Here is a 57,355-nt window from a genome sequence, read left to right as displayed (position 1 = left end):
CGCCCGACCACACAGATTTTCGACGCTGCCGCCACCGCGCGGCTGATTCCGTACGCGACGCTCGTCGACGCATTGAGGCGTGCGAGCATCGACTACGCACAGCAACGGGTTGTGAGTCCTGAACGGCTCGTCGTGCCGCTCAACGAGGGCGGCATCATGCTATCGATGCCGGCCACCGCGCCCGATCTCGCGATCCACAAGCTGGTCAACGTATGCGCGAGCAATCGACCACGCGGCATCCCGACGATCCACGGCCAGGTGATGGCCTTCGACGCCGATACCGGCGAGACGCTCTTCATCCTCGATGGCCCGACGGTGACCGGGCGCCGCACGGCGGCGATGTCGATGCTCGGCGTACGCACTTTCGCGCCGGCAAGGCCGCGCGAATTCCTGCTGATCGGCACCGGCACGCAGGCGGTGAATCATCTGGAAGCGATCGGCGAATTGTTTCCCGACGCTCGCGTGTGGGTGAAGGGCAGTGCGCCCGCGCGGGCCGAAGCGTTTTGCGCCGCACATGCTGCGCAGGGTGCGCATGGCGGCAGCGCGCACGAACTGCGACCGCTGGCCGACTCCAACGCGGCCATCCCTGATTCGATCGACGTGGTGATTGCGCTGACCACCAGCAAGCAGGCCGTCTACGACGAAGCCGCGCGCGCGGACCGGCTCGTGATCGGCGTCGGCGCGTTCACGCCGGCTATGGTCGAGATCGGCGCGCGCACGATCGCAGGCAGCGCGCTGTTCGTCGACGACGAAGCCGGCGCGAGGCATGAAGCCGGCGATTTCATTCAGGCCGGTGTCGATTGGGCGCGGGTCGGTGGAATTGCCACCGTGGTGGACAACGCCGCTTTGTTGCCGTCGAAACAACCGATTGTTTTTAAAAGTGTCGGCTGCGCGGCGTGGGATCTGGCGGCCTGCCGCGTGGCGCGCGAAGCCTTGTCAGGCGCCTGATCGCGGACCGTTCGCAGCGTCCGGCACGTTGCGGTTCGCAGGTCCTGGTTGGCATCTTGCGCCAACCTGCGGCACATGTTGCCGTGCAAACAATCTCAAAACGTTGCACCATAGGCGTTTGCCAGAAAAAAGCGCCGGTCCGCCGGCGTTTTTTGCCCTTTGTCTGTTGACTTGACGCCTACCACGACGCTGCGATCGCGCTATGACGACCCAACACGCTTCAGCCACTCCCAACCTGCCGCTCGACATGATCATCTTCGGCGGCACCGGCGACCTGTCATTTCGCAAGCTGCTGCCCGCGCTCTACATGGCGCATCTGCACTGCAATCTGCCGCCGGACACCCGCATTCTCACGATCGGCCGCAAGCCGTGGTCGCGTGAGGAGTACATCAGCGAATTCATGGAAGCGAAGGCGAAGCCCTTCATCGAAAAGAAGGCGTTCGATGCCACCGCCTGGGACAAATTCCTCGCGCTGTTCGAGTACGTGCGCATGGACGTCGATTCGGTCGAGGACTACCAGCGTCTGAAGGAAGTGTCGCGCGAAGGCGTGCGGCGCGTGTTCTATCTCGCGACCTCGCCGGATCTGTTCACGAATATCTGCGAAAACCTTTCGGCGGCGGGATTGGTCGACGAGAATTCGCGGGTGGTGCTCGAGAAACCGCTGGGCCACGATCTGGCGTCCGCGCAGGAGATCAACACGGCGGTTGGCAAGCATTTCAGCGAGGCGCAGATCTATCGGATCGATCATTACCTCGGCAAGGAAACCGTGCAGAACCTGATGGTGCTGCGCTTTGGCAACGCGATTTTCGGTCCGTTGTGGCAGGCGCCGTATATCAAGCGCGTGCAGATCACCGTGGCCGAAGAGGTCGGGGTGGGCAGCCGCGCGGGCTTCTACGATAAAACCGGTGCGCTGCGCGACATGGTGCAGAACCACTTGCTGCAGTTGCTGTGCATCGTCGCCATGGAGCCGCCGGTGTCGCTCGATCCGGATGCGGTGCGCGACGAGAAGCTCAAGGTGCTGCGCTCGCTGCGCCCCATGACGCCCGAGGATATCGCGCGCGATACCGTGCGCGGCCAGTACACGGCCGGCGCGGTAAACGGCGAGCCGGTGAAGGGCTACCTCGAGGAAGACAATGTGCCGGCCGGCAGCCGCGCCGAGACTTTCGTCGCGCTGCGCGCGCATATCAACAACTGGCGCTGGGCCAACGTGCCGTTTTACCTGCGCACCGGCAAGCGTCTGCAGAAGAAGGTATCGGAAATCGTTATCGAGTTTTCCGAATTGCCGTTCTCGATCATTCCGAGCGGTGGGCGCAATTACGGCAACCGTCTCGTGATCCAGTTGCAGCCGGAAGAGTCGATCCAGTTGCAGATGCTCGCGAAGGAACCCGGCAGCGGCATGCACATGTTGCCGGTGAATCTGAACCTGGACTTGCAGCAGGCTTTCACCGAGCGTCGCGCGGAAGCATACGAGCGTTTGTTGATCGACGTGATTCGCGGACGCCTCACGCACTTCATGCGCCGTGACGAACTCGAAGCCGCATGGGCGTGGGCCGAACCGATTCTGGATGGCTGGGCCAAGTCGGGCGACAAGCCGCGTGGTTATACGGCAGGCACGTTTGGGCCGGCTGCGTCGACGGCGCTGATGGCGCGTGAAAACGCCGTGTGGGCGGAAGAGTCGCAGTAAGCGGAGCAGGCAGTCAGGCGTCGGCGGTACGTCGACGCTTCGAAGCGTTCGTCTCGCACTAAAAAAGGCGGCCCGTTTTCACGGGCCGCCTTTTTCGTTACGCGTTGCCGTTCTGATTTACGGCAGCGAAATCGTCAACGTGGCCGATTGCGGGCCGAGCTTGACCACCTGCGAATACGGAGCGAGCGTGCGCAACGTCTGATCTTTCAGGTAAGTGTTCAGGCCGAGATAAGCGAGCAGCCCAACCAGCGCGAACACCGCGCCGATCGACCACAACGGCACCTCGCGCTTGAGCCGGTGCGCCACCTGATCCGGCAGCGGCCAATGCGGCGCGAACGGTGCGCGCTTGCCTTTCATATGCGCGATTTCGTCGCCGATGCGTGCGGTCAGATAGGCGAGCTTCTCCGGTCCTTCGAGCAGATACTTGCCCTGGAAGCCGAGCAGCAGGCACATGTGGAACACTTCGAGCGACTGTAAACGCGCGGCACCCTGCGCGCGGCATTCCTCGAGATACTGGAAGAATTTCTCGCCTGCCAGTTGCTCGCCGAACAGCACCAGTTGCAACGGCCGACGCTCCCATTCCGTGCGGATCTTGAAGGTGGATGACAACACCGATTCGTCGATGGCGGCGCAGAACGCAAACTTGGACGCGGAGACATCTTCCGCCGACGCGTTGAGCTTTTTCGCACCGCGCTCGAAGTCGCCGAGAAACTGCTGGATGCGCTGGCTGAATTCGTGCGCGTCGCCAGGCTCGCGGCCGTTCTTCAACAGAAACAGCATGAAGAAGCCGTCGTAGAGCAGATCGAGCAGCGAGCGGACCTGATAGCTCGGCTCGGTCATGGGGGCGGGCGTCGCGGCAGGCGTGCTGCCGCCAAACAGGGAAGGCGCGTAGCTCATGATGTGACGGCGATCAGTTCGAGTTGAAGATCGTTGATGCCCGACGGCGCGTAGATCATTGCCGATTGGGCCTGCAACATGCGGTCATACAATGCGCCGCGCGATTCGCAAGAGAAGTAGCATGCGCCCGGCCGCACCGGAATGGCGGGCGGCACTTGCGGCGTGTAGACGAGGCGCACGCCCGGCATGGCCGAGAGCACCAGCTTGTCGACGTCGTCCGGCGCGCCGACCTTGAAGCGGGCGGGTACGGCTTCGACCAGTTCAGCGGTTGGCATGTCCGCGGACACCGCGATGTAGAACATCGTTTTGTCGTCGATCTTGCCCGAGTCGAGACGGCCTGCATGGAACGACGGACGCACTTCTTCGAGCGCGATCGCGAAGTAACGCGTGGAGATCACGGTTTCGAGCAGATCGCGCAGGATCGTGTCGAGACGCGCAAAGCCGGGGCCGGGATCGTCATGCCGGTAAGCCGGCAGGTCGGACAGCGCATAGCCCTTCGAAAACGTCATCAACTGGCCGGCCAGACGCAGCAACTCCTGGAACAGGCGTTCAGGATGCAGCGCCGAATGCTGATAAAGATGCGCGAGCGAGGCAAACGCGGCGCTCGCGGTGTGCAGCAGCCAGAACGACGCGATGTCGCCGGAGCGGAACTCGATGATGTTCTTGGTCGGCTCGCGGTGAAAACCATACAGTGCGTTGACCTTGGCCTGCAGCGCGTCGATCAGTTGACGCAGCCGTTGATGCAGGATCGGCGACGCATCGATCGCGAGGCAGGGCGGCACGAACGTGTCGTCGATTTCAAAACCCGAGGTGGCGGTGCGGCGAACGCGCACGAGCGGCACCGACAGCAACTGGTCGCGCGGCTCGCTATGCGCAATGAGTTTGACGCTGGTCTTCAGGAAGGTGATGTCGGCTTCGGCGGCGTCGGTGAAATGATCGGCCACCGGTGTTTGCTCGCTGACGTAACGCGATACGAAGCCTGCATTGCTGTCTTGTGAATAGTTCGCGCCGGCTTCGCGCAACGGATGCAGCGCGAGATAGAAGGTAAATTCGTTGATGCCGTCTGGCAGCGTGTCGAGCGCGATCGGCGGTGGCAGGCCGTCGGCTTGCGGCGCTGAGTAGAGCGCGCCATCCGGAAACACCAGCGAGAGTTCGCTCACGCGCAGCACGTTGCTGCCGAGTGCGTCGCGGTCGAAGCGCGCCGAACGCACGCCCCAGTTGTACGGCTGGATCGCCTGGATCGATTCGAACAGGCGCGCCTCGTGATAGGCGTCCTGACGCTGAAAATGCTGCGGCCTCAGAAACAGGCCTTCCCCCCAGAGCACTTTTGCTGAATAACTCATCTCAAACCTGTTATATGCGTTCAGCGTGTGACGCGTCCGGAGATAAACGATTCGAACGCCACATTGTTAATTCTCTAAAAACTGTTAAATCGTATTTGCACGGCATCTTTAGCCGCAGCTTACCGAAGAAAGCATATTCAACGGCTGGGCGGGCAATCCCTGTTCTGGCGGGATCACAGTGCCGTTGGTCACCGTCATTGCACAGTTATGCAGGCCGATCATTATGCCGGATTTCTCCGACTTCGCCGGGTCGAAGGCGAATTTCCAGCGTTGCATGGCCGGATCGCGGAATAGAGCGACGATACCGAATGCCTGCGCTTCACGCGAGACTTTTTCGGTGACGACGTAACGTTGACCGGGGATCAGTGTCACTTCGCGCACGCCCAGCAGATCGCCACCCAGTATGGTCTTTTCCTTGGCCGGATCGGTAAAGGCGTCGAATGGCGCCTGCTGGAATGAAGTGGGGTCTTTCAGCACGTAAAGCCGCACGACCAGCGCCAATGGGCGGTTGTCATTGGCGGCATTCAGATTTGACGCGGCGTATAACGTGAGGCCGACATTACGTGGTGGCTTTTGCGCATCGGGTACGTCGGGCTTACCGAGGCCGCTCGCCTGCAAAACCGCGTTGGCAGCGGCTCCCAGCGCCGGCACGGCGGCCGCGCAGCCGCCCAGCAGCGCGCACGCCGCGGCGGTTGCAATCAATAGCGATGCATGGCGAACAAGACGCGAATTCATATACATCGACCGGCTCGGCGCCGTCCCCCGTCAAAACATCAATAACGAATTCAATCCCGCAAATTTGCAGCAACGCTATGCCGCGTAATGCCGCTTTATGCAAAGTGCATTGTTCTATGGCACTCGCGTGTTTGCAGGTCGGTAGGCGGAAATTTTTTCCGCTCTCCACAATGCGGCTATTGCGCCAGGAAACAATTTCTGCATGTTTCGTTTAAATCATCCACATGCATTTTTTTTGTGCAATGCTTCTTCACACGAAAGTTGAATTATCGAAAATTGGCCTGTACTATACCCGCGCAGTTGAAGCAAAGCAAAACTCCGGTTTCTCCTTGAATTAAAAAAATCGCACGTCGGTGAAAAACGATGAATGAGCGTCTGTTAGTAAAACTATCTGGGGTAGTGTTGGCATGCGGCGTGATTGCCGGTTGCGCGACACAGGGCAACAACACAGCGACCACACCGGAGGCTTTTAATAAGCAACTCGCGGACGCGGATACCGTCGCCAAGGGCGGTGATCAGGATCGCGCCATCGCGCTTTATCAGCAATTGTCAAAATCCGATCCGACCCGTGAAGAACCGTGGTCGCGCATTGCGCAGATCCAGTTTACTCAGGGTCACTACGGTCAGGCCATCGTCGCCGCGCAAGAAGCGCTGCAGCGCGACCAGACGGATCGTCAGGCCAAGAGCGTGCTGGCGGTAGCCGGCCTGCGCGTGGCCACGCAATCGCTCGGCGAACTGCGTCAGGATGCGTCGCTCGCGGGTGATGCGAAGTCGGACGCGCAAGCGCTCGCCAAGCAGTTGCGCGACACGCTCGGCGAAGCCACGTTGTTCCCGCCTGACCCGAACGACAAGCCGGCCGTGAAGAAGAAGCGCATCGTTCGCCACGTCGTTGCCAAGGGCAAGGCCGGGGATACGCCGGATGCCACCACCAGCGCAGCGGCTCCGGCCGCTACGCCGGCGGCCCCCGCGGCGCCTGCCGCCCCGGCTGCGCCTGCAGCACCCGCCAAAGCCGCACAAAGCGGCGGCGCGTCCGACCCGTTCAGCGCGCTGCGCTGATCCACACGCCTGACCTATCTGCATCCGGGAGCCGACGATGGCGAAGAAAGAAAGTATTCAGAAGCGTTTGCAAAAAGTGCGGCCTCCGCGCGTTCAACTGACGTACGAAGTTGAGCGCGGCGATGCGATCGAGATAAAGGAGTTGCCGTTCGTCGTCGGCGTGGTTGCCGATCTGGCAGGGCAGTCCGAAGTCGAGCAGCCGAAGTTGCGCGATCGTAAGTTCGTCAATATCGACCGCGACAATTTTGACGACGTGATGAAAGCGATCGAGCCGCGCGCTGCGTTTCAGGTGGAAAACCGCCTGAGTGAGGCGGGCGGCAAATTTGCAGTCGACTTGCGTTTCAAGTCGATGGCCGATTTCAATCCGGATGAGGTGGTCGCGCAGATCGAACCGCTGCGCCGTCTGCTCGATGCGCGTTCGAAGCTGGCCGACCTGCGCAACAAGCTGGCCGGCAACGACAAGCTCGAGGACCTGCTGAGCGAAGTGCTCAACAACACGCAGCAGTTGCAGACGCTGGCGAAAGATCAGGGCAACGCAGCAGACCAGCACGCCGGCGCGCCGGATCACGACAAGCAGGGCGAATAAGTACGTACGGGGTGTGAGATGAACCAGCAAACGGCAGCAGCCCAACTCGCCAGCGTGCAGAGCGGCACGGAATCCACGCTGCTCGACGAAATCGTCGAGAAAAGCCGCGTGGCGAAGTCCGATTCCGAACACGCGCGCGCGAAAGACCTGATCGGCGAGCTCGTCCACCAGGTGCTCGACGGCACGGTGGTCATGTCCGACAACCTGTCGGCCACCATCGACGCGCGCGTCGCGGAACTCGACCGCCTGATCTCTGCGCAACTGAGCGCGGTGATGCATGCACCGCAATTCCAGCGCATGGAAAGCACGTGGCGCGGCCTCGACTATCTGTGCAAGGAAAGCAATACCGGCTCGACGGTCAAGATCAAGGCGCTGCACGCGCCGAAGCGCGACCTCGTGCGCGACTTCAAGAACGCGATCGAATTCGACCAGAGCGCACTCTTCAAGAAGGTGTATGAAGAAGAGTTCGGTACGTTCGGTGGCGCGCCGTTCGGCACGATCATCGGTGACTTCGAAGTGACGCGTCAGCCGGAAGACGTGTACTTCATCGAACAGATGGCGCATGTCGCAGCTGCGGCGCACGCACCGTTCATCGCATCGGCGTCGCCTGAACTGATGGGTCTCGAAACGTTTGCCGATCTCGGCAAGCCGCGCGATCTCGGCAAAGTGTTCGATACCGTCGAATACGCGAAGTGGAAGTCGTTCCGCGACTCCGAAGACTCGCGCTATGTCGGCCTGACCTTGCCGCGTTTCCTCGGCCGCCTGCCTTTCAATCCGAAAGACGGCGCCACGGCGGAAGGCTTTAACTTCGTCGAAGACGTGGACGGCACCGATCACAGCAAATACCTGTGGTGTAACGCAGCGTGGGCATTTGCCGCCCGCCTGACGGCTGCATTCGACGACTTCGGCTGGTGCGCGGCGATTCGCGGCGTGGAAGGCGGCGGTCTGGTTGAAGACCTGCCCACCCACACGTTCAAGACCGACGACGGCGAAGTTGCGCTGAAATGCCCGACCGAAATCGCGATTACCGATCGCCGCGAAAAGGAACTGAGCGACCTCGGTTTCATTCCGCTCGTGCACTGCAAGAATTCGGATTACGCCGCGTTCTTCGCCGCGCAATCGGTGCAGAAGCCCAAGAAATACAGCACCGATAGCGCGAATGCGAACGCCGTGCTGTCCGCGCAGCTACAGTACATCTTCTCGGTATCGCGCGTCGCGCACTACCTGAAGGCGATGATGCGCGACAAGATCGGCAGCTTCGCATCGGCGCAGAACGTCGAAGTATTCCTGAACCGTTGGATCTCGCAGTACGTGCTGCTGGACGACAACGCGACTCAGGAGCAGAAAGCGCAGTTTCCGCTGCGCGAGGCATCGATACAGGTCTCGGAGATTCCGGGCAAACCTGGTGCGTATCGTTCGGTCGCATTCCTGCGTCCGCACTTTCAACTGGACGAGCTGTCGATCTCTTTGCGGCTTGTCGCTGACCTGCCGAAACCGGCAAATTCATAAACGAAGTCAGAAAGCCCGTGCCGGCCGCACGGGCAGGCTGTTAAAACCACCTCTTTGGGGAGTCGATGAGTTATGAAGGACATCTATTTAAAATTCGGCAATCCGGCGATCAAAGGCGAGTCTGCCGATAAAGATCATGCTGGCTGGATCGAAATCGATTCGTGGAGCCACTCGATTACGCAACCGCGTTCGGCAACGGCTTCAACGGCGGGCGGTCACACGTCCGAGCGTTGCGAGCACGCTGACATGCAGTTCACGAAAGACATCGACGTGGTCAGCCCGCTGATCTATCAACACGCATCGGGCGGCACGACGTTCGACGAAGTGACGATCGACTTCATGCGTTCGGATGGCGAAGGCAACCGCATCAAGTACCTGGAAGTGAAGCTCAAGTACGTGATCATCTCGAGCGCTACGCCAAGCGTGGTGGGCGAAGGCCTGCCGACCGAACAGTTCTCGCTGAAATACGCTGCAGTGCAGTGGAAGTACACGCAGCAGAAGATCGGCGGCAACCAGGGCGGCAACGCGCAAGGCGCATGGAGCCTGACGAAGAACGACAAGACGTACGCGGTCTGATGCCGGGGCGCACGCGGCGCGCGCCTGAAAAGGCTGACGCCCGCCGCGCGCGCCTCGCATCGAACCGGTTTTTCGGACGCTGATGAAACGCTTCGAACCCAGCTTTCTCGACAAGCTGTTCGACGACGAACCGCATCTGCCGGCTTCCCCGGCGATGCGGCAATTGTCGTTGGACGAGCTGAAGGCCACCGTTGCGCGCGACGTCGAGGCAATCCTGAACACCCGGATTGCCCTGACCGAGCACGAGCTGGCGGCGCTGCCGGAATGTCAGCGCTCGGTGCTCACGTACGGGCTGAACGATTTCGCGGGCTTGAGCCTGGCGAGTCACTACGACCGCACGTTTATCTGCAAATCGATTCAACAGGCCATCGCACGGCATGAGCCGCGCTTGCAGCAGGTGGCGGTCACGCTCGAATTGAACGAACAATCCACCAACGCGCTGAACTTTGCGATTCAGGCGTTGCTGGTGGTGCACCCGGCGGAAGAACCGGTGAGTTTCGATGCGATGCTGCAGCCTTCCACGCTGCAGTATTCGGTGACGCGCGCACGCGCGAAGCTTTAGTACCTGCGTTTTAGTGTTTTGAGTACCGCTTTGTCGTCGCCGTTAACGCGCAACGGCAGCGACTGATCAGGCGGCGATGGTTCAGGTTCGGGGATAGATCGATGGAAGAATTGCTGCCGTATTACGAGCGCGAATTATCATTTTTGCGGCGCTATTCGCGCGATTTCGCCGAGCGCTATCCGAAGATCGCAGCGCGCCTCGCGATGTCGGGCGAGCACTGCGAAGATCCGCACGTCGAGCGGATGATCGAATCGTTCGCGCTCCTGGGCGCGCGTATCAACAAGAAGCTCGACGACGATTACCCCGAATTCACCGAAGCGCTGCTGGAAGTGCTGTATCCGCACTACTTGCGGCCGTTTCCATCGTGCTCGATCGCGCAGTTGGGCACCTCGGCCGCGCTCAGCCATCTGACCGAGCCGGTGCTGGTCGAGCGTGGCACCGAACTCAAGTCGCGACCGATTCGCGGCGTGCAATGCCGTTTCCGGACCGCCTACGACGTGACGCTGGCGCCGATCCGGATCTCGGAGGCGAAGTACACATCGGTGGCCATGGCGCCGAGCGCGACCGTCCTGCCAGGCAACGCTACGGCGATCGTGTCGATCACGTTCGAATCCACGGCTGCGCAGCTCGATCTCTCCGCATTGAAAGTCGGCACGTTGCGCACGCACCTGCACGGCGAACAGTCGTTTATCGCGGCGCTGGCGGACTGCCTGTTCGTCAACGCGATGGCCACTTATGTCGAAGCCGACCGCCGCGGTGTGTGGACGCAACTGCGCGAATCGCCGGTCGTACAAGCCGGTTTCGATGAAGACGATGCGCTGATCGACTATCCGGCCAAATCACATCCGGCGTACCGGTTGCTGACCGAATACTTTGCTTTCCCCGAAAAATTCAACTTCACCGATTTCGATCTGGCGGCGATGACGCGCGCGAGCGGTCGCTGCCAGCGTCTGACGCTGCACATCGTACTCAAGGAAGTGCGCAGCGATTCTCACGTCGCGCGCTTGCTGGATTCGTTGTCCGCGCATCATTTCCGCTTGTTCTGCACGCCGGTCGTGAATCTGTTCGAACAGCACGGCGAGCCGATCCGCGTCAGTCACCAGGCGATTTCGTACCCGGTGATCGCCGAAGCGCGCCGGGCATTCGCGTACGAAGTCTATTCGATCGACTCGGTGAAACTCGTCCGGCAGCAGGCGCATGAAGAATCGGTGATCGAATTCCGGCCGTTCTATTCGCTGCATCACGGCGAAGCGGCGCGTGCGGGACACTACTGGTTCGCGCGTCGCAACGATTGGGTCGCGCAGAAAAGCCCCGGCTACGAGACCGAAATCTCGATCGTCGATATCGACTTCGAGCCGGCCGCGCCGCAGACCGATACGCTGAGTCTCGATCTGACGTGTACCAATCGCGACCTGCCGGCCGGCCTCGCCGTGGGTCTTGAAGGCGGCGATCTGTTTCTGGAAGGCGGCTCCTTGACCGGCAGCATCACAATGCTGCGCAGGCCGACGCCTAGCGTGCGTTTCGAACGCGGGCGCGCCTCGCACTGGCGGCTGATTTCGCATCTGGCGCTGAATCATGTGTCGCTCGCCAATAGCGGCCTGTCGGCGCTGAAGGAAATGCTGGTGCTTTACGATTTGCGGCGCACGGCGGTGTCGGCGCGGCATATCGACGGTCTGGTCGGCATCGAACAGCGCGCAGCGGTGCAATGGTTGCCGGGCAAGCCGTTTGCAACTTTCGTGCGCGGCATCGAGATTCGTTTGACGATCGACGAAGAGCATTTCGTCGGCACGAGTCTCGCTTCGTTCGTGCGGGTGATCGATACGTTTTTCGGGCTGTACGTGCATCTGAACAGCTTTGTGCAACTGGTCGTCGTGTCGAAGCGCACCGGCGAGGAGATTCTGCGATGCAAACCGCGCAGCGGCGAATCGATCCTGGCGTAGTCGAGCAACTTCTCGACGAACCGCATCGCTTCGAATTTTTTCAGGCGGTGCGGATTCTCGAGAAGTGGTTCGCGCAACAAACGCCGTCGAGTCATGGACGCCCCGGCGAAATCGTCGCGCAGCGGATTGCCTTTCGCAATTCGCTGTCGATGTCTTTTCCGCCTAGCGAAATTCACAGCGCACAGTCTTACGACGATGAAGGCACGGCGCTGAAAGAGAAGCCGCAACGCACCGCCGCGCTCGAAGCGGGTTCGCTTCACAAGGTCGATATCACGCCGGCGTTTTTCGGTTTGCTCGGCGGGCAGGGCGCGTTGCCGCTGCATTACACCGAGCAGATCATCGCGCGTGAGCAGATCAAGCGCGACCGGGCCGCACGCGAATTCTTCGACGTGTTTTCGAATCGCGCGACTGCGCTGTTCTACGCGGCGTGGAAGAAGTACCGGTTGCCGTTTCACTACGAACTGGATCGCGACGAACGTTATCTGCCGCTGTTGCTGGCGTTGGCAGGCGTCGCCGACGACGACACGCGCAACAGTCTGCAAAGCGGCGACGGCGCGCTATTCGACGAAGCGATTGCCGGTTATGCATTGGCCGCACGGCACCGGCCGGTTTCAGCGGCCTATCTGCAGCGTACGCTGTCCGAGTACTTTAAGGTGCGGGTGCGGGTCGAGCAGTTCGTCGGCAAATGGTACGACGTGCCGCGCGATCAATTGACCGTGCTCGGCGGTGTCAACGCGACGCTCGGCGCAACGGCGCTGGCGGGCGAGCGGGTCTGGCAACGCGACATGCGCGCGCGGCTCGTGATCGGGCCGCTCGACAAGGCCGACTACGAAGCGTTTTTACCTGGCGCCGACCGCGCCGTGGCGCTCGAACGCATGCTGACGCTGCTCGCCGGCGTGACCCTCGAATATGAGGTCTCGCTGGTACTGCGCCGCAAGGAGGTGGGACCCAGCATGCTGAGCGGCGGTGCGCGCCTCGGCTGGGACGCATTCCTGTGCACGAGAGAAGGCGACCGTGACCGTGCGGATGCCCGCTACGAATTGCATGTGATTCACTGACTACAACGATAGAACCTGGACCCGGATCGCACGACATGAGCACGTCCCTCAATACCCTGATCGCCAAACTGAATCCGACCTGCCGGCAAGCGGCTTTGCTCGCGGCGAACAACTGTCTCGCGCGCGGTCACTATGAGGTCGACCTTGAACATCTGTTGCTGGCGCTGCTGGATGAACCGGCGAGCGACGTCACGCTGGTACTGCGCGCATGCAGGGTCGACGCACATGCCTTGCGTGCTGATATCGAGCGCGAATTGCAGCGATTGAAAACCGGCAATACGCGCACGCCTGTGTTTTCGAAGCATCTGATCGATTTGCTCGAACAGGCGTGGTTGATCGCGTCGCTCGATTCGCAGATTGGACGGATTCGCTCGGGACATTTGCTGCTCGCGTTGTTGACGGCGCCGGACCTCGCGCAGTTCGCCGAACGCATGTCGCCGCTGCTGCGCGACGTGCGGGTGACGGATCTGAAGCACAAGTTCGACGAAATGACCGCGGGGTCGCGTGAAGTCGAACGTAGCAATGAGGCAGAGAACGCCGCAGAAGCCGTAAGCGATGCAGCTGCGACCGACTCCGCACCCGGTGCGCCTTCTAAAACCCCCGCGCTGGATACCTACACCAGCAATCTGACGCAGCGTGCGCGTGAAGGCAAGATCGATCCGGTGATCGGCCGTGAGGGCGAGATTCGCCAAACGATCGACATCCTGATGCGCCGCCGGCAGAACAATCCGATCATGACGGGCGAGGCGGGCGTCGGTAAAACGGCGGTGGTCGAAGGCCTCGCGCTGCGCATCGCGGCCGACGACGTGCCCGCACCGCTGAAAGGAGTCGCGTTGCACGTGCTCGATATGGGGCTGCTGCAAGCCGGCGCAAGCGTCAAAGGCGAGTTCGAGAACCGCCTGAAGAACGTGATCGACGAGGTGAAGAAGAGCCCGCATCCGATCATTCTGTTTATCGACGAAGCGCATACGATCATCGGCGCCGGCGGCCAGGCCGGGCAGAACGACGCGGCGAATCTGCTGAAGCCCGCTTTGGCGCGCGGCGAATTGCGCACCATCGCGGCGACTACGTGGGGCGAATACAAGAAGTACTTCGAGAAAGATGCGGCGCTGGCGCGGCGTTTCCAGGTTGTAAAGATCGAAGAGCCGAGCGAGACGCTCGCGGCGGCGATGTTGCGCGGCATGGCCGCGTTGATGGAAAAGCACTTCAATGTCCGCGTGCTGGACGATGCGATCACCGAAGCAGTGCGTCTGTCGCATCGCTACATCAGCGGCCGTCAACTGCCGGACAAAGCGATCAGCGTGCTCGACACCGCCTGCGCGAAAGTCGCGCTCGCGCATAGTTCGACACCTGCCGCGATCGACGACACGAAGAAGCGACTCGAACGCATCGACGCCGAAATCGCCGCGCTGGAACGCGAAGTGGCGAGCGGTGCGTTGCACGACGAGCGGCTCGCGGACCTGCGCAGCCTGCGTGAAGAAGACGTGAAAGACCTGGCCGTTGACGAAGCGCGCTACGACAAGGAGCGCGCATTGGTGACGGAGATCGTCGGCTTGCGTGCGGAAATCGACGCCGCGCGCGTAAGTAGTGCAGACGCCGCGCAGGCCGACAAGGCTCAGCAGGCGCGCGAAACGCTGGCCACGCGTGTTGCGGAATTACATGCATTGCAGGGCGGCCAGCCGATGGTCCCATTGCAGGTCGACGGCCACGTGGTCGCCGAAATCGTCGCTTCATGGACCGGCATTCCGCTCGGCCGCATGATCAAGGACGAAATCCAGACCGTGCTGAATCTGCAGCCGTTGCTGGCCGCTCGCGTGATCGGGCAGGACCATGCGCTCGATGCGATCGCGCAGCGCGTGCGCACCGCCAGCGCGAGTCTCGAAGATCCGAACAAACCGCGTGGCGTGTTCATGTTCGTCGGACCGTCGGGTGTCGGCAAGACCGAAACCGCGCTGGCACTCGCCGACGTGCTGTACGGCGGCGAACGCAAGATGGTCACGATCAACATGAGCGAGTATCAGGAGGCGCACAGCGTGTCGGGCCTGAAGGGTTCGCCGCCGGGCTACGTCGGTTACGGCGAGGGCGGTGTGCTGACCGAAGCGGTGCGTCGCAATCCGTATTCGGTAGTGCTGCTCGACGAGGTGGAAAAGGCACACCCGGACGTGCTGGAAATGTTCTTCCAGGTATTCGATAAGGGCACGATGGACGACGCCGAAGGGCGCGAGATCGATTTCCGCAACACGCTGATCATTCTGACCTCGAACGTCGGCTCGCAGGCGGTGATGCAGGCATGCCTGAACAAGAGCGCCGAAGAACTGCCCGATCCGGACGAACTCGCGGAGACGTTGCGCCCGCAACTGTACAAGACGTTCAAGCCGGCGTTCCTCGGCCGTATGAAAGTGGTGCCGTACTATCCGATCTCCGACGACGTGCTGGCCGAAATTATCGACTTGAAGCTGGAGCGGATTCGCCGCCGCATCGAATCGAATCACAAAGCGGTGTTCGAGTGGGATGAGTCGCTCGTCGACGCTGTGCTGGCGCGCTGCACCGAAGTGGATTCCGGCGCGCGCAATGTGGACCACATTCTGAACGGCACGCTATTGCCCGAAGTCGCGCAGCAGATGCTCGAGCGTATTGCCAACGGCACCGCGATCGAACGCATCGCGGTCCGTGCGAGCGAGGCGGGCGAGTTCGAATACACGGTTGCGTGAACAGGCAAGTCCCCGCCTGCCTGCCAATCTGTTTTAATGCCGTACCGGAACCTTATTGCTTTCTGTCATGCCGACTAATCTGAACACGCTGCTGGCGCCGATCAGCGAAGCCTCGCCTTGTGGCGACGACCTGCTGTTTTCGGCGGATTTCGACGCGATTCAGCACGCGCGCCGATTCGAAGACCCGTCGCTGGATCAAGGCGAATGGGTCACGGATATCAAGGAGGCCGACTGGCCATTCGTGGTCGAACGCTCCAGCAACCTGCTGCAGACGCAGACCAAGGACCTGCGCCTCGCTGTCTGGCTCACCGAGGCGTTGGCCATCGAAGAGGGCGTGACCGGTCTCACGCAAGGGTATGCGCTGCTGACGGGGTTGTGCGAAAAGTACTGGGATCACGTGCACCCGTTGCCGGAAGGCGACGACACCGAGTATCGCCTCGGCAACGTCGCGTGGCTGATGGGGCGCACCGGTGATCTGCTGCGGGCGATGCCGCTCACGTCGTCGCAAGGCAGCTCGTACAGTACGATCGATTGGGACGTGGCCACGCACGTCGCGCAAGCGGTCAAGCGCGATCCGGATCACGCCGACGACATCGCGCGCGGCAAGCCTTCCATCGAGCAGATCGAGGCGTCGAAACGCGCCACGCCGCCGGCGTTCTATTCGACCCTGCTGGTGGATCTGAAAGCATTCGAAGCGGCAATGCTCGCACTCGAACAGCAACTGGACCAGCGCGCGGCCGATTCAGCACCGAGTTTCCGTCAGGCGAAAGATGCGTACGAGAGCGTCTACCGGTTGGCGGAACGCTTTGCACGCGAACTGGGCGTCAGCGCTGAAGCGTCGCCGCCGAAAGCGCCGAAGCCGGAAGAACACGAACGCGCCGAGCCTACCTTCAAGACTTCACCGCAACGCGAGGAACCCGTGTTGACGACCATGCCGACCACGATCAGCCCGATTGCAGGAATCCAGAGCCGCGCGCAAGCCGTCGCGCAGTTGCGTGCCGTGGCCAAGTTCTTTCGCAGCACCGAGCCGCATAATCCGGCTGCTTACCTTGCGGACAAGGCGGCGGAGTGCGCGGATATGCCTTTGCATCAGTGGTTGTCGTCGGTGGTGAAGGACGATGGGTCGCTCGCGCATATTCGCGAGTTGTTGGGCGTGAAGCCCGAGGAAAACAGCTAGAACTTCCTTGAACACAAGCAAAAAAGCCAGGCATCGAAATCGGTGCCAGGCTTTTTCAATTCATAAGGTCAAGCAAGCAGCAACTCAAGACCCCGCGCGAAACTCAATACGCCGATTACGCGCCCGCCCGTCGGTCGTATCGTTCGATGCGATCGGCTGATCCGGACCAACCCCTGTGGTCGTCATCTGCTCGGGCGGAATGCCTCTCGCGACCAGATAACCCTTCACCGCATCCGCACGCGCCTGGCTCAGCGCGATATTCGAGGTGCGATTGCCCGAGTTGTCGGTATGGCCGATGATCGCCACCGTCTTCGTCTGCATCTTCGACAACACGGCCGCCATCTGATCGAGAATCGCGCGGCCTTGCGGCGTAAGTGTCGCGCTGCCCGTCTCGAACTCGATTGTGCGATTCGCCAGCGTCTGGTCGAGCAGGCCCTGTTCCGATGCGCTCACGCGCAGGCCGTTCTTGATCGTGTAGGTCGGATTCAGCGCGTTCGCCATATCGCTTGCGAGTTGCTGGCGCTGCGATTCGTTATGCACCTCGCCCTTCACGTCGATCTGCGTGCCGTCGATCTTCAACTGGCCTTTGCTGATCTGCTTCAACTGCGGGCCGATCAGCTTTTGTACGTTGGCGGACCAGTTCGGCGGCGTCGCAACGTCGGCGACTTCGATCTGATCGACCACGTTGGCCGCGCCGTAGGTGTCGCGCAGACGTGCGAGCACGGCCGCTTTGGTCGCTTCATCCGGCACCTTTCCGCCCACCACCACCTGGCCCGGCGTTGCATTGGCGGGCGGCGGCGCTGCGCTGATCGCACCGGTGCCGCCGCCCGTCGTACCGCTGGCGAGGCCGGCCGTGCTGACCGCAGGACCTGCAGTGCCCTGCTGAGCCGAAGAAGGCGCGGGCAGAACCGTCGTGCGAATCGCCATGCCGCTGTTGTCGACCGGCGTGACGCGTGCCGGGCCGTCGTTGTCGGCATGGGCGAGTGCGCAGACGAGAAGGCCCGCCAGCAGCGAGGCAATGCGCGTGTGTTTGCTCAACATCGTGTCACGCTCCCGTGAATGCTTCGCGGAACGTGTCGATGCTGACACGCAACGACAGTTGCGGTTGGTCGAGGTAGCTGACGAGCTTGCTGATGCCATGGTCGTTTTGTGCGTGTTCGTCGATCCACTCGGGATCGTCGATATCGATGTTGTGTGCCGCGTACGCCTGCGGATCGACCACGCTATGCAGCGTTTTGGCCGAGGCACCGTTAAAGCCGATGATGAGCCGTTCGCGCTCGGCAATCGTGCCGATAAAAATCGCCAGTTCGAAATCGGCCTGCGAGACGAACGGTGCGATCAGTTCGAGCCAGAAAGCGGCGACGAGCGAGCGATAGAACGGATCGTTCGGCAGCGGCAGTGTGAGCCCGCGTTCGAGATGCGACGAACCGCTTTGCATCACCGGACGCAGCAGCGAACCGAGCGCCAGCATCGCGCCACGCAAGCGCACCGGATGGCCGCTCGCAAGCAGCATCTGTTCGAGGCCGGAGAGGGTCTGATGCTCGACGAAGTCGTTGAAGGTGCCGTCGTGCGGATTGCCCGGACCGCCGCCGATTTCGATCGGCACTTGCGTTTCGCCGAGCGCGTGCAACGCGCCGGCTGGCTCGCTCACGCCGAGCAACGGCTTCATCTGCGAGGCGATACGCGACCACAGGCGCGCGAAGGCCAGCGGACTGTGCGCGAGGAACGTCAGCGGCTTTTCAACTTCCAGCGCGGTGGCGGCAAGAAACGGAAAGCGGCGCGACGATTGATCCTGGCTCGCCACCATATGCCCGGCGATCGCTAGCTTGCTGCGCGAGCCGAGGAACGCGAAGTGCATCGGCTTGGCGTTTTCGTAGACGATCTTCCAGCGCGGATCGTCAGTGAGCAACTCCATGGCCTCGGCGATCCAGCGGTCGAGCGTGGCCAGCAATTGCGGGTTATGCGCGCTTTTGACGAAGTCGCCGCGCGACGGGATCTTGCCGAAGTAGGCGATTTGCGCCTGCACGGTTTGCGTCATTGCGCACCTCCTGTGTTCGAAACCGCGGCGGCGGCCGTGGCCGGCCGTGCCGCTGGTGAGGCCGGTGCGACAGCGGGCACGGTGCCCGCTGTTCCTGTTGGTCCTGGCGCACCCGCGGCTGTCGCATTGACTGAATTCGCCGCGGCGCTCACGTCCGCTACCGACGACGGCAGCCGCAAGCCGCGCAGGCTTTGCTGTTGCGGTGCATCGCTGCTGGCGCCGCCCGAGGCCTGCGACGTGCTGATGATGCGCATGCTGACCGCCACCGTGACATTGCCTTGCGTCCACGACAGATCGAAGGTGCCATCCGGACGGCGTTTGCGTTGCGCCGAGTTGATCAGTTTCTCCAGACCGTAGCGGCCCGGCTCGTTGACCAGTTGCAGCGTGCGGCCGTCGAAGGTTGTGGCATTCAGTGTGGCGCCAGGCGAGCCCGACGGATTCGGCCACACGAAGTTGGTCCACTGCGGCGGCGTATTGCGGTAACGCATCTGCTGGCCGTCGATCGCGAGCGTGTATTCCGTGGTGCCGCTGCTTGGTTGCGGCAGGATCTGGAATACGGTCTGCGGTTCGGCCGAGCTTTGGCCACCCGAGGTCGCCGCGCCGCCGGCAAGCGGCGCCACCCAGCGCGCGAAACCGCTGGTGAAGTCGGGCGTCAGCGCGAGACCCATATCGCCCCATGTGCGCGAGGTCAGCGTGTCGCCGCGGCGCACCGCGAGCGGCCCGAGGGTGGTGCCGACGAACTTGGCGATCGCGCCGTCCGGCCCGAACACCTGGGCGATTTCGCCGGCGCCGGCTTCGACCTTCGCATCGCCTGCAAACGGATACTTGTTCGCGAGCGACCCCTGGAAGGTCTGGTAGACCTGCGCGTTCCACACCTTGTTGACTTCGACGCTGGCCGGCTGGATCACCACCGCATACGCTGCCATCAGCGGACGCACCAGCAGCGGTCGCAGCGCCTTGCGTTGCGAATCGGTGAGGCCCGTCAGCATCTGCTCGTCGACGTACTTCAGCGAATCGGCCAGTTCGGAGCCGCTGCCGTCGAGTGTCTGCTGCATCAGCTGACGCGCGCCCGGTCCCGGATCGCCCTGGTTCTTGATTACGTTAAAGCGCGTGCGGACCTTCGAGAGCGTGTCCATGTAGCCCTTCAACATCGAGCCGTTGTCGCCGGAGACGACGATGCGGCCCAATGCCGAGAACTCCTGGCCGATCGGGCCCATCGGCACTTCGACCGGATTGCCGTTGATGTCGATGTTGGCGTTCAACTGGCCGGTCGGCGCACGCGCGAACCAATTCTTGAACCAGCTGGTCATGCCGGTTTGCGCGCGCTTCAGGTTCGCGTTGAAGAGCGACGGGTTGTCCCACGAAGTCTGGTCATACGCGGTTTCGAGGACCTTGCGGATCGGCGAATCCTGCGGGTCGCCGAGACGGTTCATCGCATCCACCGCCTGACCGAAGCTGCCGAAGCTCTGCACGGCAATGCCTTGCATGAACTTCTGCCAGTGCATCGCGTACTCCGTTTTGTACATCGCCACGAGTGCTTTCTGGATCTGCTCGGGGCTGCCTTCGAGCGTCAGGTCGTCGTGCGCGGAGGTATTGAGCACCCAGTCCTTGGCCTGCAATTCCTTGGTGGCGGCATCGCGAATCGCCGGCTGCACGTACTGGAACCACGCTTCACGCGTGAAGGTGCCGGGAATCGCGTAGCTGCCGGCCACCAGCGCCGTATTGTTTTCGCCGACGATGCGCGCGATCGTCATCGGCGCGAAGCGGGTCGACGCACGCGCCTTGATTTCTTCGTAGACACGCTGACGAGCCGGCATGCCGCGCACCACGCGGCGCAGGTTTTCACGGGTCTGGTCGACGAGGCCGAGGTTCTGGTCGATCATCGGCCAGTCGTTGTCGGACACGCGCGACAGATAGAAGGTGATCATGCGCTCGGCGCTGCGGATCATCTCGTCGCGGGGCATGTTGCCGCGATTCGTTTCGAGCCAGCCGCGCCAGAAGCGGGCGACCTGATCAGTCAGGTGCGCGGTTTCCACGTGACGCTTGTCGCTCAGCATCAGGTAGGTCTTGAGCGCGTTGTACGCGTCTTCGACGTTGGTCGGCGACGCGTCGCTATACAGGCCACCCTGGCTGTTCGCCGCCATCGCCGTGTGTGCGGACACCGGAATCGCGGCGGCGTCCGGCGTGCGGTTCAGCGGCGCGAGCTGATCGGGGTGCGCATTGACGTCCTTCAGGAACGACGCGAGATTCTGCGAGACCGGGTCGAGCAGGATCTGGCGCACGCCGCTGTAATACTCGGTGAGCAAGTGCTGCTCGAGGCGGTCGCCCTGATACAGCCCGAGAGACACCGCCAGCGGCTTGTCGCGGCGGAATTGTTCGAGCTGGTCAATGCGGTCTTCCAGAATGTCCATGGCCTGCAAGCGCGATTGCAGGTCATTGCGGTTCTGCTGCAGGCGCACCACGTTGTCGAGGTCGGCCTTGACGTTGTCGGCGAGCTGCTCATTGCCGATCGTCGACCACGTCCAGCCGCCGAGCGCCAACGCGAGCACCGCGACGAAGCCGAAGAACGTGGCATAACGCATGCGCGTCTTGGCGGGACTGGCGAACTGCTTGACGGTCTGCCGGTCGGCGAAGATCACCTTGGAGAACAGATCGCGCAGGAAGAAGCCGTTCTTCGAGAACGCGCTATGCGGCTTGGGCAGACTGTCCGCGGAGAGGCCAAAGCGGTTGGCGATGCGCGTGGCGGCGGCGCTGTTGGTTTCGCCTTCCTGCAACGCGCTGGTGAAGTAGAAGCCGCGGAAAATCGGCTTGTGCTGGAACGGGTTGGTTTCGAACAGCGTGGCGAGGAACGCGCGCAACGCGGGCTTGATCGCCGAGAATTCGAGCGGGAAGCTCAACTGGCCCGGCGAGAGCTTGTTGCCGCGGTTGATCGACATCTGCGCGACGCTGATTTCTTTCAGGCCGTCATAGAGCTCTTCGAAGTGCTCGTCGAACAGACCCACCACGTCGCGCTTTTCGTCTGGCTCGTAGGGCAGGGTGGCGCCCCACACGCGGTCGTATTCGTGGCGGTCGCTGCCGCTGAAAAATTCGGTGAAGCCCGTGATCAGGTCGGCCTTGGTGAACATCACATACACCGGCGCGAACACTTCGAGCTTCTCGGTCAACTCCTGCACGCGCTGGCGCAGATTCTTCGCGAGATTGATCGCGAACTCGGGCTTGCTGCTGGTCAACTCGGCAATGCTCGCCGTGACGATGATGCCGTTGATCGGCGCCTTTGGCCGGAAGCGCTTGAGCAGGCCGAGGAAGCCGATCCATTCGGTGCGGTCTTCTTCGTGCACGGAATAGCGGCCGGCGGTGTCGAGCAGAATGCCTTCGGTCGTGAAGAACCAGTCGCAATTGCGCGTGCCGCCGATACCGTGAATCACGGCGTTGTTCTTGTCGGCGAAAGGAAATTGCAGACCGGAATTCAGCACGGCGCTGCTCTTGCCTGCGGCCGGGTTGCCGATCACGATGTACCAGGGCAATTCATACAGCGCCGAGCCGCCGGACATCTGACCGATCTTCGAGGTCTTGATCGTTTTCACCGCGTCGACGAGGCGTGTGCGCAGCACGTCGAGTTCGGCCTGGCGCGTGGGCGTTGGGGCGGGGCCGGTTTCGGTCTGTTTTTCGGCTTGCTGCTCGAGCATCTCGCCGAGCTTGTTGTTCGCGCGCCGTGCGCGCAGGCGGCGCACCACCCAGACCAGCAGCCATAGCGCGATCACCGCGCCGAGCACGATGGCAGGCCACATCAGGTCGATCTGCAAGGTATCGGCACCGATGAACAAAACAGCAGCGAGCGCGAGCAAGCCGATGATCGAGAGCGTGCGTGTATGGGTCAACACGTTAAGAATGCGTCGCATAAGCCGTTCAGGTCTTGGTGATGTGTGTTGTGGCGCGTGTGTAGCAAACAGCATGGCGCGAGCGCGGGCAAAGTCTGCCTGCGCCGCGTTTGAAACAATTCGAAAGCATATTCAGGCGAAGGTGAATGCGGCCGGATTGTTAAATCCGCCATGGAATGTTTCGCCGAGGGCGATGGGGCGAATGCCGTTATGCATGCGGCATTGCCGATTTTTGCCAGAAAATTTGCTTGAACGCCCCATTGCCAACCTCTTTATTGCCCACTTCGCCTTAATGACCACGCCCCAGGACGAAGCCGGGTTTGTGATATTCAACGTGCCCGAGATCCATCAATTTCCAACGGCCACCCCACGTCAGGCCGACCTGTTCGGCCGTCTGTCCGTATAACTGATAGCCTCGCATGGCCCAGGGATCTTTTTCTGAAATGACGAGCTTGCCGTCGCGCAAAAACGCATTGTCCGCGGCAAGACCGTATTGGTGATAGCTTTGAAACGCTGCGGCATTGGTGACGTTGCCCCCCATTTGCGCCAGGCGGTTTTGCCGCTCCGGACTGCGATAACCTTCCAGCAATGCCATTTCATACCCGTACTGCTCGTGCATGATTTTGTAAACGAGCAATAAACGCGTTCTGAAATCGGCGTCGAGCAAATTCCAGTCGCGGCTCGCGTCTTTCAGCGCGGGCCGAATCTGCTCCACTTCCTGCGTTGCAAATACCTCGGGCGGCAGCGGCGGCGGGGGCACGAGCTGTTCGCCATTCAATAACGCGGCAATTTTCTCGTCCGGTACCCGTGCAGTGTCATCGAATTGGAATAATTGCCGACCGCGTAAAGCCAATGCCACCAATGGCGGCGTCGCAAGAATACCTGTGGTGGTAAAAATCAGCAAGCGCCGCTTTGCCAGTAACTTTTGCATATCGACTGCAGTCGATTGCGAAATTTTTGCCGAACGTACTAATTGACCGCGAGCACGTGAAGCACCTTGAGATGCTCCGCGCATAACGCGGCCGTGAATGGCGAGTGCGGCGCCTAATAAAGAGGCGCGTACCGCCGGCAATAGCAGCATTGCGGCGATCACAACGGCGAAGGCGAAATAGGCGAGAAGTACTACGGCAATCAAAGTCGACCCCGGAAATTGGAAACAATTGTATTTTGTAATGCTTGCTCTTAGAATCAGGCCTGCTCGGAGAGGAGCCGGAACGGTATTATCACGGCGAAATAATCCAGGATTCAATGAGACAGTGAATGAATGCGCCGGAAAGTTCGAATTCCAAAGCCCCACCTAGCCTGTTATCCGATAAGGCTAAGGGCGCCGATGGCAATGGTTCGCGAATCCTCGCGAATCTGGAAGGCCGTGTCGAGCCGCCTGCCGATAAACCACGCCGGTCGAAAACGCCGCTCCTGCTGGTCGCCTTGCTGGTGATCGCGGCCGGCGGTTGGGGTGCGTGGCATATGCAGCAGCGTGTGCAGACGGAGTCGTTGGCGTCGGCCACGCCCGCCAACCCAGGGAAAGCTGCTGTGCCGGCGTCCGCCGCGAGCGGTGCTGCGCAGGTCACTGCGAAAGCGGAGGCGCCGGCTGCAGCGTCGTCGCAAGCGGCCACGATCGTTGCTGACGACAGCGACAGCAAGGCGCCAGCGGCCTCCGCGAGTGCGCCTGCAAGTGGCGATGAAAGCCGCTTATCGCGCGCCCTTGCCGATGGCGCTGAGCCGAGCAACGCGTCTACACCGGTTGCGTCCGCAGCGGCCGCGTCGGCGGTCACGGTGCCGGCGGCAAAGCACGCTAAGAGCTCGACGGCTGTCGCCAGCAATGCGAAACACGACACGACGGCGCACAGCAAGAAGGAAAGCGCGAGCGCAAGCAATCATCACGCGAGCGCGCCGACCGCGGTCGCTCAAACGAAGAAATCGCGTCCGACTGGTAATGCTTCGAAAGATGATTCGGATGCCGATCTATTGGCTGCGCTCGTGGCGCGCACCAAACCGGCCGACGCGAAAGCGGCAGACGGCAGCACGGCCACCAAGGTCAGCGCATCGGCTGCGCCTGGGAACGCCAAGCTGGCCGAACGCGTGAAAGAGTGCGGGCAACGCGGCTTCTTCGAAGACCAGTTGTGCCGCTGGCGCGTGTGCGATGGACATTGGGGTAAAGACCCGGCTTGTCCGGGGGCTGCGCCGCAGGCACGTCAGCCGTAAGTTCGCGTAATGCGCCGCTTGTCTTCGTGACTCGCGGCTACCAGGTCCATGGTCCGCGCGGCTGACCGCTGACGCTGGCGTATCTGATGCATCCGTCGTTCGCGACGCAGACGGTGGATGAATGGGTCGATGTGGATATGAGCTTCGGCGCCAATGACGGCAAGTCGACCGGTTACACCAGTTCCCCGCCGGCGGGTTTGCAGAAGATGACGGTGGTGAAACGCTTCGACAATCCGAGCTTTTTCAATTTCCACGTTGATCTGCTGACACGTCCGGTGCCGGTGACACTACCGAACTGACGTGGTGTTGCGGGCCTGCATGAAACCCGCCTCAAGCGGGATGGAGACCGCGCAACAACTGACGGACTCGCGACAGGTCCTGATTGACGTGTTCGGTCTGCTCGAATAACTCTGCGAGCCAGTCGACGAAGGCCCGCACGCGTGGGGACACCCGGCGGTTCTTCACATACGCGACGGAGACCGGCATCGGCACGGGTTTCCATTGCGGCAGTACTTCGCGCAACAGTCCTGAATCGAGGTAGGGCTGTGCCGCGATTCGCGCGGGCTGGATCAACCCCAGGCCTTGCAATCCGCAGGTGAGATAAGCCTGCTCGTCGCTGACTTTAACGAAGCCTCTGACCTTGACGTTTTGCGCTTCGCCGTCCACTTCGAAGTCGAAATCGACTTCGCGGCCGTTATGCGGCGACATGCAATTGACGGCGACGTGTCCGCGCAGATCGTCGAGGTCGACGGGCGTGCCATGTCGGGCCAGATAAGCCGGGCTTGCGCATGTCACGTGCTCGAGGGTGCCCAATTGCCGCGCGATCAGATTCGAGTCTGGCAATTCGCCTAGCTGGATACTGCAGTCGATGGCTTCCGAGATCAGGTCAACCGTGCGGTTGCTGATGCCGATGGCGAGATCGAGATTCGGATAGCGGGCGTGGAAGTCTTCCAGTGCTGGAAGGACGATGGTGCTTGCTACCGCGCCGGGCATTTCTATGCGCAGGCGGCCGGTCAGGTTATCCGTTGCGTGACGGAGGCTCGCTTCCATTTCGTCGATGTCGGCGAGGATCTGCGCGCAGCGTTCGTAGTAGGCTGCGCCTTCAGGGGTGATGCTCAGGCGCCGCGTCGTGCGGGTTAGGAGGGCGGTGCCTAGTAGGGCTTCCAGATTCTGGACGATGGTTGTCGCTGTCGCGCGAGGGATGTTGAGAGACTCCGCTGCGCGGGTGAAGCTGTTGGTGTCCACGATTCGGATGAATGTCCGCATTGCAGTTATTCTGTCAATCACGATGCAAACTCCTGTTGGTGAAATAAAGGTGTGGGTTTTGCCTGCGCGGCGCTTGTTTGTCAGTGTTCTTAGGGCTTTGGCCTTTCCTTGAATTGTTAGTGGTCTATTGGCGTTGCCCCTGTGCGGGGCGGCACCTACTTCTCTTTGCCGGCTGCAAAGAGAAGTAGGCAAGAGAAAGCAGCTCAAACCACTCCTGCTAAGTGGGGCCCGTGGTCTGCTGCGGGTAGTGGTGCATCTGGAATCTGTGTTCGTGCACCTGCATGCGCCAGTGACAAGGGCGTCATACTTCCGGCGGCGCTGCGCGCGCCGAAGAGTACTTCTTAAAACCGCCAGCTACGTTGGTCCTTGCGTTGGCGCTCTCGCGTTTAAGCCTTTGGGTTTGGGCTCTCGTGTTTTTCCGGCACCATGACTCGTTATTGCATCGCCACTGCCACCGCGAGTGATCGATCTTTATTTGAAGTGGGGTTCGCCTATGAGTGCGACGGCGCCTCGCCAAGGCGAAGCCGACGGCCCCCACAAACCTCAACCGAAGCCGCCGGTTTCCCATGCAAACCCGTCCGCGACGCACGCAGTGCGGAGTGGGAGCTGATGACACCTTTGTCACTAACGCGGAATGTGCGAGAACACGGATTCCAGATGCACCACTACCCGCAGCAGACTACGGGACCCGCTTAGCAGGAGTGGTTTGAGCTGCTTTCTCTTGCCTACTTCTCTTTGCAGCCGGCAAAGAGAAGTAGGTGCCGCCCCGCACAGGGGCAACACTAATAGACCACTAACAATTCAAGGAAAGGCCAAAGCCCTAAGAACACGGCCAATGCCGCCGCTAAAGGCAAAAAACCAAAATCACTTCCGTAAGGAATCCAGATCAACAACAAACCGATACTTAACATCACTCTTAAGCATCCGTTCATAAGCCTCATTAATCCCCTGCATAGGGATCACCTCAATATCCGAAGTAATCCCATGCTCGCCGCAAAAATCGAGCATTTCCTGCGTCTCAGCAATCCCACCAATCAACGACCCAGCCAGCCTGCGGCGCTTAAAGATCAGATTGAACACCTGCGGCGACGGATGGTCATGCTCCGGCGCCCCAACCAGCGTCATCGTCCCATCACGCTTCAGCAAATTCAAAAACGGATTCAAATCATGCTGCGCAGCCACAGTATTCAGAATGAAATCGAAGCTGTTAGCATGCGCGCCCATCTCTTCAGCATTCTTCGAAATGACAACCTCATGCGCACCAAGCCGCTTGGCATCTTCAATCTTCGACGGCGACGTCGTAAACAACACGACATGCGCACCCATCGCACGGGCCAGCTTCACGCCCATGTGACCGAGGCCGCCCAGGCCGACAATCCCGACCTTCTTGCCGGGACCGGCACCCCAAGTGCGCAGCGGCGAATACGTCGTGATACCCGCGCATAGCAACGGCGCCACACCCGCCGGGTCGAGATTCTCCGGCACGCGCAGCGTAAATGCCTCGTCCACCACCAGTTGCGTCGAATAGCCGCCGTAAGTGATCTGACCGTCAACCCGGTCCACACCGTTGTACGTGCCGACAAAACCGTTTTCGCAATACTGCTCGAGACCTTCCTCGCAACTTGCACATGTGCGGCACGAATCGACCAGGCATCCCACGCCCACCAGATCGCCTGCCTTGTACTTCGTCACGTCCGGGCCAACCGCCGTCACACGACCGACAATTTCATGGCCCGGCACCACCGGAAAAATCGTGTTCTTCCATTCGTTGCGTGCCTGATGCAAGTCGGAATGGCACACGCCGCAAAACAGGACTTCCATCTGCACGTCATGGGCGCGCAGTTCGCGGCGCTGAATTTCGAACGGAGCGAGCGGCGCGGTAGCGTCGGTCGCTGCATAGGCGTAAGTCGTGCTCATGGGTAACTCCAGCAAAGAGGGTGGTGTCGCAAGGCGCCGGCGATGGGCGACGCGCGTCGCCGATGCGGCCAAACCTTGTCATGAACCGGGATCAGGGCGCAGGCGGTGGTTGACGTATTCACCGAAACGGTGAGCAGGTAACCGAGCCCGGCGCAGCGTGGAAATAGATGATCCGGCAGGGTTCCCATAGTAGGGGCCGGGAGCGAACCGGGGAATACCTGAATGTCTTGAAGGTTTGCCTAAAACTCCTGGCGGTGAGCGCAGTAGGTCGTTTGGTGCTAAATTTCAAGCATTATTCTCTTGCACGTCACTATACCGTCATGTCAACCCGTTCCGTTGAACCCGTCCCGGCCGCTGGCGGCCCCGCCGATCCTGCCCAGCAGCGTCTGGTCGATTTGTTCGATTTGCTCGCGCCCAAACCGGGCGTGACGCGTTCGAGTTTCGAAGGTGTCAACCTGTTGCGCGCCAATAGTCCGATGCCGCGTATGCCCGTGATGTACGAGCCGAGCATCGTGATCGTCTGTCAGGGCCGCAAGCGCGGTTTTCTCGGCGATCAGGTGTTCCAGTACGACGCACAGCAATACCTGGTGCTGTCGGTGCCGCTGCCGTTCGAATGCGAAACCGAAGCGAGTCCGGAAGAGCCGTTCCTCGCGATCTCGGTGCGTGTCGATCTGACCATGGTGGCCGAGTTGCTGATGGCGCTGAACGAAACGCAGGGCGCTACGCAGAACGAGCCGCTCGGCATCTATTCGACGCCGCTGGACCCGGCCCTGTCCAACGCCGTGCAGCGTTTGATGGACGCGTTGGCCTCACCGCTCGATGCGCGGATTCTGGCGCCAGGCGTGGTCCGCGAAATCTGTTATCGCGTGTTGACGGGCGAGCAGGGCGATGCGATTCGCGCGGCGCTCACGCATCAGAATCATTTCGGCCGCATCGCCAAAGCGTTAAGGCGTATCCACGCCGATTATCAGGGGCAACTCGACGTCGATACGCTCGCCTCTGAAGCGGGCATGAGCCTCGCCGTTTTTCATGCGCAATTCAAGGCCGTGACGGCGACCTCGCCGATGCAGTACGTGAAGACCACGCGTTTGCATCACGCGCGTTTGCTGATGGCGCACGACGGTTTGAATGCCGGTGCGGCAGCGGCACGCGTCGGTTACGAAAGCGCGTCGCAATTCAGCCGCGAGTTCAAGCGTCTGTTCGGCCTGAGCCCGGTCGATGAAGTCAAGCGCATGCGCACCGTGTACGATGCACCGCCGCCGCCGCGCGTGGTCAGGCCGGTCCCGCGTTATGTGACCGCGGTATAAGCGCGTTCCCGGGAAGCGTTATAGCCCGCTAAACCAGTTGTACCCCTGGTCTTCCCAATAGCCGCCAGGGTTCGTGTTGGTCACGAAAATCGCCGCGATGTGCTTCGGATTCTTGAAGCCCAGTTTGGTCGGTACGCGCAGCTTCAGCGGGTAGCCGTATTTGGCCGGCAGCGGCGCGTCGCGGAAATCGAGCGTGAGCTGGGTTTGCGGATGCAAGGCTGTCGCCATGTCGAGGCTCGAGTAATAACGGTCCGCACATTTGAACCCGACATAGCGTGCGCTCAGATCGGCGCCGATGCGTTCGAGGAACGTGCGAAATGGCACGCCACGCCATTGCCCGATCGCGCTCCATCCTTCGATGCAGATGTGCCGCGTAATCTGTGAAACCTGGGGCAAGGCGCGCAGTTGATCGAGATTCCACGTGCGCTTGTCCGACACCAGACCGGACACTTCCAGTTGGTACGTCGAGCCGTCGATATCCGGCGCGTCGAACTCCGGATAGAACGCGTTGAAGGGGAACGGGTCGGTGATTTCTTTCGCCGAGTAGGTCGGCGCGAGCTTGTTGCGATCGAACAGCCACCCCTGCACGCGATCGTTCCAGCGCGACATGGCCCACAACACCTTGTCGACCGAATCTCCGTCCTGCATGTTGCAACCCGAGAGCATCGCCAGCGCACCGATCGAAAGCGACGAGCGCAGGAACAAGCGCCGTTGCAATCGTTCGATTTGCGGTTTGTGGTCGGCGAGGACAATGCGCGTGCCGCGCGCGTCTTTGCGTTCTGCGTCGCTCATGCTTCGCTCCTTTCGTGCGTGGACAGTCGGGCGCGGCCGGTCAACATCGGCAGCAACGTGCGCGGCACCAATAGCACCAGCGCCAGATGCACGACGACAAAACCCACCACGCCGGCCATCGCGACAAAATGCACGCGACGTGCGAAATCGAAACCACCGAACAGTGCGGTAAGCCACGAGAACTGCACTGGCTTCCAGATCGAAAGCCCCGACGCGACCAGCAGCACGCCAAGGAACAATACGAAGAGATAGAGCGCGCGCTGCACCGCGTTGTATTTGCCCGTATCGTGCGGCAGCTTGAACCGCATCGCTAATGCGGCATCGTGTACGACGTCGCGTGGATAGACAGGCAATAGCTTGCGACGAAAATGCCCACGCCCGATGCCATACGCCAGATACAGCAGGCCGTTAGCGCACAGCAGCCACATGGCCGCAAAGTGCCATGCAATCGAGCCGCCCAGCCAGCCACCTACGGTCGCCCACACCGGAAACTTGAACGGAAAGAAGGGCGACGCGTTATAGATCGCCCAGCCGCTCATCACCATGCAGACCATGGCAAACGCGTTGATCCAGTGCGTAATTCGTACGACGAATGGGTGGACGATGAAGCGCGCTTGCGGTTTGGGCATGGTGAGCGGTGATGAAACAAGGAAAAATCTGAAAGCCGCGTCATTGAGGCACGCGGCTGTTCGAGCAGCTAAAAAGGGCGAACGGTTGAAGAAACGCCGTATTACATCGGCGGCGTTACGCCGTGCTCACCTGCGGAGATGAAATTCGCCGCCATCGAGCCATCGGCTTCCTTATGGGCGAACAGCACGACCTTCGCGCCCGGCACCAACAGTGCGCGGTCACCCGGTTCGAGCGCGACGATAGGCACGTCTTGCGGAATCACGATTTTCTTTTCACCGTCCTTGTACTTGACCGTGATCGTGCGGCCGTTGCTGACCACGAGCGAGCCCACCGTGCCGTTGGTCATCGTGCTGTTCGAGCCGAGGTCCCACGGGCGGTGACCTTCGCCGGAGCCACGCATGCTGGCCGGGAATACGTGCACTTCGAGCGCCTTCAGCGAGCCGTCGGGCTGCGGGATCGCGGCGGTGCCGACATAGCTGTCCGGCTTGATGTCGTTCACGTCGGCAATCGTCACGCCGCGAATCGGCGTGTCTTTGGCGAGTTTCACGTCGACGTCTTTGCCGTCGCGCGTGTGGACTTTCAGCACGTCGCCCGAGAGCGCGGTCACGGTGCCACGCACGCCGGTGGGCGCGGCGCTCTGAGCTTGCGCGACGGATCCTGCTGCGAACAATGAGGCGGCGACGAGCGCGGGGGCAACGAAGGCGCGCATCGCATTAGCGGAGACAATCTTCATGAGTCTGCTCTGGGTGGGTGAAAGATAGCGTCAGGTTAGGCGCGCGATCGGCTCCGCCAAGTGACAGACGGATGACAAAAACGTCATGAACGGCGCGCCGCGGCCACGTAGAATGGCCGCCATATCCACGTCCACATTCATGACCCACGCCCACGGCGGCGCTCGGGGTCGGAAACCAGGCATCATGAGCATCCTCGTCATCGAAGACGACCCGAAAACCGGCGACTACCTGAAGAAAGGCCTGCGCGAAAGCGGCTACGCGGTCGACCTTGCGCGCACCGGCACCGATGGGCTGCACATGGCGCTCGAGCACGCGTATGACCTCGTGGTGCTGGACGTGATGCTGCCCGGTATCGACGGTTGGGAAATCATGCGTGCGCTGCGGGCGCGGCGCGATCTGCCTGTCATTTTTCTGACCGCGCGCGATCACGTCAGCGACCGCATTCGCGGCCTCGAACTCGGGGCCGACGATTACCTCGTCAAGCCGTTCTCGTTCACCGAACTGGTGTTGCGCATCCGCACGCTGTTGCGCCGCGGCGTGATCCGCGAGAGCGATGTGTTCGAGATCGCCGACCTCAAGCTCGACGTCCTGCGCCGCAAGGTGACGCGCGAAGGCGTCGAGATTCCGCTGACCAATAAGGAATTCATGCTGTTGCATCTGCTGGTGCGCCGCCAGGGCGAGGCGTTGTCGCGTACGCAGATCGCCTCGGAGGTGTGGGATATGAACTTCGACAGCGACACCAATGTGGTCGATGTGGCGATCAAACGGCTGCGCGCAAAGATCGATCATCCGTTTGAAAAGAAGCTGATTCATACGGTGCGCAGCATCGGCTACACATTCGGCGACGGCGCATGAAACTGTGGACCGAACGTTCGTTGACGGCTCGCACCACGGTGCTGTTCGCCTCGATCGCGTGCGTGGTGATCGGCACGTTGGGCATGTATTTCTACCACTCCGCCGAGCTGTCGTTGCAGCGCCGCGCGGACGTGGTGCTCACCGGCCGTGTCGAGCATTTCAGCCGCATCGTGCACGATCTCTATTCGGTTAGCGAATTGAAGAGCCGGCCTTTGCTGTTCGAGAGCATGCTCGGTGCGGAGCAAGACGTGCTGCTGTTTCGCCGTCCGGGCGAAGCGCCGTTTATCGACGTGAATCCCGGCAATGTCGCGGTGCCTGCCCTGCAGGCTAGCACCGCGGACCACTTGCCGACACTCTCGGATATCCGCCAGACCCTGCTGCCGGACGGCGTGCCGGTTCATTGGGCGATCGCTACCGTCAAAGCGCGTGAGGATGGCAGCGAAGTCGAAGTGATTGCCGCGCATCCGATGACCCAGGAAGTGCGGATGCTGGCCGCCTACCGCAATCGCATCGTGCTGGCCACGCTGACCGGCATGCTGGCTGCCACGCTGCTTGCCTATTACGTGCTGCGCCGCGCGTTGCGGCTGGTGCGCGAAATCGCCACGCGGGCGGCGCAGATCAGTCCGGCGAGTTTATCGGTGCGGCTCGACAGTGAGGCTGCGCCAGTCGAACTACGCCAGCTCACGCACGCCTTCAACGCCATGCTCGACCGTCTTGCCGATGGCTACCAGCGCCTCTCGCAGTTCTCCGCCGATCTGGCGCATGAAATTCGCACGCCGGTGGGCGCCTTGATCGGCCAGACCCAGGTGACGCTCGCGAAACCGCGCGATGCCGACGAGTATCAGCAACTGCTCGAATCGAATCTCGAGGAGCTGAGCCGCTTGAGCCACATCGCGGAGAACATTCTGTTTCTCGCGCATGCGGACCATGCGGCGCTGTCCATCGACCGTGAGCCGGTCGATCTGCGCGATGAACTCGTCAGGATCGCAGACTATTTCGAAGGCCTCGCCGACGAACGCGGCATGCACTTTACCGTCGAGGCTCGGGGCGTGGCGTCGGCCAATCCGATGCTATGCCGGCGAGCGATCAACAATCTCGTCGTCAATGCGGTGCGATACGGCGCGAGCGATACGGTGGTGCGCTTGAGCGGCACGCAGGACGAGCAGGGCGCGACTGTGGTGGTGGAAAACGACGGTGCGCCGATTCCTGGCGAGCAACTGGACCGCCTGTTCGATCGCTTCTACCGCGGGGATGCGGCGCGCAGCGAGTTCACCGAATCGAGCGGGCTGGGGCTCGCGATCGTCAAGGCGATCATGCATCTGCACGGCGGCACGGCGCGCGTGGTGTGTCCGGTGCCGGGCGTGGTGCGCTTCGAATTGCGCTTTCCGGGCGCTTAACTGGTTGTTTGCGTGGCGGAGGTCGTCTCCGGCGCATGGCAGCACACGCAGAGCTTGTTGCCATCGTCATCGCGAAACTTAAGCCGCACTCCTGGCGTTTCCATCAGCACGTCATAAAAGCCGAACGCGCGCTCGAAATCCGTAATGCCGACGAATACGTGGGAAAGCATCAGTGTCGCTCCTCGTTTGCATTGCCGGCCGATCCAGGCCGGGCCGGATGCATCAAACTTTCTTCAGATACTCAGCCTTCAGCATGAAGTTGCCTGCGTCCATCTTGCAGTCCACTTCGTGATCGCCGCCGACCAGACGAATGCTTTTCACCTTGGTGCCCATTTTCAGCGTGATCGACGAGCCTTTCACTTTCAGGTCCTTGATCAGCACCACGGCGTCACCGTCGGCGAGCGGGTTGCCGTTGGCGTCCTTGACGACGCGTTCGTCGGTCTCGTCCGCGCTTTGGGTAGCGCTCATCGGCCACTCGTGTGCGCAATCCGGGCAGACATAATTCTCGCCATCCGGGTAAGTATTTTCCATTGCACATTGCGGGCAAGCGGGAATTGTCGACATGATTTTCTTTCCAGACCGCGACTTGGCGCGGAAAACTTCAGGGCCGGGGAGTATAGCGGACGCGCACCGGGCCGCCTGCATCCGGCACGCCGGATACTGTTGCAGCGCAAACCGGTAATAGCGATACCGGGATGATCGCGCAACTGGTTGCGGCGGCGCGCGCCGGATACGATGAAACACCTCATTTTAACCGTCGGGAAAACCGCTATGAAACGCTTCCACATTGCTTTGGCCGTTACGAGCCTCGAGGCTTCCATCGACGATTACAGCGCCCGTCTCGGCCAGCCGCCCACGGCCGTGGTGCCGGGCCGTTACGCGATGTGGCGAACCGAGCTGCTCAACTTTTCGATCAACGAGATGCCGGATAACGGTGGGCAGCTTCGGCACGTCGGCTTCGAGGACGATTCAGTAGAAGGTTACTCGAGCAGCAAGGATGTAAACGGCCTCGAATGGGAGCTGTTTTCGGTGGAAGAGCAGGATCGGCGGATCGTCAGCACTTACGGCGAGGCGGTACGAACCGGCAAAGGCTGACATGCTTTTCTGCGCGGATGCAACCTGAATGCCTGTGCCTGATGCTGCCTGGCGCGACCCGATGTGCCCCCATGCTCTTCGGCACAGCTTCACGACCGCCGCCCTATACTTGCTAAGGTGCTTGACGAGCCGATGCCTTTCACAGCGCTTTGCCGGCCTGGCAAAGCGGATCCATTGTCCTCACTTCACCCAGGGAGTCGCGCCATGGTCAAACTCGCTCTGTACGTTCGTCTTGAAGCCAAACCCGGCAAGGAACAGGATGTCGAGGCCTTTCTGCTGAGCGGCTTGCCGCTCGTCGAGGAGGAGCCTGCTACCAGCGCCTGGTTCGGTCTCAAGCTTGGACCGACCACCTATGCCATTTTCGACGCTTTCCCCGACGAAGCTGGCCGCGAGGCGCATCTGAACGGCAAGGTGGCCGCTGCGCTAATGGCGAAGGCCGGCGAGCTATTCGCCACGCCGCCCAGCATCCACAAACTCGATGTGCTGGCATCCAAACTGCCAGGCTGATTGAGCTGCCAATCCGCTGACACGGCGCGGCCTTTTCAACAATCGAATTACACCGTACCAACGTGCGAGGCGGTCGGGCGTCAGTCGCTCGACGCGTCCGCAGACGGACGGTTCGCGTAGTGCGCGTGCTTTTCCTCATACATCAGCAGATCGGCGCGTTGCACACCGGCTTCGAGACGGTCGCCGCGCTGGCACGTCGCCGCACCCATCGAAAGACTCAGCACAGAGCCCGGATAAAACTGGTTGTTCAGATCGACCAGCTGGCGGATCGCATCGACCATTGCGGCGCCGCCACGCTCGTCGGTGTCCGGCATCAGGATCGCGAACTCGTCGCCGCCGATGCGCGCCGCGTGAAACGGCGCGTCCGTCGCTTTGGCGAGAACTTCGCCGGCGCGCCGTAACAGCGCGTCACCGGCCGCGTGGCCGAGCTGGTCGTTCACGCGTTTGAGGCCGTTCAGATCGGCCATGATGATCGTCACCGGCCACGGACCCTTGCGCTCGAGCCGGTTCAGTTCATCCACGTAAAAGGAGCGGTTGCGCAGCTTGGTCAGCACGTCATGCTTGCCGAGGAACTCCAGGTAAGCTTCGGCCTTTTTGCGCGCCGTAATATCGGTGAGGGCCACCAGCACCAGGTCCCAATTCTTTTCATGACCCGGCAGTATGGAGAACTGCAGGTGCACGTGCACCTCGTTGCCGTCGAGGGAATAATTGAGCACCTCGCGCTGCTGGAACAGCTTGCCGTCCCATAGATCGATCAACTGCTCGCGGAAATGCGGCCGCATGTCGTCGCGGAAGACGTCGGGCAGGCGCGCCAGCAGCGTTTTTTTGTCTTTTGCCACGAACATGTCGAGCGTGTGCTGGTTCACGTCGAGCACGTGGATTTCCTGCATGCAGCGCTCGACAAACTCGGGATGCACGTCAGTAAACACGCGGAAATCGCTGATGCCGGCGGAGCGCGCGTCGTCGAGCAGACGCTTGACCGAGCTGAAATCTTCCACCCACAACGAGACCGGCGAATATTCGAACAGGCCGCGCACATACTGTTCGGCAAGCGTCACGCGATGCCGCGCGCCTTCGAGTTCGGTAATGTCTTCGACGGACACGAGCACGCGGTCCCAGCGTTCTTCATGGCCGGGCAGCACGGCGCCCTTGAGCAGCACGTCGAGGCGCCGTCCGCCGAGCGTGTAGTTGACCGTCTGGCTCGTGAAATGCGCCTGGCCGGCCCACAACTGGCATAGCTCTTCGAGGTGAGTCTTGAGCATGTCGTCGCGGAACACGGAAGCGAGATTGCTGGTGAGCGCCTCGAAGTCGGCGGCCTCGAATTGCGCCAGCGTCTTCTGATTGACCTTGATGACGCGGATGCTGTGCGCGCATTCGGCGACAAGGGCCGGATATTCGACGAAATGGGCGCGCAGATCCGTCACCCCTTGGGCCCGCCAGGCGTCGAATAGCGCCCGCACGCCGCTGAAGTCCTCGAGCCAGAGCGAGACGGGCGCGAGTTCGAACATTTCGGAATCGTCCCCCGAGGGGGCTTCCTGCGGGGCGTCGTTGGCAGGCGCTGAGCCGCGTGGCAGGGTGTCCAGCATGAGATTCCCGTGGTCGGAGTTCCGGCTATTCTAAAGCGGCTTCGGTTCGGCTTAAAAGAAAGACGCATGACGCATCCTGTCCGCGCCGGTCCATTCACGAAGATAACGGCGTGGTTCGGATGAGACTTTAGGCTGCACGGCAGCAGGTTTGCAACCGGGCCTTTTGATTGAGGCCGCCCGTGATCGCACGCCAGCAGGGCCACGGGAGGCTTGTTACACTCACTCGTCGCATCCTCCGTCCGTCACCGCCTTAAGAAAAAACGTCCGCCATGAAGCCATCCCTGCTGGTTCTGATCCCCTTGAAAGACGCAAGTCGCGCCAGCGTCGAGACCGCTTTCCACGTCGTCTATGCACCCGATGCCAGCCAACGGGCCGCCGCGATCGCCACGCACGGCGAGACGATCCGTGCCGTGCTGACCAACGGCACGACCGGGCTGACCGCCGCGGAAATCGACCGGATGCCACAACTCGAGTTTGTCAGCGCGCTCGGCGCCGGCTACGAAAACCTCGCTGTCGACCACGCCCGTTCGCGCGACATCGTGCTGGTCAATGGCGCGGGCACCAACGATCACTGCGTGGCCGATCACGCGTTCGCCTTACTGCTTGCGGTGGTGCGCGACGTGCCGCAACTCGATCAGGCCACCCGCAAGGGCGCCTGGCGCGACACGTTGCCGATGCACCCGAACGTTTCCGGCAAGCGGCTCGGCATCGTCGGGCTCGGCAATATCGGCGAGAAGGTCGCGCGGCGTGGCGGCGGGTTCGATATGGAAATCGGCTACCACAACCGCAAACCGCGCGAAGGCTCGCCGCTGCGTTATTTCGACAACGTGCAAGGTTTGGCGAAGTGGTGCGACTTTCTGGTGGTGGCGACGCCCGGCGGCGGCGGTACGCGTCATCTGATTAACAAGGCGGTGCTGGACGCACTCGGGCCGGACGGTTTCGTGGTCAACGTCTCTCGCGGCAGCGTGGTGGATACCGCTGCTTTAGCGGATGCGCTTGCCGCCGGCACGATCGCCGGCGCGGGTCTCGACGTCTACGAGGGCGAGCCGCATCCGCCCGAAGCCTTGCTGACGCTGCGCAACGTAGTCCTGACGCCGCATGTGGGCGGCCGCTCGCCGGAGGCGATCGCGGCTTCGGTCGACAATTTCCTGACCAACGCCAGACGCCATTTTGCGGGCGACGCGGTGTTGACGCCGATCTGACATTTGAAGGCAAACTGAAACCATCAGCCCAGCGGATAGTTTCTCTCGAAAATCGCGATTTCCCTTGTAGGCTCGTGGCGAATAGGATGGTCGGTATCGAATCCACATCGCTTCGACACAGCCGGAGCCGCGACGGAGATCCCGCATGGAACACCACGCCCGCACGCAGGACGAACGGCTGGAGATCAAGACCACCACTTGCTACATGTGCGCCTGCCGCTGCGGCATCCGCGTGCATCTGCGTGAAGGCGAGGTGCGCTATATCGACGGCAACCCCGAGCATCCGCTGAACCAGGGGGTGATCTGTGCGAAGGGCGCCTCGGGCATCATGAAGCAGTACTCGCCCGCGCGCCTGACCCAGCCGTTGATGCGCAAGGCAGGCGCGGAGCGGGGCAGTGCGCAGTTCGAGCCGGTGTCGTGGGAGGTCGCGTTCGACGTGCTCGAAAAGCGCCTCGCCGCGATTCGCGCCACCGATCCGAAGAAATTCGCGCTGTTCACCGGGCGCGACCAGATGCAGGCGCTTACCGGCCTCTTCGCCAAACAGTTCGGCACGCCTAATTACGCGGCGCATGGCGGCTTCTGCTCGGCCAACATGGCCGCCGGAATGATCTATACGATCGGCGGCTCGTTCTGGGAGTTCGGCGGCCCCGATCTCGACAGCGCCAAACTTTTCTTCATGATCGGCACGGCGGAAGATCATCATTCGAATCCGCTCAAAATCGCTATTTCGAAGTTCAAACGCGCGGGTGGGCGGTTCATCGCGATCAATCCGATCCGTACCGGCTATGCGGCGATTGCCGACGAATGGGTGCCCATCAAACCCGGCACCGATGGCGCGCTGTTCATGGCCTTTCTGCACGAACTGATCGCGGCCGACGCCTGGGATCACGAGTTCGTGCAGCGTTATACGAATGCGGCGGAGCTTGTCGATCTCGACGAAACCAGCGAAAACTTCGGCCTGTTCGTGCGCGATCCGGATAGACCGGTTGGCAATCCTCTGTTTCCGCAGAACCATCTCTGGTGGGACGCCGCAGCCGCGCGCGCCGTGCCGCACCATGCACCCGGTGTGACGCCCGCGCTCGACGGCCGCTATACGCTCGCGGACGGCACGCCGGTCACGCCGTCGTTCGCCTTGCTGCGCGAACGCGTGGCCGACTGTACGCCGGAGTGGGCCGCCGAGATCACCGGCATTGCCGCGGACACAATTCGCCGCCTCGCCGGTGAAATGATCCAGACCAGCCGCGACCACCGGATCACGCTGCCGATCCAATGGACCGACGCGTGGGGCGAGACGCACGAGACCGTCACCGGCAATCCGGTCGCTTTTCACGCGATGCGCGGGCTGGCCGCGCATTCCAACGGCTTCCAGTCGATCCGCGCGCTGGCGGTGCTGATGTCGCTAATGGGCACGATCGACTGCCCAGGCGGCTTTCGTCATAAGTCGCCATTTCCTCGCGCGGTGCCGCCATCGGCGAAACCGCCGAACAGTCCGGACGCCGTCAAGCCGAACACGCCGCTCGCCACCGGTCCGCTCGGCTGGCCCGCCGCGCCTGAAGACCTGTTCATCGACGAACACGGCGGTCCGGTTCGCATCGACAAGGCCTTCTCCTGGGAATATCCGCTGGCCGTGCACGGCGTGATGCATAGCGTGATCACCAATGCCTGGCGTGGCGATCCCTATCCCATCGACACGCTGCTGATTTTCATGGCTAACATGGCCTGGAATTCGTCGATGAACACGATGAAGGTGCGCGAGATGCTCGCCGACAAGCACGCGAACGGCGAGTACAAGATTCCGTTTCTCGTGGTGTGCGACGCGTTCCAGTCGGAGATGACCGCATTCGCCGATCTGATCCTGCCGGACACGACCTATCTCGAGCGGCACGACGCGATGTCGATGCTCGACCGGCCGATCTCCGAATTCGACGGTCCCGTGGATTCCGTGCGCGTGCCGGTCGTGCCGCCGACGGGTCAATGCAAGCCGTTTCAGGAAGTGCTGATCGAACTCGCTTCGCGCCTCAAGTTTCCCGCCTTCACGACGGCTGAAGGCACGCGCCGCTTTCGGGACTATCCCGACTTCATCGTCAATCACACGACGACGCCCGCTTCCGGCGTGGGCTTTCTGATCGGCTGGCGCGGCAAGGACGGCGACAAGGCGTTGGTGGGCGAGCCGAATCCGCAGCAGTGGGAACAGTATGCAAAGAACAACTGCGTGTTCCATTACCGCTTGCCGGAGACGCTCCAATACATGCGCAACTGCAACGGACCGTATCTCGACTGGGCGGTGAAAAACGGCTTCCGTAAATTCAACGAGCCGATCCTGATCCAGTTGTACTCCGACGTCATGCAGAAGTTCAGGCTCGCCGCGCAAGGCCGCAGGAGCGGCAGGCAACCGCCGGAGCATCTGCGGGCGCGGGTCGAAAAGTATTTCGATCCGCTGCCGTTCTGGTATGCGCCGCTCGAAAGCGATTCCACCGATCTCACGCGTTTTCCGCTGGCCGCGGTGACGCAACGGCCCATGGCGATGTATCACTCGTGGGATTCGCAGAATGCGTGGCTGCGGCAGATTCATGGCGAGAACTATCTCTACATGAATCCGCTGATGGCGGCCGAAAACGGCATTGCCGACGGTAGCTGGATCTATGCCGAATCGCAATGGGGCCGGGTGCGCTGCATGGCGCGCTTTAGCGAGACCGTCGAGCCGGGGACAGTGTGGACCTGGAATGCGATCGGCAAGGCGTCGGGCGCATGGAACCTCGGCGCGGACGCGAACGAATCGCAGCGCGGCTTCCTGCTCAATCACCTCATCACCGACGAGTTGCCCGGTCGCGACGAAGCCGCCGCGCGTCTTTCGAATTCGGACCCGGTGACAGGCCAGGCCGCGTGGTACGACGTGCGCGTGCGCGTCTATCCCGCGGAAGCGGACGCGCGTCATACGCTGCCGCAGTTCGGTGCGATGCCCGCGTTGCCGGGATCGAACGGGGTGATATCGCGGGTCGTGCAGACCTATTTCGCGGGGCGCGGCGAATTCGCGGCACGGCTGCGTGGTGCGGTGGGGCGCAAGTGATGCAGGAATCGCAGGATTCGCACGCGAGCAATGCGAAACCCGGGCACCGCAGAACGGCGGGCAACGCGCGAATAACGCAGTAAAGCAGCAAGGAGCCTTTAATGACTCAGATGGCGTTAGTGATCGACCTGAACGTGTGCGTGGGGTGCCAGGCTTGCGTGACGAGCTGCAAGGAGTGGAATACGTCGGGCGAGTCGGGCAGTCTGGCCGATCTCAATCCGTACGACGCGGATCCGTCCGGCACCTTCTTCAATCGCGTGCAGAGCTTCGAAGCCGGCAGCTTCCCGAACGCCGACACGATCCACTTCCCGAAGTCGTGCCTGCACTGCGAGGACCCGCCGTGCGTGCCGGTGTGTCCGACCGGCGCCAGCTACAAGCGCAAGGAAGACGGTCTCGTGCTGGTCGATTTCGACAAATGCATCGGCTGCAAATACTGCGCGTGGGCGTGTCCATATGGTGCGCGCGAACTCGATGAAGCGCGCAAGGAGATGACCAAGTGCACGCTGTGCGTCGATCGCATTCACGATGAAAACCTCTCCGAACGCGACCGGCAACCCGCGTGTGTGCTCGCGTGCCCGACTTCAGCGCGACTGTTCGGCGATATCCACGATCCGGAGTCGGTGGTGTCGAAGGCAATCAAAGAGCGGGGCGGTTATCAACTGATGCCTGAGTGGAACACCAAACCGGCGAACCACTATTTGCCGCGCATCACGACGTCGGCATCGGGTTGCGGCAGCGGCGCCTGCTCGTGCCAAGACACAGGTGTGGCCCTTGAGGCGCCCGAATCACTTGATGCGCAACTCGAACACGGCCAACTGCATCTTGCGTCGATGGCGACGCGTATCTAAAGGACCTCGCGATGAATCCGGCTTTTTCAGTGGTTTTTCTCACGACGTTGAGCGGCGCGGCACAGGGCCTGCTGATCGCGCTCGTCGGTGTGGAGACGGCTGCGCATCTGGGACTCGTCACCGCGCCCGCGGTTGGGTTCTATGTCACCGGTGCGGGCTTGTCGGTCGTGTTGGGTGGCCTCGGGCTGATCGCTTCGTTCTTCCATCTCGGGCATCCGGAGCGCGCATGGCGCGCGGTCGCGATGTGGCGTACGTCGTGGTTGTCGCGCGAATGTCTGTGCCTGCCGGCGTTTCTCGCCTGCGCGTTTTTCTACGGCGTCGCGCACGGGTTCGGCTCACCGTGGTCACTCGCGATAGGCTGGCTCGGCGTACTGGCGAGCGCCGCGCTGTTCGTCTGCTCGGCGATGATCTACGCATGCCTGCGCTTCCTGCAGGAATGGGCCACGCCGCTCACGCTGGTCAACTTCGTGCTGCTCGGTTGCGCGTCCGGCTTCACACTGGCGACGGCGCTGACCGCGTGGTTCGCGCCCGCGCTGACAGTGGGGCTCGCAATCTGTGCCTGCGTCCTGACACTCGCGGGCTGCGCGAGCCGCTCGGCATCGCTCGTGCGCAATGCGCGCTTACGGCCGAAGTCCACCGTGCAGAGCGCGACCGGCATTCAGAATCCGAAGCTCGTGCAGATCTCGCGTGGCTTCACCGCTGGCGCGTTCAATCTGCGCGAGTTCTTTCACGGCAAATCGGCGGGGACGCTGCGCGGCGTCAAGTGGGGGTTCCTCGCGGCCGCGTTTGCCGTACCAGTTGTGCTGATGGCGCTGGGCGCGGGCCTGCATCCGATCGGCGTCTCGCTCGGCTTGCTGGCCGCGGCGTGTCTCGTGCAATACGCGGGCCTCGTGGCGGAACGCTGGTTCTTTTTCGCCGAAGCGAAGCATCCGCAGAATCTGTATTACGCGCGAGTCGGTTGACGCGTGGGTTGGCGCAGCCGTCCGATATCGGCGGCCGCGTCTGCGTTGTAACTAGCTGTCACTCACCCGCACGCACCGACCTCACCACACGCCGTACAGAAGTCGCACCCATCCTTGCGAATTACCGCATTCGCTCCACACGAGCCGCATTTGCGGCCGAGCATGGTGTGCAAGCCTTGCATACCGCCGGGTTGCGTCAAGGCTGCTTCGTCAGCCTCGCCAGGAGGCGGACGGATACCGAAATCCGCCGGCAACGCCGTCTCGGCCTTCATCTGCCCACGCGGCAAACGCGCCAGCATCCGCGACGGCACCTGATTGCCTTCGGCATCGAGAAAGCCGCGGCGGTGCAGAATCTGCTGGATCGCAAACGCGAGCGCCGCCACTTCGGAATCGTGCCAGCGCGGCGTGCGATGGCCGTCGAGACGCTGCACCTCGCCGAGCCGCACCTGCCCGCGATCCCACGACACCTTGCGCATATCCTGCAGGTTGCGCGCGACAAAACCGCCGCGTGCCGCGAGCGACAGCGAACGCATCGTCGCCGTGATCCACTGTTGCGATTCGTCGCGCTGCCCGGTCGGAATGAAGAACTCGATGGGGCGTTCGATCGTGACTTCTTCACCGCCCAGCCGTCCCGTCACTTCGATGAACGAGACCGCCACGTAAAGCGACTTCTTGCCGGCTTGCGTCAGGTACTCGACCTTTTCGATGATCGCCGGCAATTCACCTTTGGGCCGATGATCGATCGCGATGCGCAGCGGATCCTGATCGGTCTCGGTCAGCGTATCGTCTGCTTGCGGCGGCGGGCTGACGCTCAGCACCGCGCCGAGCGTTTCATTCGGGCGGTACGTGGCGAGCCCTTTCAAACCGTTTTTCCACGCGTCGAAGTACAGGCTTTCGAACGCTTCGAACGGATAGTCCGCCGGCACGTTCACCGTCTTCGAGATCGACGTGTCCACGTACGGCTGCACGGCGGCCATCATGTCGAGGTGGTCGCGGGCCGACATTTCGAGTGCGCTGACGAAGTAGTCGGGAAGGTTTTTCACGTCGCCGCCGAGCTCGCGATAAAGGCGATACGCGTAGTCTTCGACATCGAACGACTCGCGGCCGCCGTCGGCCATCACCTTCATGCGCGTGTAGGTCCACGAGAAGGCCGGCTCGATGCCGTTCGACGCGTTGTCGGCGAACGCGAGACTGACGGTGCCCGTCGGCGCGATCGACAGCAAATGACTGTTGCGGATGCCGTCCTGGCGTATCGCGTCCTTGATGTCGTCGGGCAGGCGCGAGGCGAACGTACCGTCTTCCAGATAGCGTGCGGCGTCGAACAACTCAAACGCGCCGCGCTCGCGCGCCAGTTCCACCGACGCCCGATAGGCCTCGTCGCGCATCAACTGGGCGATGCGCACTGCGAAGTCGCGGCCTTCCTGCGAGTTGTAGCGCAGGCCGAGCATCACCAGCGTATCGCCTAAGCCGGTGAAGCCCACGCCGATGCGCCGCTTGGCGCGCGACTCGTCATATTGCTGTTGCAGCGGCCATAGCGTGACGTCGAGCACGTCGTCGAGAAAACGCACCTGGATGCGAGTGCGTTTGGCGAGACCGTCCCAGTCGAACGAAGGCTTGCGGCCTTTCATTTGAGCGAACGGATTGACCACGAAGCGCGTGAGGTTCAACGGTCCGAGGTTGCAGCAGCCGTAGGCCGGCAGCGGTTGTTCACCGCACGGATTGGTGGCGCGGATGGTTTCGACGGCGCGTAGATTGTTGTCCTCGTTCATGCGCGAGATGAACACGATGCCGGGCTCGGCGACGTCGTACGTGGAGCGCATGACGCGGTCCCATATCTCGCGTGCCGGCCTTTCGCTATAGACCCACAGGCCGTCCTCGCGTTGCCGCACATCGCCTGCCGCGCGCAGCGCGGGGGAGGGCTCGGCACGGTGCACGAGTTGCCAGGGCTGATCTTCTTCGACCGCGCGCATGAATTCGTCGGTGACGCCCACCGACACATTGAAGTTGTTCCAACGGCCTTTCGAATGCTTCGCCTCGATGAACTCGATCAGATCGGGGTGATTGCAGTCGAGCACGGCCATTTGCGCGCCACGCCGCGAGCCGGCGCTTTCCACGGTCCGGCATGACGCGTCGAACACGTCCATATAGCTGCACGGCCCGGACGCCGACGAACTGGTGGTATGAACGCGGGCGCCCTTGGGCCGGATCGCGGAGAAGTTGTAGCCGACGCCACCGCCGCGGCGCATCGTTTCGGCGGCTTGCAGCAGCGCCACGTAGATGCCGGGCAGGCCTTGTTCGTCGACACCCTGAATCGCGTCGCCGACCGGTTGCACGAAGCAGTTGATGAGCGTGGCGGCGATGCCCGTGCCCGCCGCGCTCATGATGCGTCCGGCGCCGAGCGCGCCGTGCCGCAGGTTATCGGCAAAGAGCGCTTCCACCGACTCGCGCAGGGCTTCCGGTTCCGCCTGAGCGACGCCACGGGCGACGCGTTTGAATACGTCGTCAGCCGATTGCTCGTCGCCTTTGGCGTATTTCTCGAGCAGGACGTCCAGAGAGAATTGTTGCGGTGCAACTTGCGGGGCGGGAGAAACCGCTGCGGCGCGGGGTTCGTGCGTGTCTTCTGCCATGGTGTCGCCTCTCGTTTGCCGCGAGACGGCTGCGGCGCGTTCGAATGGGATGCGGTGCATTCATTTAACGCTGCGCGTCTGACAGGCGTGGTGGCCTGGCGCATCGGGGTTCACCTTAACGCACGTGGCCAAGCACCGCAATCAGGCTTTGGGAGGCGGGCCAGCAGAGTGGCTGCCCGCCAATGCCAGCGGCCTTCCGTAGCGGCCGTTATAGACCTATAGGCGGTGAGTTGACGAGCGGCGCCGGGCGTGTTGGAGAGCGCCTGAAAAAGCGGGCAGCGCGGCGGAGAGCCTGCGCCAATAATTCATGAAGGAGGCCTACGGCAGCAGGGACCGTAAGCTCACGGCAGCCACGTGTCGCCGAGGCAAAAAACTTCAGGCTTCAACCAGTTCGCCCAACACCTCAGCACAAATCATTGCAGAAGCATTCGAAGGAGCCGGCCGTTCAGCCGGTTTGAACACCGCGTCGCCGCGGCGGATCTTGCGTCGTGTCACCGCGCACGTTCCCGACGTATGCGCCGAGCGCCGCCGCCAACGCTGCTCGCCGTAATGACAGCGCCCCGGTTCGACCCAGCGGATCACCAGCGTGGTGTCGGAGCGCTCGAGAATTTCGATGCGTACGCCATTGGTTCCGTCAAGGGGGATGGACTCTAAGGTCATCATCGTCGGCTCCGTATTGTGGTGTGCCGAATGTAGTCCCGTGCGAGGCGGATAGCCATTGTGCCGCGGTTGAAACAGTGTTCTCTAAACAGCAACAATGAAACTTGACATTCACGCTTACCCGAAACGACGGGCCTTTGCGGGATATATGCGAGGTGAATTTGCGATAGCGTGGATTTTTGCAACGCAGTGTTGTACCCAGTGCGACGAGCATGCTGCCTGCGAAGGGCGCCGGTGCTTCCTTTAAGATGTGGTTATTGATGAGCAACCGTGCGACGCAAGTGTAGCGGGTTTGCATTTTTCCGGTCGTCACGCGCGCATATCCACAAGAACTCAAGAGCCCACATGATTTCACGCCCCCCCGTTGCGCCGCCCGAATTGCCGACACCGCCTGATTGCCTGAAAAAGCAGAAAGCGGCTTCACTCGTCCTGTATATCGCACTCGTGTTGCTGGCGCTGTGGGTCGTGCGCGATTTCATTGCGGTGGCGGCCTGGGCGGGTGTCATTGCGATCGCGCTGTGGCCGCTTTTGCAAAAGGCGGCAGGCAACCGCTGGCTTGCTGGCCGCACGACGCTGATCGCCACGGCGCTAACCCTTGCGATCGCATTGCTGGTGGTCCTGCCGGTGGGTGTCGGCATTGCCCAGGCGCTGCGCGAAGCCCATGACATGAATGAGTGGTTCCAGGCCGCGCAGGAAAATGGTATTCCGATGCCGGACGTCATCCAGCGCTTGCCGTTCGGCGTGCAACAGGTTTCAGCCTGGTGGCAGGCCAATCTCGCCCAGCCGCTGCGCGACTCGGCGGCAATGAAGGGGCTGCACAGCACCACGGTGATGACGCTCGGCCGCCACTTCGGCGCGCGCGCGGCGCACGGCGTGATGGTGTTCGCTTTCATGCTAATCACGCTGTTCGTGATCTTTCAGGCGGGGCCGCGTCTGTCCGGCTCGCTGATGAAAGGCGTGCGGCGCGGCTTCGGCGACGACGGCGCGCAGTTGCTCGCGCGCATGGCCGCGGCAGTACGCGGCACGGTGTCGGGGCTGGTGGTGGTCGGGCTCGGCGAGGGGGTGTTGTTGGGCGTCGCCTATTTCGTGACCGGCTTGCCGCACGTCGCGCTGCTCGCGTTCGTCACGGCGATCGCCTCGATGCTGCCGTTCTGCGCACCGCTCACGTTCGGCCTCGCGGCCTTGTGGCTGTTCTCGCAAGGCTCGGTTGCCGCGGCCGTCGCGCTTGCTGTGTTCGGCTCGGTTGTGGTGTTCGTCGCCGAACATTTCGTGCGGCCGGTGCTGATCGGCAACTCGACGCGATTGCCTTTCCTGCTCGTGCTATTCGGTATTCTCGGCGGGGCGGAGACGTTCGGTTTGCTTGGCCTCTTCATCGGGCCCGCGCTCATGACCGTTCTGGTGGTGCTGTGGACCGACCTCGTGCAATAGTTGCACGCACTTGTTGCACACACTTTGCCGGCGCAATCAGGATTGCTGATTTGCCGGCTTATTTTTTCTGATTACTTGTCCTGATCGCGCGCCGATTGTTTGACGCAGCCAACCGTGTATTTCAGCGCGGCGGGCAACAGCGTGCTCCAGACATCCCAGGTGTGGCCGCCGTCGATGATGCGCAGCGCCGCCGGATTCCCCGCCAGCCGAAGGTGCGTGTAAAGCGATGACGCATCGGCCTGGATCGCCAGGTCGTCGTCGCCGGCGGCGATGAACATCGGCAGGCGATACGGCTGGCTCATGTACCGCTCCCATTGCGCCGGATAGTTGAGCGCATGCCAGACGTGCGGATCGAACTGCCGGTCGCCGAACACACCGACGCGGCGCGCCGCCGAAGCGAGCGGCGGCTCGTTCGCATAGATCGCGGGGCTCAGCAGGAGTGCGCCGCAAAACAGCTCCGGTTGCGTCATGGCGTAGCGCAACGCGCCGAAACCGCCCATTGAAACGCCGCCGATCATCCGCCCGTTACGCTGCGTTGCGACCGCGTAGCGTGTTTCGATCTCGGGCAGCAGATCGCCGAAGAACGCGGTTTCCATCTTCTCCTTGCGATCGACATACCAGTCCGTGCCGCCCTGCGGCATCACGATCGCAACCGGTGGCATCTCCTTGTGCTCGATCAGTGCGTCGGCGGCGGTTTGCAGGTGGCCTTGCGTGAGCCAGTCGTTGGCGTCGCCGTTGTTGCCGTGCAGGAGGTAGAGCACGGGAATGCGTGCGGCGTCGTGGCGATAGCCGGTGGGCAGATAGATCGTGTACGCCCAGTCGCGGCCGAGCGCTTCGGAATGGAAGCTTCGGCTGATGACGGTGCTGGCGCTCGCCGGCGCGCCGACAGCGGCGCACAGCGCGAGGAGTGCGGAATGTAGGAATAGACGCATGTCAGAGTAAGAGGCCGTCGCGCAGGTCGCGCGCGGCCGTCATGCTATCAGGATCGGCAGTGAAAACGCTCACTCAGGGCGACGTTCTGAGACGCAAGCTCCAGAGGTGCGTCGCGAAGCGCTTGAGCGGTTCAGATGCTCTCGCGACGGCGAACAGCGCGCCGACAGCACATGCATCCGCTACCAGCCCGAGGGGATAGTTCAGATAGCCGTCAGTCGCGGCATACAGCAGCGAATCGACGACCAGCGAAATCACGGCGCCCGCGATAAAGCACAGCAGCCCTTTGCGGCCGATCATGCCGACCCACGGCATCCATTGAGCGAGCTTCCTTGCCCAGCCGAGCTGGATCAGGTTCGCGACGAGCCAGGCAATCGCCAGAAAATTGACGGCGCGCAGATAGGAGAGATTTTGCTTGAAGCTGGCATCGAGCGGCTCGCGCTCAATAAAGAGCTTGTAGTAGGCCGCGGCGGCGACCACGGCGAACGCCAGCACGCTGACCAGCCAGCCGAGACGGTGCGCGCTGATCCGCTGATAAACCGGCTGGCAACGTGCCAGCACGCCGAGCACGAACAGCAACTGCCAGGCAATCGGGTTGAAATCCCAGTGCATGTCCGGCGCGGCGGGCAGGTAGGCGTCGATCGCCGGTGCGCCTGCCCACAGCGCAACGCTGCCGGCCAGCAGCAGCCATGGCTTGCTGCGCGCGAGCGGCAGGATCATCGGGACCAGCAGTGCGAAGAACGCGTACATCGGCAACACGGAAGCGAGATACGGCTGACGGCGGAACAGCAGAATGTCGCGCAGGGCGGCCACGGGCGTGTCCATCAGATCGTCGAGGTCGGTGGTGGCGAGATTCGGGCCGTCGATACTGAACGCGGTCAGCACCGCGCTGACCAGCAGCATCAAGCCGGCAGTGATGAGGAAGGCGCGATAGATTTCGAGCGAGCGGCGCAGGAAGCGGCTGCGCGCGGTCGCCTCGTTACGCCGTTCGGCGAGCGCCGCGTAGGCCGTCGCGGTGGCGAAGCCGCCGAGGAACACGAAGACCTCAGCCGCATCGCACAGCGCATAGGCATGCAGCGTGACGCGCGACAGAATGCTGCCGCCGATGTGATCGACGACGATGATCAGGAGGACCAGCCCGCGAAAAAAATCGAGCTCGATCAAGCGGGATTGCGACTTTTGCATTATGTGGTGTCAAAAGCAGCCCCGTGCGACGGCGCGCTAGTCCAGCGCGGCAGGCGTCTCACAAAGCTTTTGAAATTGGATTAGGTGTTGCGGCGGATGGCCGCCCCGCAGGTGGCCGCCCCGAGGATGCACGACCCGTGGGGTGACCAACCGCGTAGCCGCTTGAACCAGCCACGCGAGGCGCGGCTGCAGAGGCCAGTAAAAATGACCCGTTTGAGGGCGCAGAGTTCCGCTGCAGCGCCGCAAAAGCTTTCGATTATATTTCCTTCGACGACAAAACCGCGTCGAAACGCGCAGCGCCGGCGCGGCCAATGCGACAGCCAGCTTAAGTCCCGGCGGCGCGGCGCCGTTTACCTGAATAAGCGCTGCGAAAAAAGGGGCTGCCCTAGGCAGTGGAGATTTCGCAACGTTTTGAGATATGCGCGCGACACCCGATGGACGGCGACGTAACGGCGTGTGAGGATTTCCTTAAAGCGCGTCGGGGTCGATAAACGCCTCGACTAGCGTCAAAAAGAAAGCGGTCGGATCGAGTTGTCCCATTGCTCGAGCTCAGGGAGATCATCATGAACAAGCAAGTGTTCGCGCTGGCTGTCTCCACCGCTTTGTCCGCCACTTCGTTGGCGGTTTTCTCCCTGCCTGCTTTTGCCCAGACGAGCGTGACGCTGTACGGCGTGCTCGATGAAGGCATCAACTACACCAACAATGTCGGCCACGGCCATGTCTATGAACTCGCGAGCGGTTTTGCGCAAGGCAGCCGTTGGGGCTTGAAGGGCGCCGAGGAACTGGGCGGCGGCCTGAAGGCGATCTTCCAGCTCGAAAACGGCTTCGACGTCAGTTCCGGGCGGCTTAACCAGGGCGGCCGGATGTTCGGCCGCCAGGCGTTCGTCGGCTTGAGCTCGGAGCCATACGGCACCTTGACGTTCGGCCGCCAGTACGACTCGGTGGTCGACTTTCTGGCGCAGACCACGGCCAACGGCAACTGGGCCGGTTCACTGTTCTCGCACCCGTACGATAACGACAACACCGACAACTCGTTCCGTCTCGACAACAGCGTCAAGTACACCAGCCCGTCGATCTCGGGCTTCCAGTTCGGCGGCGTCTACAGCTTCAGCAACGACACCGGCTTCGCCAACAATCGCGCGTACAGTTTCGGCGGCCAGTACACCTACGGCGGACTGCTGGTGGCCGCGGCTTATCTGCAGGCCGACAACCCCGGCAACGGCTCAAACGGCGCGATCACCGCGAACGACGCCAGTTTTATCGCGGCTCGCATGCGCGTGTTCGGCGGCGGCATCACCTACACCTTTGGCCCGGCCACTGCCGGCTTCGTGTACACCAACTCGAACTATCTCGACCCGACCGGCAACGGCTTTCTCGGCGTGACGCCGCTCGTGCCGCCGGGCGTGTTGTTGAACTCGCTCAAGTATCAGAACTTCGAGGTGAACGGCAAGTATCAGATTTCGCCGATACTGTTCGTCGGCGCGCAGTACGTGTACACGATCGAAACCTACGACGCCTCGAACGGCGGCGTGAAGCCGAAGATTCATTCGTTTGGTTTGATGGCGGACTACAACCTGTCCAAACGCACCGACGTGTACATTCAGGGCGAATATCAGCAGGTGACCGGCGACGCCACGTTCTCAATTCTGGACGATGCCTTCACGCCCGGCACCCAGTCGCCGTCGTCGACGTCGAAGCAGGTCGTGGTGCGCGCGGCGATACGGCATAAATTCTAGAGGGTGGCAGGACGTGCCGGCGGTGGGCTGCATGATGACTGCAGGGCCGGGTGTGATGGATATCGCTTTCCCGTGCGGCGGGAGATCAGTTCATCACGTAGTTCTGAATCAGAATCCCGACTACCACGCCGGCGGGAATGCCGAAGGTTCTGCCGCGAATTGTCGCGGTTAGATCTTCGTCGAGTATGAAGCTGCAGCGGCGGTCACGCCAGACGGTCTTATAAGCCAATGGTTTTGCATCGACGATGACGATCGAAATGAGCACGGTCAGGATGACCTGTTCCAAAGCATGCAGTTTCGCGATAAACGGTGAAAATTCACCGGCATTGCACAGCAATACCATTACAACTGCGGCGACCACGATGCCGAAAAAGAAACCGGCCATGAATCTGTTCGCTGAATTAAGAGAATCCACTTAAACCTCAAATCATTCGCCGGCTTTATGACGCTGACGAAGTAAAAAATATACTGACGGAAATGGTTTTCCCGTTTAAGAACTGCCTCGCAATGACCGCGCGGCAGGCAGGCTTTAAAAGGACCCGTAAGGATATTTTTTTGACGTTCATCGACATATCATCCTTTTCCCAAAGTCGCGTGGGATTAGTCTGAAATGCCGAGGTTTGTGGCGAGGCCGCGGACAGAACGGCCGTAGCGGGAGCGAGGCGCTCGCCACATTGCGCGTAAATGCCCATGCGCACCGCCGCCGCCGCGGTCGATCTCGCCGAACGACCTGCGAGCCAACACTTACGCGCCGAACAGATTCAACTTTGCGTACTGCAACAACATGATCGTCTTCCCGTCGACGATCTCGCCGCGTTCGACCATTGCCAGCGCTTCGTCCACCGCCAGTTCCAGCACCTCGATATCTTCACCTTCGTCGGCAATGCCGCCGCCCGCGCCGACTTTCGCCACCGCATCATATTCAGCGACGAAAAAGTGCAGCTTTTCCGTCACCGAACCCGGGCTCATGAAGGCTTCGAATACCTTGCGCACGTCGTGTACGCGGTAGCCGGTTTCCTCTTCGACTTCAGCGCGAATCCGCTCTTCGGGTGAGGCGGCCTCCAGCAGGCCCGCCGGCGCCTCGATCAGCATACCGTGATGACCGTTGACGAACGCCGGCAGGCGGAATTGCCGCGTCAGCACCACCGTGCGGCGGCGCGGGTCGTACAGCAATAGCGTCGCGCCGTTGCCGCGATCGTAGGTTTCGCGGCTCTGGCGCTGCCAGCTGCCGTCCGCGCGTTGGTAGTCGAAGGTGGTTTTCTTCAGCACGTACCAGTCGTCCGATAGCACTTTCACGTCGACGATCCGCACCCGCCCGGCGATTTCGTTCATGGCTCGTATCCTGTTCCGTTGGGAAACGCGGTCTGCACCGCATGCAATTTATGGTATCGTGCAATATCGTGCAAAAACAAGAAATTTCGTGCAAATTGCCAAAATGCTTTCGGGACGCCCGCCGTGCTCACATCGCAAAGAAAACAGTTGATCCTTGAAGCGCTCAAGCGTGACGGCCAGGTGATCGCCAGGACCTTGAGCGTCGAGTTCGACGTCTCGGAGGACACGATCCGCCGCGATCTGCGCGAGCTCGCCGCCGAGGGGCAGCTCCAGCGCGTGCATGGCGGCGCATTGCCGGCGTCGCCGGCGGCAGTGGATTTTGCCGGGCGCGAGCGCATCGAATCGGCATCGAAGGCGGCGATCGGCCGGGCGGCGGCGGGCATGATCGCGCGCGGGCAGATTGCCTTCATCGACGGCGGCACGACTGCCGTGCAACTGGCGCGCCACTTGCCGCGCGATTTGCGGGCGACGATCGTCACGCACAGCCCGAGCATCGCCGTCGAACTGGCCGAGCACGCGGAGCTCGAGGTCATCATGATCGGTGGGCGTCTGTTCCGGCATTCAATGGTCAACGTGGGTGCGGCGGCTATCGAATCGCTCAGCCACATTCGCGCCGACTTCTACTTCATGGGCGTCACGGGTGTGCATCCGCAAGCGGGCCTGAGCACCGGCGATATGGAGGAGGCCTACGTGAAGCGCGCGCTCGCGGAACATGCAGCGGAAACAGTGGTGCTGGCGTCGGCGGAAAAACTCAATGCGGCATCGGCGTACAAGATCGCGGATGTGTCGGCGGCCAGCACGATCGTCGTCGAGCGGAATACGCCAGAGGTGCTTACCGCGCCGTTCGAAGCATTGGGGATCACGATCTTGCGCGCTTAGTTAAATACGTTTTAGTAAGTTACGCTCGCGACAAAACAGCGGCCATCGCCGATCCTCGACAGATAACAAGCAGCGCAATAAACCCACTGTTATAACGATTCATACCCAATACGTTATTTGCGAGATAGCTGACAAAAAATGACGCACCGTGCGTCTAAACAGCGAGATAATCCCGGCCCTTGGCCCTCTGCAGGGCAGGGAAAAGGCAACTCACGGTAGTTCAAGGTCAATCAGATCGACTGCGGCAGCCGAAGTGATGGCTACTGCACATCGCCGGTACGCCCGGGCTCAAACAAGCGCCCGCGGTTCGAACACCTCCCTCGTGGTTATCGCCGTCCAGCGCAGGTTCGCCGCGCGCGAGCACGCGCGTGGTCTCGCGCGAGACCTGACGTTTTCCACGATCGTCCTGCTCACGAGTTGCCGCTGTGTTCACTTAAGGAGAAGTCCATGGGGAAACTCGACCTTTCGCGTCGTAGTTTTCTGAAGGCCAGCGTGTTGGCGGGTGTGTCGGTGTATATCGCGCCGATGGGCAGCCGCGCATTTGCTGCGTTGTTCGAAGACAAAATTCTGACGCCGGTTCAGTGGGACGCCGCCAATGGGCAGGCGAAATTCCGCATCGACGGTATCGCCAAAGTGACGGGCTCGAAAGTGTTCGCGCGAGACATCCGCGCCACCGACATGCCGCACTGGCCGCAGCAGCAATCGCACGCCTTCATCCTGCGCACGACGCAAGCCGACCGCAGCTACGAAGGCTTCGACCTGACGCTGCTCGGCGACGAACTGAAGCCCGACCGTGTGGTCACGGCGGCCGATCTGACGCGCGACGGCCTGATCTTCCCGGCCTTCTACGGCGACGACATGTTGCTGCCGCCGGGCAAGACGCCCGCATATCTCGGCCAGGCGGTCGCGATCCTGATTTATCACGACTTCGTGCGCTTCCGCTTCGCAAAAGACAAGCTCAAGTTCCAGGATCAGGTCATCCGTTACGGCGCGAAAACCGGGCCGCTCGAGCGCGATCCGTGGGGCACGTTCCGCTTCGTGCGCGTCGGCGGCAAGACGCCGTATGACGACGATATCTTCTCCAGCCTGAAAGACGCACCGGTGTTCCCGAGCATGATGCGCAAGCACCAGCCGGTGTGGCCGGACGGCGTCGAACACGGCAAGCTCGACGAGCAGGGCATGTTCCACGCCGGCCAGATCCAGCAGGAGCTGGATCATCCGTCGGCGGACTGGCTCGTCATGGAGCGCGAGTACAACACGCAGTCGATCGACACCGCCGCGCTCGAACCGGACAACGCGAACTGCTGGTACGACGCGGCGACGCAATCGCTGCACATGGTCGTGCCGACCCAGGCGCCGTCCGAAGTTGCCGACAGTGCGGCCGGCATGGTCGCGAAGTGCGCGTTCCCGGTGAAGAACCTGTTCATTCACCCGTGCTACACGGTGGGCTACGGTTCGAAGGATCACTTCAACGTGCCGTTCTACGGCCTCGTCTGCGCGATGTATGCGGACGGCCGCCCGGTGCGTCTTGCGAACGATCGCTACGAGCAGTTCCAGACGTCGTTGAAACGCCATGCGTTCAAGATGAACTACCGGATCGCCGTCGATAAGAACACCGGCATGATGCAATCGTTCAAGGCCGCGATGGAAGCGGACGGCGGCGGTCGCTGCAACTTCTCGCCGTCGGTGGCGATGGTCGGCGCGACGGCCGCGCAATCGATTTATTACTTCCCGAAGAACGATCTCTCGGCGGTGGCGATCGCCTCGCGCGCGATCGACGCCGGTTCGGCACGCGGCTACGGCACGCTGCAAAGCATGGCCGCGACCGAGATGATGGTCGACGAAATCGCCGTGCAACTGAATCTCGATCCGATCGACTTCCGCCTGAAAAACGCGCTGCGTTCGGGCATGAAGAACACCCAGGGCGCGGTGCCCGCAGGTGCGATTCGTGTCGACGACGTGTTGCAGAAGGCGAAGGTTCATCCGTTGTGGGTGGATCGCGCGAAGCGTAAGGCCGAGTTCGAAGCCGCGCATCCGGGTAAGCGGTATGGCGTCGGTTTTGCGTGTGTGCAGAAGGACTTCGGCACGGGCGCGGAAACCTCGTTCGCCAAGGTCGAGTTCAGCGCCGACGGCAAGATCGGCTTGCAACACACGGCGGCCGAAATCGGTACCGGCATGTCGACCTCGCAGGCGATCGCGGTCGCAAAGTGGCTCGGCAAGCCGGCCACCGACGTGCATGTCGCGATCACCGATTGGCCCGATCTGCCGGTCGTCACGAGCGGCGATCCGTACATGATGTCGCAAGCGGACCAGGACAAGCTGGCCGCGAATCCGCGCTGGTCGCCGGGTTATGCGTCGCCGTCGAGTGCAACGAATTCGGCGTTCTATTTCACGCACAGCACGCGCGAAGCGGCACGCGTCGTCTTCGCGCACGGCTTGTGGCCGGCGGCCATGGCAATCTGGAGCCAGGGCGGCGGCGGTGGTCAAGCCGCGCCGCTGGTGGTGCGCATCGAGGACGCGCGTTGGGTCGACGGCAAGCTTTCGGCGGCGGGGCTCGAAGCACTGCCGTTCGAACAGCTCGCGAAGAAGGCGCACGAGTTGGGTCTGGTCACCGGCGCGACCGTGCACGTGTTCAATCGCTGGCAATGGACCGAGTCGGACTTCGAGATCGACGGCACTGTCGAGCGTCTGCCGCTCGATGGGCTTGCGCTTCGATATGGCGACAACGCTTCGGCCGATAAAAAGAAACTGCAAATCACGCCGAACCACTATCGCGTGCTTGATCGTCAGCGCGTGTTCATTCCGCCGGTTCAGCGTAACAACGCGGCCGTGACGTATTACAGCGCGGTCGGCACGCTGGTCGAGTTGTCGGTGCATGAAGCGAGCGGCAAGGTGGACCTGCTCGCCCATCACTCGATCATGGAGTGCGGCAATCAGATCTCGCCGCAACTTGTGTCGGGTCAGTTGCAAGGCGGCCTTGCGATGGGCATCGGTCACGCATTGCACGAGTATCTGCCGCTCTATGAAGACGGTCCTGGCAACGGCACCTGGAACTTCAATCGCTACCACTTGCCGCGCGCGACGGATGTCGCCGTCTGGACCCAGACCGGTGAAGTGTTGCCACCCCTCACTGAGACCGATCCGCCGAAGGGCATCGCCGAAGTGGTGATGATTCCGGTGGTCGGCGCCATCGTGAACGGTATCGCGCACGCGGTCGGCCATCGCTTTACTGAGCTGCCGGTCACCCCGCAACGTATTCAGGAGGTGCTCGCATGACGGCCCCCACTCAAACTTCCGCTAATGCTGCGAGCGCCGCCGTTGCCTCGGGCACCGTTTCTGGCGCTTCCGCTTCCGCTTCCGCTTCCGCCGCTGCTACTGCGGTCTCCGGTCCCGCGGGCGCTGCTGCCGCGCACACTGCTTCAGGTGCTTCCGGTGCCTCGGGCGTTGCGGCCGGCGCGCCGGCCGCAACGGTGGTCGAGCGTCCGTTGACGCATTTCCGCACGCTGCCGC

At 61.9% G+C, this 57,355-nt stretch carries 46 protein-coding genes and 2 pseudogenes (1 of these 48 cut by a window edge); 27 read left to right on the top strand and 21 right to left on the bottom strand.

Features of this window, described 5'->3' with window-relative positions; all coding sequences use genetic code 11:
- Both lhpI and zwf read left to right on the top strand, forming a co-directional pair.
- On the top strand, nucleotides 1–948 hold the 3' portion of the coding sequence (lhpI, locus tag FSO04_RS19555; protein WP_154561536.1) for a bifunctional Delta(1)-pyrroline-2-carboxylate/Delta(1)-piperideine-2-carboxylate reductase. Its footprint begins 6 nt before the window's first position; only the last 948 of its 954 coding nucleotides appear in the window; its start codon lies beyond the left edge, outside the window; its stop codon occupies nucleotides 946–948.
- Between the two features lie 202 nt (nucleotides 949–1,150).
- The gene (gene zwf, locus FSO04_RS19550) at nucleotides 1,151–2,632 is read left to right on the top strand and encodes a glucose-6-phosphate dehydrogenase (RefSeq protein ID WP_154561534.1); all 1,482 of its coding nucleotides are present in this window, start codon (nucleotides 1,151–1,153) and stop codon (nucleotides 2,630–2,632) included.
- A 117-nt stretch (nucleotides 2,633–2,749) separates the two neighbouring features.
- On the opposite strand, the gene icmH is transcribed toward zwf, so the two are convergent.
- From icmH to tssJ, 3 genes are all read right to left on the bottom strand, one after another.
- Nucleotides 2,750–3,529: a type IVB secretion system protein IcmH/DotU gene (icmH, locus tag FSO04_RS19545; protein WP_154561532.1), complete on the bottom strand. Its 780-nt coding sequence runs from the start codon at nucleotides 3,527–3,529 to the stop codon at nucleotides 2,750–2,752.
- Complete coding sequence (tssK, locus tag FSO04_RS19540) at nucleotides 3,526–4,872, bottom strand: type VI secretion system baseplate subunit TssK (protein WP_093638429.1); 1,347 nt, start codon at nucleotides 4,870–4,872, stop codon at nucleotides 3,526–3,528. Before tssK ends, icmH begins: the two co-directional genes overlap by 4 nt.
- Nucleotides 4,873–4,980: 108 nt before the next feature.
- Nucleotides 4,981–5,607, bottom strand: a complete 627-nt coding sequence (tssJ, locus tag FSO04_RS19535) for a type VI secretion system lipoprotein TssJ (protein WP_154561597.1) — start codon at nucleotides 5,605–5,607, stop codon at nucleotides 4,981–4,983.
- Nucleotides 5,608–5,970: 363 nt separating this feature from the next.
- On the opposite strand from tssJ, the gene FSO04_RS19530 reads away from it, so the two are divergent.
- The 9 genes from FSO04_RS19530 (at nucleotide 5,971) to tssA (ending at nucleotide 16,782) form a co-directional block, all read left to right on the top strand.
- Nucleotides 5,971–6,663, top strand: a complete 693-nt coding sequence (locus FSO04_RS19530; RefSeq protein ID WP_154561530.1) for a tetratricopeptide repeat protein — start codon at nucleotides 5,971–5,973, stop codon at nucleotides 6,661–6,663.
- Between the two features lie 37 nt (nucleotides 6,664–6,700).
- Nucleotides 6,701–7,249: a type VI secretion system contractile sheath small subunit gene (gene tssB / locus FSO04_RS19525; protein WP_154561528.1), complete on the top strand. Its 549-nt coding sequence runs from the start codon at nucleotides 6,701–6,703 to the stop codon at nucleotides 7,247–7,249.
- A gap of 18 nt (nucleotides 7,250–7,267) precedes the next feature.
- On the top strand, nucleotides 7,268–8,758 hold the full coding sequence (tssC, locus tag FSO04_RS19520; protein WP_093638439.1) for a type VI secretion system contractile sheath large subunit: 1,491 nt from the start codon (nucleotides 7,268–7,270) through the stop codon (nucleotides 8,756–8,758).
- Nucleotides 8,759–8,830: 72 nt separating this feature from the next.
- Nucleotides 8,831–9,334, top strand: coding sequence for an Hcp family type VI secretion system effector (locus FSO04_RS19515; protein WP_054036475.1), 504 nt, complete (start codon nucleotides 8,831–8,833; stop codon nucleotides 9,332–9,334).
- Nucleotides 9,335–9,416: 82 nt separating this feature from the next.
- The gene (tssE, locus tag FSO04_RS19510) at nucleotides 9,417–9,896 is read left to right on the top strand and encodes a type VI secretion system baseplate subunit TssE (RefSeq protein ID WP_054036473.1); all 480 of its coding nucleotides are present in this window, start codon (nucleotides 9,417–9,419) and stop codon (nucleotides 9,894–9,896) included.
- Between the two features lie 101 nt (nucleotides 9,897–9,997).
- Nucleotides 9,998–11,836, top strand: coding sequence for a type VI secretion system baseplate subunit TssF (gene tssF / locus FSO04_RS19505; protein ID WP_154561526.1), 1,839 nt, complete (start codon nucleotides 9,998–10,000; stop codon nucleotides 11,834–11,836).
- Nucleotides 11,800–12,894: a type VI secretion system baseplate subunit TssG gene (gene tssG, locus FSO04_RS19500; protein ID WP_154561524.1), complete on the top strand. Its 1,095-nt coding sequence runs from the start codon at nucleotides 11,800–11,802 to the stop codon at nucleotides 12,892–12,894. The genes tssF and tssG overlap by 37 nt, the downstream gene beginning before the upstream one ends.
- A 35-nt stretch (nucleotides 12,895–12,929) precedes the next feature.
- Nucleotides 12,930–15,605 (top strand): type VI secretion system ATPase TssH, encoded by a 2,676-nt coding sequence (gene tssH, locus FSO04_RS19495; RefSeq protein WP_154561522.1) that lies wholly within the window; start codon nucleotides 12,930–12,932, stop codon nucleotides 15,603–15,605.
- A 67-nt stretch (nucleotides 15,606–15,672) separates the two neighbouring features.
- Nucleotides 15,673–16,782 carry a type VI secretion system protein TssA gene (gene tssA, locus FSO04_RS19490; RefSeq protein ID WP_154561520.1) on the top strand — a complete coding sequence of 370 codons (1,110 nt, stop codon included), beginning with the start codon at nucleotides 15,673–15,675 and terminating at the stop codon, nucleotides 16,780–16,782.
- 84 nt (nucleotides 16,783–16,866) lie between these two features.
- Here tssA and FSO04_RS19485 read toward each other — a convergent pair whose 3' ends face one another.
- The 4 genes from FSO04_RS19485 to FSO04_RS19470 form a co-directional block, all read right to left on the bottom strand.
- Entirely contained in the window at nucleotides 16,867–17,823 is a 957-nt protein-coding gene (locus tag FSO04_RS19485) for an OmpA family protein (RefSeq protein WP_154561518.1), read from the bottom strand.
- Between the two features lie 4 nt (nucleotides 17,824–17,827).
- Nucleotides 17,828–18,820 carry a type VI secretion system-associated protein TagF gene (gene tagF, locus FSO04_RS19480; protein WP_054036464.1) on the bottom strand — a complete coding sequence of 331 codons (993 nt, stop codon included), beginning with the start codon at nucleotides 18,818–18,820 and terminating at the stop codon, nucleotides 17,828–17,830.
- Nucleotides 18,817–22,719, bottom strand: a complete 3,903-nt coding sequence (gene tssM, locus FSO04_RS19475) for a type VI secretion system membrane subunit TssM (RefSeq protein WP_154561516.1) — start codon at nucleotides 22,717–22,719, stop codon at nucleotides 18,817–18,819. Before tssM ends, tagF begins: the two co-directional genes overlap by 4 nt.
- Nucleotides 22,720–22,987: 268 nt before the next feature.
- Nucleotides 22,988–23,833, bottom strand: a complete 846-nt coding sequence (locus tag FSO04_RS19470; protein WP_054036462.1) for a M15 family metallopeptidase — start codon at nucleotides 23,831–23,833, stop codon at nucleotides 22,988–22,990.
- Nucleotides 23,834–23,958: 125 nt separating this feature from the next.
- Here FSO04_RS19470 and FSO04_RS19465 point away from each other — a divergent pair, with 125 nt between their 5' ends.
- Both FSO04_RS19465 and FSO04_RS19460 read left to right on the top strand, forming a co-directional pair.
- Nucleotides 23,959–24,903 carry a hypothetical protein gene (locus FSO04_RS19465; RefSeq protein ID WP_154561514.1) on the top strand — a complete coding sequence of 315 codons (945 nt, stop codon included), beginning with the start codon at nucleotides 23,959–23,961 and terminating at the stop codon, nucleotides 24,901–24,903.
- Between the two features lie 68 nt (nucleotides 24,904–24,971).
- A pseudogene (locus FSO04_RS19460) lies at nucleotides 24,972–25,202 on the top strand (nucleoside hydrolase); the annotation flags it as partial.
- A 31-nt stretch (nucleotides 25,203–25,233) separates the two neighbouring features.
- Here FSO04_RS19460 and FSO04_RS19455 read toward each other — a convergent pair.
- Together FSO04_RS19455 and FSO04_RS19450 are read right to left on the bottom strand one after the other, a co-directional pair.
- On the bottom strand, nucleotides 25,234–26,190 hold the full coding sequence (locus tag FSO04_RS19455; protein WP_168435750.1) for a LysR family transcriptional regulator: 957 nt from the start codon (nucleotides 26,188–26,190) through the stop codon (nucleotides 25,234–25,236).
- Between the two features lie 843 nt (nucleotides 26,191–27,033).
- Nucleotides 27,034–28,086: an NAD(P)-dependent alcohol dehydrogenase gene (locus FSO04_RS19450; RefSeq protein ID WP_154561510.1), complete on the bottom strand. Its 1,053-nt coding sequence runs from the start codon at nucleotides 28,084–28,086 to the stop codon at nucleotides 27,034–27,036.
- A gap of 320 nt (nucleotides 28,087–28,406) precedes the next feature.
- On the opposite strand from FSO04_RS19450, the gene FSO04_RS19445 reads away from it, so the two are divergent.
- On the top strand, nucleotides 28,407–29,393 hold the full coding sequence (locus tag FSO04_RS19445) for an AraC family transcriptional regulator (RefSeq protein WP_154561508.1): 987 nt from the start codon (nucleotides 28,407–28,409) through the stop codon (nucleotides 29,391–29,393).
- An 18-nt stretch (nucleotides 29,394–29,411) separates the two neighbouring features.
- Here FSO04_RS19445 and FSO04_RS19440 read toward each other — a convergent pair whose 3' ends face one another.
- The 3 genes from FSO04_RS19440 to FSO04_RS19430 form a co-directional block, all read right to left on the bottom strand.
- Nucleotides 29,412–30,185 carry a molybdopterin-dependent oxidoreductase gene (locus FSO04_RS19440; protein ID WP_154561506.1) on the bottom strand — a complete coding sequence of 258 codons (774 nt, stop codon included), beginning with the start codon at nucleotides 30,183–30,185 and terminating at the stop codon, nucleotides 29,412–29,414.
- On the bottom strand, nucleotides 30,182–30,814 hold the full coding sequence (locus FSO04_RS19435; RefSeq protein WP_154561504.1) for a cytochrome b/b6 domain-containing protein: 633 nt from the start codon (nucleotides 30,812–30,814) through the stop codon (nucleotides 30,182–30,184). Before FSO04_RS19435 ends, FSO04_RS19440 begins: the two co-directional genes overlap by 4 nt.
- Nucleotides 30,815–30,915: 101 nt before the next feature.
- On the bottom strand, nucleotides 30,916–31,548 hold the full coding sequence (locus tag FSO04_RS19430; RefSeq protein ID WP_154561502.1) for a hypothetical protein: 633 nt from the start codon (nucleotides 31,546–31,548) through the stop codon (nucleotides 30,916–30,918).
- A 184-nt stretch (nucleotides 31,549–31,732) separates the two neighbouring features.
- Between FSO04_RS19430 and FSO04_RS19425 the strand changes: the two genes are divergently transcribed.
- Nucleotides 31,733–32,404 (top strand): heavy metal response regulator transcription factor, encoded by a 672-nt coding sequence (locus FSO04_RS19425; RefSeq protein ID WP_093638501.1) that lies wholly within the window; start codon nucleotides 31,733–31,735, stop codon nucleotides 32,402–32,404.
- Nucleotides 32,401–33,801, top strand: a complete 1,401-nt coding sequence (locus FSO04_RS19420) for a heavy metal sensor histidine kinase (RefSeq protein WP_154561500.1) — start codon at nucleotides 32,401–32,403, stop codon at nucleotides 33,799–33,801. The genes FSO04_RS19425 and FSO04_RS19420 overlap by 4 nt, the downstream gene beginning before the upstream one ends.
- Here FSO04_RS19420 and FSO04_RS46420 read toward each other — a convergent pair.
- Nucleotides 33,798–33,971, bottom strand: a complete 174-nt coding sequence (locus FSO04_RS46420) for a VOC family protein (protein WP_166618212.1) — start codon at nucleotides 33,969–33,971, stop codon at nucleotides 33,798–33,800. The genes FSO04_RS19420 and FSO04_RS46420 overlap by 4 nt on opposite strands.
- A 52-nt stretch (nucleotides 33,972–34,023) precedes the next feature.
- Complete coding sequence (locus FSO04_RS19415) at nucleotides 34,024–34,365, bottom strand: zinc ribbon domain-containing protein YjdM (RefSeq protein WP_154561498.1); 342 nt, start codon at nucleotides 34,363–34,365, stop codon at nucleotides 34,024–34,026.
- Between the two features lie 207 nt (nucleotides 34,366–34,572).
- On the opposite strand from FSO04_RS19415, the gene FSO04_RS19410 reads away from it, so the two are divergent.
- Both FSO04_RS19410 and FSO04_RS19405 read left to right on the top strand, forming a co-directional pair.
- Nucleotides 34,573–34,896 carry a VOC family protein gene (locus tag FSO04_RS19410; protein WP_154561595.1) on the top strand — a complete coding sequence of 108 codons (324 nt, stop codon included), beginning with the start codon at nucleotides 34,573–34,575 and terminating at the stop codon, nucleotides 34,894–34,896.
- Nucleotides 34,897–35,100: 204 nt separating this feature from the next.
- Complete coding sequence (locus FSO04_RS19405) at nucleotides 35,101–35,403, top strand: putative quinol monooxygenase (RefSeq protein ID WP_093638511.1); 303 nt, start codon at nucleotides 35,101–35,103, stop codon at nucleotides 35,401–35,403.
- 80 nt (nucleotides 35,404–35,483) lie between these two features.
- On the opposite strand, the gene FSO04_RS19400 is transcribed toward FSO04_RS19405, so the two are convergent.
- Nucleotides 35,484–36,989, bottom strand: a complete 1,506-nt coding sequence (locus FSO04_RS19400; RefSeq protein ID WP_154561496.1) for a sensor domain-containing diguanylate cyclase — start codon at nucleotides 36,987–36,989, stop codon at nucleotides 35,484–35,486.
- Between the two features lie 269 nt (nucleotides 36,990–37,258).
- On the opposite strand from FSO04_RS19400, the gene FSO04_RS19395 reads away from it, so the two are divergent.
- The 4 genes from FSO04_RS19395 to FSO04_RS19380 all read left to right on the top strand — a co-directional run bounded on the left by FSO04_RS19395 (nucleotide 37,259) and on the right by FSO04_RS19380 (nucleotide 43,068).
- On the top strand, nucleotides 37,259–38,191 hold the full coding sequence (locus FSO04_RS19395; RefSeq protein ID WP_154561494.1) for a 2-hydroxyacid dehydrogenase: 933 nt from the start codon (nucleotides 37,259–37,261) through the stop codon (nucleotides 38,189–38,191).
- 145 nt (nucleotides 38,192–38,336) lie between these two features.
- A complete protein-coding gene (locus tag FSO04_RS19390; RefSeq protein ID WP_154561492.1) occupies nucleotides 38,337–41,258 on the top strand; it encodes a molybdopterin-dependent oxidoreductase in 2,922 nt (973 codons plus the stop codon).
- Between the two features lie 101 nt (nucleotides 41,259–41,359).
- On the top strand, nucleotides 41,360–42,106 hold the full coding sequence (locus FSO04_RS19385; RefSeq protein WP_154561490.1) for a 4Fe-4S dicluster domain-containing protein: 747 nt from the start codon (nucleotides 41,360–41,362) through the stop codon (nucleotides 42,104–42,106).
- Nucleotides 42,107–42,117: 11 nt separating this feature from the next.
- Complete coding sequence (locus FSO04_RS19380) at nucleotides 42,118–43,068, top strand: dimethyl sulfoxide reductase anchor subunit family protein (RefSeq protein WP_154561488.1); 951 nt, start codon at nucleotides 42,118–42,120, stop codon at nucleotides 43,066–43,068.
- Nucleotides 43,069–43,130: 62 nt separating this feature from the next.
- Here the strand turns inward: FSO04_RS19380 and FSO04_RS19375 are convergent, their stop codons facing one another.
- Complete coding sequence (locus tag FSO04_RS19375) at nucleotides 43,131–45,695, bottom strand: adenosylcobalamin-dependent ribonucleoside-diphosphate reductase (protein WP_154561486.1); 2,565 nt, start codon at nucleotides 45,693–45,695, stop codon at nucleotides 43,131–43,133.
- A gap of 375 nt (nucleotides 45,696–46,070) precedes the next feature.
- On the bottom strand, nucleotides 46,071–46,355 hold the full coding sequence (locus FSO04_RS19370; RefSeq protein ID WP_028197253.1) for a DUF3331 domain-containing protein: 285 nt from the start codon (nucleotides 46,353–46,355) through the stop codon (nucleotides 46,071–46,073).
- Between the two features lie 345 nt (nucleotides 46,356–46,700).
- Here FSO04_RS19370 and FSO04_RS19365 point away from each other — a divergent pair, with 345 nt between their 5' ends.
- The gene (locus tag FSO04_RS19365; RefSeq protein WP_154561484.1) at nucleotides 46,701–47,783 is read left to right on the top strand and encodes an AI-2E family transporter; all 1,083 of its coding nucleotides are present in this window, start codon (nucleotides 46,701–46,703) and stop codon (nucleotides 47,781–47,783) included.
- 71 nt (nucleotides 47,784–47,854) lie between these two features.
- Here the strand turns inward: FSO04_RS19365 and FSO04_RS19360 are convergent, their stop codons facing one another.
- Nucleotides 47,855–48,715 carry an alpha/beta hydrolase gene (locus FSO04_RS19360; protein ID WP_154561482.1) on the bottom strand — a complete coding sequence of 287 codons (861 nt, stop codon included), beginning with the start codon at nucleotides 48,713–48,715 and terminating at the stop codon, nucleotides 47,855–47,857.
- A 73-nt stretch (nucleotides 48,716–48,788) separates the two neighbouring features.
- On the bottom strand, nucleotides 48,789–49,898 hold the full coding sequence (locus tag FSO04_RS19355) for an OpgC domain-containing protein (protein WP_154561480.1): 1,110 nt from the start codon (nucleotides 49,896–49,898) through the stop codon (nucleotides 48,789–48,791).
- A 563-nt stretch (nucleotides 49,899–50,461) separates the two neighbouring features.
- Between FSO04_RS19355 and FSO04_RS19350 the strand changes: the two genes are divergently transcribed.
- Nucleotides 50,462–51,634: a porin gene (locus FSO04_RS19350; RefSeq protein ID WP_154561478.1), complete on the top strand. Its 1,173-nt coding sequence runs from the start codon at nucleotides 50,462–50,464 to the stop codon at nucleotides 51,632–51,634.
- An 85-nt stretch (nucleotides 51,635–51,719) separates the two neighbouring features.
- Here the strand turns inward: FSO04_RS19350 and FSO04_RS19345 are convergent, their stop codons facing one another.
- Together FSO04_RS19345 and FSO04_RS19340 are read right to left on the bottom strand one after the other, a co-directional pair.
- Nucleotides 51,720–52,019, bottom strand: coding sequence for a hypothetical protein (locus tag FSO04_RS19345; RefSeq protein ID WP_154561476.1), 300 nt, complete (start codon nucleotides 52,017–52,019; stop codon nucleotides 51,720–51,722).
- Nucleotides 52,020–52,378: 359 nt separating this feature from the next.
- Nucleotides 52,379–52,966, bottom strand: coding sequence for an NUDIX domain-containing protein (locus FSO04_RS19340; protein WP_154561474.1), 588 nt, complete (start codon nucleotides 52,964–52,966; stop codon nucleotides 52,379–52,381).
- Nucleotides 52,967–53,089: 123 nt separating this feature from the next.
- Between FSO04_RS19340 and FSO04_RS19335 the strand changes: the two genes are divergently transcribed.
- The 3 genes and pseudogenes from FSO04_RS19335 to FSO04_RS47085 form a co-directional block, all read left to right on the top strand.
- Nucleotides 53,090–53,845, top strand: coding sequence for a DeoR/GlpR family DNA-binding transcription regulator (locus FSO04_RS19335; protein ID WP_168435748.1), 756 nt, complete (start codon nucleotides 53,090–53,092; stop codon nucleotides 53,843–53,845).
- Between the two features lie 447 nt (nucleotides 53,846–54,292).
- A complete protein-coding gene (locus tag FSO04_RS19330; RefSeq protein ID WP_154561472.1) occupies nucleotides 54,293–57,121 on the top strand; it encodes a xanthine dehydrogenase family protein molybdopterin-binding subunit in 2,829 nt (942 codons plus the stop codon).
- Nucleotides 57,118–57,355: pseudogene (locus tag FSO04_RS47085) on the top strand ((2Fe-2S)-binding protein); the annotation flags it as partial. The gene FSO04_RS19330 and the pseudogene FSO04_RS47085, both read left to right, overlap by 4 nt.

This window comes from Paraburkholderia madseniana (genome assembly GCF_009690905.1).
Classification (GTDB): domain Bacteria; phylum Pseudomonadota; class Gammaproteobacteria; order Burkholderiales; family Burkholderiaceae; genus Paraburkholderia; species Paraburkholderia madseniana.
Note: the sequence above shows the minus strand (reverse complement) of the source record. Positions and strands in the feature narration are given on the sequence as shown.

What these genes read in the sequence shown, in the direction of transcription:
- tssJ (WP_154561597.1), bottom strand. Translation starts at nt 5,607, where the DNA reads ATGAATTCGCGTCTTGTTCGCCATGCATCGCTATTGATTGCAACCGCC.
- tssK (WP_093638429.1), bottom strand. Translation starts at nt 4,872, where the DNA reads ATGAGTTATTCAGCAAAAGTGCTCTGGGGGGAAGGCCTGTTTCTGAGG.
- FSO04_RS19395 (WP_154561494.1), top strand. Translation starts at nt 37,259, where the DNA reads ATGAAGCCATCCCTGCTGGTTCTGATCCCCTTGAAAGACGCAAGTCGC.
- FSO04_RS19400 (WP_154561496.1), bottom strand. Translation starts at nt 36,989, where the DNA reads ATGCTGGACACCCTGCCACGCGGCTCAGCGCCTGCCAACGACGCCCCG.
- FSO04_RS19410 (WP_154561595.1), top strand. Translation starts at nt 34,573, where the DNA reads ATGAAACGCTTCCACATTGCTTTGGCCGTTACGAGCCTCGAGGCTTCC.
- FSO04_RS19350 (WP_154561478.1), top strand. Translation starts at nt 50,462, where the DNA reads ATGAACAAGCAAGTGTTCGCGCTGGCTGTCTCCACCGCTTTGTCCGCC.
- FSO04_RS19370 (WP_028197253.1), bottom strand. Translation starts at nt 46,355, where the DNA reads ATGACCTTAGAGTCCATCCCCCTTGACGGAACCAATGGCGTACGCATC.
- FSO04_RS19530 (WP_154561530.1), top strand. Translation starts at nt 5,971, where the DNA reads ATGAATGAGCGTCTGTTAGTAAAACTATCTGGGGTAGTGTTGGCATGC.
- FSO04_RS19385 (WP_154561490.1), top strand. Translation starts at nt 41,360, where the DNA reads ATGACTCAGATGGCGTTAGTGATCGACCTGAACGTGTGCGTGGGGTGC.
- FSO04_RS19445 (WP_154561508.1), top strand. Translation starts at nt 28,407, where the DNA reads ATGTCAACCCGTTCCGTTGAACCCGTCCCGGCCGCTGGCGGCCCCGCC.
- FSO04_RS19425 (WP_093638501.1), top strand. Translation starts at nt 31,733, where the DNA reads ATGAGCATCCTCGTCATCGAAGACGACCCGAAAACCGGCGACTACCTG.
- tssA (WP_154561520.1), top strand. Translation starts at nt 15,673, where the DNA reads ATGCCGACTAATCTGAACACGCTGCTGGCGCCGATCAGCGAAGCCTCG.
- FSO04_RS19375 (WP_154561486.1), bottom strand. Translation starts at nt 45,695, where the DNA reads ATGGCAGAAGACACGCACGAACCCCGCGCCGCAGCGGTTTCTCCCGCC.
- FSO04_RS19355 (WP_154561480.1), bottom strand. Translation starts at nt 49,898, where the DNA reads ATGCAAAAGTCGCAATCCCGCTTGATCGAGCTCGATTTTTTTCGCGGG.
- FSO04_RS19390 (WP_154561492.1), top strand. Translation starts at nt 38,337, where the DNA reads ATGGAACACCACGCCCGCACGCAGGACGAACGGCTGGAGATCAAGACC.
- FSO04_RS19340 (WP_154561474.1), bottom strand. Translation starts at nt 52,966, where the DNA reads ATGAACGAAATCGCCGGGCGGGTGCGGATCGTCGACGTGAAAGTGCTA.
- icmH (WP_154561532.1), bottom strand. Translation starts at nt 3,529, where the DNA reads ATGAGCTACGCGCCTTCCCTGTTTGGCGGCAGCACGCCTGCCGCGACG.
- zwf (WP_154561534.1), top strand. Translation starts at nt 1,151, where the DNA reads ATGACGACCCAACACGCTTCAGCCACTCCCAACCTGCCGCTCGACATG.
- tssM (WP_154561516.1), bottom strand. Translation starts at nt 22,719, where the DNA reads ATGCGACGCATTCTTAACGTGTTGACCCATACACGCACGCTCTCGATC.
- tssG (WP_154561524.1), top strand. Translation starts at nt 11,800, where the DNA reads ATGCAAACCGCGCAGCGGCGAATCGATCCTGGCGTAGTCGAGCAACTT.
- FSO04_RS19440 (WP_154561506.1), bottom strand. Translation starts at nt 30,185, where the DNA reads ATGAGCGACGCAGAACGCAAAGACGCGCGCGGCACGCGCATTGTCCTC.
- FSO04_RS19365 (WP_154561484.1), top strand. Translation starts at nt 46,701, where the DNA reads ATGATTTCACGCCCCCCCGTTGCGCCGCCCGAATTGCCGACACCGCCT.
- FSO04_RS19485 (WP_154561518.1), bottom strand. Translation starts at nt 17,823, where the DNA reads ATGTTGAGCAAACACACGCGCATTGCCTCGCTGCTGGCGGGCCTTCTC.
- FSO04_RS19345 (WP_154561476.1), bottom strand. Translation starts at nt 52,019, where the DNA reads ATGGCCGGTTTCTTTTTCGGCATCGTGGTCGCCGCAGTTGTAATGGTA.
- FSO04_RS19330 (WP_154561472.1), top strand. Translation starts at nt 54,293, where the DNA reads ATGGGGAAACTCGACCTTTCGCGTCGTAGTTTTCTGAAGGCCAGCGTG.
- tagF (WP_054036464.1), bottom strand. Translation starts at nt 18,820, where the DNA reads ATGACGCAAACCGTGCAGGCGCAAATCGCCTACTTCGGCAAGATCCCG.
- FSO04_RS19465 (WP_154561514.1), top strand. Translation starts at nt 23,959, where the DNA reads ATGAATGCGCCGGAAAGTTCGAATTCCAAAGCCCCACCTAGCCTGTTA.
- FSO04_RS19415 (WP_154561498.1), bottom strand. Translation starts at nt 34,365, where the DNA reads ATGTCGACAATTCCCGCTTGCCCGCAATGTGCAATGGAAAATACTTAC.
- FSO04_RS19435 (WP_154561504.1), bottom strand. Translation starts at nt 30,814, where the DNA reads ATGCCCAAACCGCAAGCGCGCTTCATCGTCCACCCATTCGTCGTACGA.
- FSO04_RS19420 (WP_154561500.1), top strand. Translation starts at nt 32,401, where the DNA reads ATGAAACTGTGGACCGAACGTTCGTTGACGGCTCGCACCACGGTGCTG.
- FSO04_RS19450 (WP_154561510.1), bottom strand. Translation starts at nt 28,086, where the DNA reads ATGAGCACGACTTACGCCTATGCAGCGACCGACGCTACCGCGCCGCTC.
- tssC (WP_093638439.1), top strand. Translation starts at nt 7,268, where the DNA reads ATGAACCAGCAAACGGCAGCAGCCCAACTCGCCAGCGTGCAGAGCGGC.
- FSO04_RS19380 (WP_154561488.1), top strand. Translation starts at nt 42,118, where the DNA reads ATGAATCCGGCTTTTTCAGTGGTTTTTCTCACGACGTTGAGCGGCGCG.
- FSO04_RS46420 (WP_166618212.1), bottom strand. Translation starts at nt 33,971, where the DNA reads ATGCTTTCCCACGTATTCGTCGGCATTACGGATTTCGAGCGCGCGTTC.
- FSO04_RS19515 (WP_054036475.1), top strand. Translation starts at nt 8,831, where the DNA reads ATGAAGGACATCTATTTAAAATTCGGCAATCCGGCGATCAAAGGCGAG.
- FSO04_RS19360 (WP_154561482.1), bottom strand. Translation starts at nt 48,715, where the DNA reads ATGCGTCTATTCCTACATTCCGCACTCCTCGCGCTGTGCGCCGCTGTC.
- tssB (WP_154561528.1), top strand. Translation starts at nt 6,701, where the DNA reads ATGGCGAAGAAAGAAAGTATTCAGAAGCGTTTGCAAAAAGTGCGGCCT.
- tssE (WP_054036473.1), top strand. Translation starts at nt 9,417, where the DNA reads ATGAAACGCTTCGAACCCAGCTTTCTCGACAAGCTGTTCGACGACGAA.
- FSO04_RS19405 (WP_093638511.1), top strand. Translation starts at nt 35,101, where the DNA reads ATGGTCAAACTCGCTCTGTACGTTCGTCTTGAAGCCAAACCCGGCAAG.
- FSO04_RS19430 (WP_154561502.1), bottom strand. Translation starts at nt 31,548, where the DNA reads ATGAAGATTGTCTCCGCTAATGCGATGCGCGCCTTCGTTGCCCCCGCG.
- tssF (WP_154561526.1), top strand. Translation starts at nt 9,998, where the DNA reads ATGGAAGAATTGCTGCCGTATTACGAGCGCGAATTATCATTTTTGCGG.
- tssH (WP_154561522.1), top strand. Translation starts at nt 12,930, where the DNA reads ATGAGCACGTCCCTCAATACCCTGATCGCCAAACTGAATCCGACCTGC.